This is a genomic window from Paenibacillus sp. Y859 (assembly GCF_056786405.1).
On sequence record NZ_JBXCIZ010000004.1, the window covers coordinates 230,686 to 288,356 of the forward strand.

The 57,671-nt window shown below is 41.5% G+C and carries 44 protein-coding genes, 1 pseudogene and 1 riboswitch (1 of these 46 running past the window's edge); of the genes and pseudogenes, 35 read left to right on the forward strand and 10 right to left on the reverse strand.

Annotated features, from left to right (window positions below):
- Positions 1 to 138: 138 nt before the first annotated feature.
- Positions 139 to 1,236, forward strand: coding sequence for a dual-specificity RNA methyltransferase RlmN (gene rlmN / locus AC1TO8_RS12140; RefSeq protein ID WP_482055872.1), 1,098 nt, complete (start codon positions 139 to 141; stop codon positions 1,234 to 1,236).
- A gap of 298 nt (positions 1,237 to 1,534) precedes the next feature.
- Here the strand turns inward: rlmN and AC1TO8_RS12145 are convergent, their stop codons facing one another.
- On the reverse strand, positions 1,535 to 2,629 hold the full coding sequence (locus AC1TO8_RS12145; RefSeq protein ID WP_482055965.1) for a PRK06851 family protein: 1,095 nt from the start codon (positions 2,627 to 2,629) through the stop codon (positions 1,535 to 1,537).
- Between the two features lie 259 nt (positions 2,630 to 2,888).
- Here AC1TO8_RS12145 and AC1TO8_RS12150 point away from each other — a divergent pair.
- The 5 genes and pseudogenes from AC1TO8_RS12150 to greA form a co-directional block, all read left to right on the forward strand.
- Positions 2,889 to 3,021: pseudogene (locus AC1TO8_RS12150) on the forward strand (carbohydrate ABC transporter permease); the annotation flags it as partial.
- A gap of 129 nt (positions 3,022 to 3,150) precedes the next feature.
- Complete coding sequence (locus AC1TO8_RS12155) at positions 3,151 to 3,903, forward strand: SDR family NAD(P)-dependent oxidoreductase (RefSeq protein ID WP_482055873.1); 753 nt, start codon at positions 3,151 to 3,153, stop codon at positions 3,901 to 3,903.
- Between the two features lie 290 nt (positions 3,904 to 4,193).
- Positions 4,194 to 4,637, forward strand: a complete 444-nt coding sequence (locus AC1TO8_RS12160) for a helical membrane plugin domain-containing protein (protein WP_482055874.1) — start codon at positions 4,194 to 4,196, stop codon at positions 4,635 to 4,637.
- A 39-nt stretch (positions 4,638 to 4,676) separates the two neighbouring features.
- Positions 4,677 to 5,855 carry an NAD(P)/FAD-dependent oxidoreductase gene (locus AC1TO8_RS12165; RefSeq protein WP_482055875.1) on the forward strand — a complete coding sequence of 393 codons (1,179 nt, stop codon included), beginning with the start codon at positions 4,677 to 4,679 and terminating at the stop codon, positions 5,853 to 5,855.
- Positions 5,856 to 6,077: 222 nt separating this feature from the next.
- Positions 6,078 to 6,557 (forward strand): transcription elongation factor GreA, encoded by a 480-nt coding sequence (greA, locus tag AC1TO8_RS12170; RefSeq protein WP_482055876.1) that lies wholly within the window; start codon positions 6,078 to 6,080, stop codon positions 6,555 to 6,557.
- A gap of 329 nt (positions 6,558 to 6,886) precedes the next feature.
- Here the strand turns inward: greA and AC1TO8_RS12175 are convergent, their stop codons facing one another.
- A complete protein-coding gene (locus AC1TO8_RS12175) occupies positions 6,887 to 8,044 on the reverse strand; it encodes a glycosyltransferase family 4 protein (RefSeq protein WP_482055877.1) in 1,158 nt (385 codons plus the stop codon).
- A gap of 94 nt (positions 8,045 to 8,138) precedes the next feature.
- The gene (locus AC1TO8_RS12180) at positions 8,139 to 9,821 is read right to left on the reverse strand and encodes an ABC transporter substrate-binding protein (RefSeq protein ID WP_482055878.1); all 1,683 of its coding nucleotides are present in this window, start codon (positions 9,819 to 9,821) and stop codon (positions 8,139 to 8,141) included.
- Positions 9,822 to 9,929: 108 nt separating this feature from the next.
- Between AC1TO8_RS12180 and AC1TO8_RS12185 the strand changes: the two genes are divergently transcribed.
- Both AC1TO8_RS12185 and AC1TO8_RS12190 read left to right on the forward strand, forming a co-directional pair.
- Entirely contained in the window at positions 9,930 to 11,456 is a 1,527-nt protein-coding gene (locus AC1TO8_RS12185; protein ID WP_482055879.1) for a DUF4153 domain-containing protein, read from the forward strand.
- A gap of 18 nt (positions 11,457 to 11,474) precedes the next feature.
- Positions 11,475 to 12,272 (forward strand): lipid II flippase Amj family protein, encoded by a 798-nt coding sequence (locus tag AC1TO8_RS12190; RefSeq protein WP_482055880.1) that lies wholly within the window; start codon positions 11,475 to 11,477, stop codon positions 12,270 to 12,272.
- Positions 12,273 to 12,291: 19 nt separating this feature from the next.
- On the opposite strand, the gene AC1TO8_RS12195 is transcribed toward AC1TO8_RS12190, so the two are convergent.
- A complete protein-coding gene (locus AC1TO8_RS12195; protein WP_482055881.1) occupies positions 12,292 to 12,504 on the reverse strand; it encodes a DUF4083 family protein in 213 nt (70 codons plus the stop codon).
- A 150-nt stretch (positions 12,505 to 12,654) separates the two neighbouring features.
- On the opposite strand from AC1TO8_RS12195, the gene AC1TO8_RS12200 reads away from it, so the two are divergent.
- Positions 12,655 to 13,683, forward strand: coding sequence for a WD40/YVTN/BNR-like repeat-containing protein (locus tag AC1TO8_RS12200; RefSeq protein ID WP_482055882.1), 1,029 nt, complete (start codon positions 12,655 to 12,657; stop codon positions 13,681 to 13,683).
- 230 nt (positions 13,684 to 13,913) lie between these two features.
- On the opposite strand, the gene AC1TO8_RS12205 is transcribed toward AC1TO8_RS12200, so the two are convergent.
- Positions 13,914 to 17,444: a glycosyl hydrolase 115 family protein gene (locus tag AC1TO8_RS12205; RefSeq protein ID WP_482055883.1), complete on the reverse strand. Its 3,531-nt coding sequence runs from the start codon at positions 17,442 to 17,444 to the stop codon at positions 13,914 to 13,916.
- 192 nt (positions 17,445 to 17,636) lie between these two features.
- Between AC1TO8_RS12205 and AC1TO8_RS12210 the strand changes: the two genes are divergently transcribed.
- From AC1TO8_RS12210 to AC1TO8_RS12290, 17 genes are all read left to right on the forward strand, one after another.
- Positions 17,637 to 19,238, forward strand: coding sequence for a response regulator (locus AC1TO8_RS12210; protein WP_482055884.1), 1,602 nt, complete (start codon positions 17,637 to 17,639; stop codon positions 19,236 to 19,238).
- A 23-nt stretch (positions 19,239 to 19,261) separates the two neighbouring features.
- A complete protein-coding gene (locus AC1TO8_RS12215) occupies positions 19,262 to 20,977 on the forward strand; it encodes a sensor histidine kinase (protein WP_482055885.1) in 1,716 nt (571 codons plus the stop codon).
- 127 nt (positions 20,978 to 21,104) lie between these two features.
- Complete coding sequence (locus AC1TO8_RS12220) at positions 21,105 to 22,811, forward strand: extracellular solute-binding protein (RefSeq protein WP_482055886.1); 1,707 nt, start codon at positions 21,105 to 21,107, stop codon at positions 22,809 to 22,811.
- A 211-nt stretch (positions 22,812 to 23,022) separates the two neighbouring features.
- Complete coding sequence (locus tag AC1TO8_RS12225) at positions 23,023 to 23,886, forward strand: ABC transporter permease (RefSeq protein ID WP_482055966.1); 864 nt, start codon at positions 23,023 to 23,025, stop codon at positions 23,884 to 23,886.
- Between the two features lie 12 nt (positions 23,887 to 23,898).
- Positions 23,899 to 24,819: a carbohydrate ABC transporter permease gene (locus AC1TO8_RS12230; protein WP_482055887.1), complete on the forward strand. Its 921-nt coding sequence runs from the start codon at positions 23,899 to 23,901 to the stop codon at positions 24,817 to 24,819.
- Between the two features lie 14 nt (positions 24,820 to 24,833).
- Positions 24,834 to 25,847: an endo-1,4-beta-xylanase gene (locus tag AC1TO8_RS12235; protein WP_482055888.1), complete on the forward strand. Its 1,014-nt coding sequence runs from the start codon at positions 24,834 to 24,836 to the stop codon at positions 25,845 to 25,847.
- Positions 25,848 to 25,982: 135 nt separating this feature from the next.
- The gene (locus AC1TO8_RS12240) at positions 25,983 to 28,073 is read left to right on the forward strand and encodes an alpha-glucuronidase family glycosyl hydrolase (RefSeq protein ID WP_482055889.1); all 2,091 of its coding nucleotides are present in this window, start codon (positions 25,983 to 25,985) and stop codon (positions 28,071 to 28,073) included.
- A gap of 17 nt (positions 28,074 to 28,090) precedes the next feature.
- Complete coding sequence (locus AC1TO8_RS12245) at positions 28,091 to 29,683, forward strand: glycoside hydrolase family 43 protein (protein ID WP_482055890.1); 1,593 nt, start codon at positions 28,091 to 28,093, stop codon at positions 29,681 to 29,683.
- A gap of 274 nt (positions 29,684 to 29,957) precedes the next feature.
- Complete coding sequence (locus AC1TO8_RS12250; RefSeq protein WP_482055891.1) at positions 29,958 to 31,406, forward strand: DEAD/DEAH box helicase; 1,449 nt, start codon at positions 29,958 to 29,960, stop codon at positions 31,404 to 31,406.
- A 7-nt stretch (positions 31,407 to 31,413) separates the two neighbouring features.
- The gene (locus AC1TO8_RS12255) at positions 31,414 to 32,115 is read left to right on the forward strand and encodes a thermonuclease family protein (RefSeq protein ID WP_482055892.1); all 702 of its coding nucleotides are present in this window, start codon (positions 31,414 to 31,416) and stop codon (positions 32,113 to 32,115) included.
- A gap of 704 nt (positions 32,116 to 32,819) precedes the next feature.
- Positions 32,820 to 35,375, forward strand: a complete 2,556-nt coding sequence (locus AC1TO8_RS12260; protein ID WP_482055893.1) for a DUF2339 domain-containing protein — start codon at positions 32,820 to 32,822, stop codon at positions 35,373 to 35,375.
- Entirely contained in the window at positions 35,344 to 36,627 is a 1,284-nt protein-coding gene (locus AC1TO8_RS12265) for a DUF3999 family protein (RefSeq protein ID WP_482055894.1), read from the forward strand. Before AC1TO8_RS12260 ends, AC1TO8_RS12265 begins: the two co-directional genes overlap by 32 nt.
- Positions 36,628 to 36,782: 155 nt before the next feature.
- Complete coding sequence (locus AC1TO8_RS12270; protein ID WP_482055895.1) at positions 36,783 to 38,129, forward strand: sodium-dependent transporter; 1,347 nt, start codon at positions 36,783 to 36,785, stop codon at positions 38,127 to 38,129.
- A gap of 18 nt (positions 38,130 to 38,147) precedes the next feature.
- Positions 38,148 to 38,756, forward strand: coding sequence for a flavin reductase family protein (locus tag AC1TO8_RS12275; protein WP_482055896.1), 609 nt, complete (start codon positions 38,148 to 38,150; stop codon positions 38,754 to 38,756).
- 182 nt (positions 38,757 to 38,938) lie between these two features.
- Positions 38,939 to 39,163 (forward strand): hypothetical protein, encoded by a 225-nt coding sequence (locus AC1TO8_RS12280; RefSeq protein ID WP_482055897.1) that lies wholly within the window; start codon positions 38,939 to 38,941, stop codon positions 39,161 to 39,163.
- 120 nt (positions 39,164 to 39,283) lie between these two features.
- Positions 39,284 to 39,844, forward strand: coding sequence for a class I SAM-dependent methyltransferase (locus AC1TO8_RS12285; protein WP_482055898.1), 561 nt, complete (start codon positions 39,284 to 39,286; stop codon positions 39,842 to 39,844).
- Between the two features lie 255 nt (positions 39,845 to 40,099).
- On the forward strand, positions 40,100 to 41,206 hold the full coding sequence (locus tag AC1TO8_RS12290; RefSeq protein WP_482055899.1) for an MBL fold metallo-hydrolase: 1,107 nt from the start codon (positions 40,100 to 40,102) through the stop codon (positions 41,204 to 41,206).
- Between the two features lie 53 nt (positions 41,207 to 41,259).
- Here the strand turns inward: AC1TO8_RS12290 and AC1TO8_RS12295 are convergent, their stop codons facing one another.
- Positions 41,260 to 42,213 carry a TRM11 family SAM-dependent methyltransferase gene (locus AC1TO8_RS12295; protein ID WP_482055900.1) on the reverse strand — a complete coding sequence of 318 codons (954 nt, stop codon included), beginning with the start codon at positions 42,211 to 42,213 and terminating at the stop codon, positions 41,260 to 41,262.
- A gap of 149 nt (positions 42,214 to 42,362) precedes the next feature.
- Between AC1TO8_RS12295 and AC1TO8_RS12300 the strand changes: the two genes are divergently transcribed.
- The gene (locus AC1TO8_RS12300) at positions 42,363 to 42,695 is read left to right on the forward strand and encodes a hypothetical protein (protein WP_482055901.1); all 333 of its coding nucleotides are present in this window, start codon (positions 42,363 to 42,365) and stop codon (positions 42,693 to 42,695) included.
- A 100-nt stretch (positions 42,696 to 42,795) separates the two neighbouring features.
- On the opposite strand, the gene AC1TO8_RS12305 is transcribed toward AC1TO8_RS12300, so the two are convergent.
- Complete coding sequence (locus AC1TO8_RS12305; protein WP_482055902.1) at positions 42,796 to 44,247, reverse strand: alpha-amylase; 1,452 nt, start codon at positions 44,245 to 44,247, stop codon at positions 42,796 to 42,798.
- A gap of 160 nt (positions 44,248 to 44,407) precedes the next feature.
- On the opposite strand from AC1TO8_RS12305, the gene AC1TO8_RS12310 reads away from it, so the two are divergent.
- Positions 44,408 to 45,034 carry a nitroreductase family protein gene (locus AC1TO8_RS12310; protein ID WP_482055903.1) on the forward strand — a complete coding sequence of 209 codons (627 nt, stop codon included), beginning with the start codon at positions 44,408 to 44,410 and terminating at the stop codon, positions 45,032 to 45,034.
- A 66-nt stretch (positions 45,035 to 45,100) separates the two neighbouring features.
- On the opposite strand, the gene AC1TO8_RS12315 is transcribed toward AC1TO8_RS12310, so the two are convergent.
- Positions 45,101 to 45,661: a GbsR/MarR family transcriptional regulator gene (locus AC1TO8_RS12315; protein ID WP_482055904.1), complete on the reverse strand. Its 561-nt coding sequence runs from the start codon at positions 45,659 to 45,661 to the stop codon at positions 45,101 to 45,103.
- Positions 45,662 to 45,923: 262 nt separating this feature from the next.
- Here AC1TO8_RS12315 and AC1TO8_RS12320 point away from each other — a divergent pair, with 262 nt between their 5' ends.
- The 5 genes from AC1TO8_RS12320 to cysK all read left to right on the forward strand — a co-directional run bounded on the left by AC1TO8_RS12320 (position 45,924) and on the right by cysK (position 50,941).
- Positions 45,924 to 47,123 (forward strand): quaternary amine ABC transporter ATP-binding protein, encoded by a 1,200-nt coding sequence (locus AC1TO8_RS12320; RefSeq protein ID WP_482055905.1) that lies wholly within the window; start codon positions 45,924 to 45,926, stop codon positions 47,121 to 47,123.
- Positions 47,120 to 47,956, forward strand: coding sequence for an ABC transporter permease (locus AC1TO8_RS12325; RefSeq protein WP_482055906.1), 837 nt, complete (start codon positions 47,120 to 47,122; stop codon positions 47,954 to 47,956). Before AC1TO8_RS12320 ends, AC1TO8_RS12325 begins: the two co-directional genes overlap by 4 nt.
- Positions 47,957 to 47,965: 9 nt before the next feature.
- On the forward strand, positions 47,966 to 48,871 hold the full coding sequence (locus AC1TO8_RS12330) for a glycine betaine ABC transporter substrate-binding protein (RefSeq protein WP_482055907.1): 906 nt from the start codon (positions 47,966 to 47,968) through the stop codon (positions 48,869 to 48,871).
- Positions 48,872 to 49,294: 423 nt separating this feature from the next.
- Complete coding sequence (locus tag AC1TO8_RS12335; protein WP_482055908.1) at positions 49,295 to 49,987, forward strand: M50 family metallopeptidase; 693 nt, start codon at positions 49,295 to 49,297, stop codon at positions 49,985 to 49,987.
- A gap of 39 nt (positions 49,988 to 50,026) precedes the next feature.
- The gene (gene cysK, locus AC1TO8_RS12340; RefSeq protein WP_482055909.1) at positions 50,027 to 50,941 is read left to right on the forward strand and encodes a cysteine synthase A; all 915 of its coding nucleotides are present in this window, start codon (positions 50,027 to 50,029) and stop codon (positions 50,939 to 50,941) included.
- 71 nt (positions 50,942 to 51,012) lie between these two features.
- On the opposite strand, the gene AC1TO8_RS12345 is transcribed toward cysK, so the two are convergent.
- Positions 51,013 to 51,264, reverse strand: a complete 252-nt coding sequence (locus AC1TO8_RS12345) for a YolD-like family protein (RefSeq protein WP_482055910.1) — start codon at positions 51,262 to 51,264, stop codon at positions 51,013 to 51,015.
- A gap of 257 nt (positions 51,265 to 51,521) precedes the next feature.
- Positions 51,522 to 51,606, forward strand: a riboswitch (cyclic di-GMP riboswitch).
- A 168-nt stretch (positions 51,607 to 51,774) separates the two neighbouring features.
- Between AC1TO8_RS12345 and AC1TO8_RS12350 the strand changes: the two genes are divergently transcribed.
- Entirely contained in the window at positions 51,775 to 53,538 is a 1,764-nt protein-coding gene (locus AC1TO8_RS12350) for a methyl-accepting chemotaxis protein (protein WP_482055911.1), read from the forward strand.
- 74 nt (positions 53,539 to 53,612) lie between these two features.
- Positions 53,613 to 57,314: a non-ribosomal peptide synthetase family protein gene (locus tag AC1TO8_RS12355; RefSeq protein ID WP_482055912.1), complete on the forward strand. Its 3,702-nt coding sequence runs from the start codon at positions 53,613 to 53,615 to the stop codon at positions 57,312 to 57,314.
- Positions 57,315 to 57,434: 120 nt separating this feature from the next.
- Here AC1TO8_RS12355 and AC1TO8_RS12360 read toward each other — a convergent pair whose 3' ends face one another.
- A protein-coding gene (locus AC1TO8_RS12360; RefSeq protein WP_482055913.1) for a lipoate--protein ligase family protein crosses the window boundary here: on the reverse strand, positions 57,435 to 57,671 show its 3' portion. Its footprint extends 606 nt past the window's final position; 237 of the gene's 843 nt are visible here — the last part of the coding sequence; its start codon lies beyond the right edge, outside the window; its stop codon occupies positions 57,435 to 57,437.

The window sequence follows — 57,671 nt, forward strand, 5'->3', positions numbered from 1 at the left end:
GTTGCAAGGAAATGACTGTTTACCCCTCTTGTGTTAATAATAAAAATTTGAGACAATCAAGACTAAATGGCTAGCTTCGGCACCGTAACTATCATAAGACTGAACTTTTACTTTTAAGTTTTGAAAAGAGGAAATGAAATGAATAAACAATCCATTTATGGATTAACATTTGAACAACTGACAGAATGGCTTATACAATATGGACATCGAAAGTTTCGGGCATCACAAGTCTGGGATTGGCTGTATCGGAAGAGAGTAACGGATTTCTCAGAAATGATCGACGTGAATAAAGAGTGTATTCATTTATTGGCAGACCATTTCATCATCCAAACCTTATCTGAACATGTGAAGCAAGAATCAAGTGACGGAACGATTAAGTTTCTGTTCAAATTAGAGGATGGCAATCTGATTGAAACGGTATTAATGAGACAGAAATATGGTTTAGCGGTTTGTGTCACAACTCAAGTGGGCTGTAACATTGGATGCAGCTTCTGTGCGAGTGGCTTAATAAAGAAAAGTCGCGATCTAACCAGCGGTGAGATTGTCGAGCAAATTATGAAGGCCCAGCACCATTTGGATCAAGCGCAACAAGATGAGAAGGTGAGTCATGTTGTAGTTATGGGGATTGGCGAGCCATTCGATAATTTCGTTCATCTAGTAAACTTCCTACAGGTGATTAAGGACCAGAAAGGGTTAGCTATTGGTGCGAAACGAATTACTGTCTCAACCAGTGGGCTACCGGATAAAATTATTGAATTCACAGATGCTGATTTGCAAGTTAACTTAGCGATCTCTTTACATGCGCCGAATAACGAACTTCGGACGCGGATTATGAAGATCAATCGTGCTTATCCAATAGAGAAATTAATGCAGGCTGTAGAGTACTATTTATCTAAGACAAATCGAAGAATTATGTTCGAATATATTTTGCTCAAGGATGTAAATGACCGTAAGGAACATGCTTTAGAGCTTGCTGAATTGATTCGCGATAAAAAGGATTTCGCAAGTGTTAACTTGATTCCATATAATCCAGTGGATGAACATAGTCAATATCAGAGAAGTGATCAAGAAGCGATTCTAGCATTCTATGATACGTTGAAGAAGCAAGATATTAACTGTACAGTTCGACTTGAGCATGGAGCAGATATTGATGCCGCTTGTGGACAATTAAGAAGTAAACAAATGAAACAATCGGAAGAGGATATTTCTGATCAAGATCGATTTGCATTAGGTTAAAGACTATGTAAAGAGGAGATTTAATAATCAGGAAAAGTTGAAGTCACAGGAGATAGTTGCAAAACTACACTTAAAAGTGATAATAATGATAAAAAGTGGAATTTCCAGTAATTTAGATGTAGGTTTGCAATTAAAGTTGGCTAAAGAGGAAAAAGGCTGAATTTAGCTGTACATAATGCAACTGCTTGCCTAGCGAAGCTAGGTACATCTAACTGAGGAAGGATCGGTCGGGTAAGGATTAAGCCCCTTCGTAATCGAAGGGGCTTAGTTCAATTAGACCTAGTATATCTATTTTCTTTTATGCACGATTAAGTTCGTTTTGGATCTCATCTTGAAGCTCATTCCTCATCCGATCCACTAGACTGAAATCCATCGACTGTGTATAGATATTCGAAAGTTCATCCTGAAAGGATTTAGCTTCTGCCAAATGCTGAATCGATTGTTTCATTGCTGCGCTATATCGCTGGCTGACATGAAGGAGTTCTTCTGCTAGTCTTTCATCGGTTCCCGGCTTTATGCAGCGGGGGTATACATCGACAATTTCATCGGTGTCGCGATCAGGGAAATACTCATGTGGTGCCGTGCTGTCAAATATGGCGAACCCAAGCTCTCGGACAATGAGCATATCCAAGCTATTGGGATCGAAGCCACAATGGTAAATCTCAACATCGAAACCCCGTTCGATCCCAACGGCAGCCCATTTCTTCAGCATCGTGGATTTACCGGAACCAGGACGACCTTTGATAAGATACCTATTCAAGCCTTCTGTTAGATTAGAGACGAAATCAACCGCGCCGTTAGGTGTGGCGGCACCCAAGAACCGATGATCCACGCGGCTCTGCTTATTGAGCTTTCCATCACCGAATAGAATCTGAACATACTCATTCGTCAACTCATTTGCACTTTGAAAATCCATATTCTCGATATATAGAACTTCCCACTCATCATGAATGCGAAGGGCTTCTGCGAAGCCGGCATATGCACGGATATTGGCTTGAGAGATTTGCTCGTTCAGACTTTTGATTTCAATGTTGTGCATGCTCAGTTGAGTTGAGTCACAAGCTCTTCCTAAATCTACGTAATGTAGGACCGTCTCTGGAGATGTGGGTGCGATGGAATCTGATGTTGTTTCAATGACGATGCCAATATTAGAACGTGGGATGATCAATCCGTCCAACGATTCATTGTCCGAAGGGCAATGCATTAACCAGATGTCGTATCCGTTTAACACCATCTGATCGCTAATGGCTCTAATCAAGCTAGATTTTCCGGTTCCTGGAGGACCTTGCACAATAAACAGATGCTCCAATCCTTGTAGTGATGAATCCAACAAACTTGTATATCCACGAGCCGTATTTCCGTTTGCATAATAATTCCGGACGATTCCATTCATATGCTTCACACCTTTCAGGGCTAATGTCTTGGTCATCATACATCGTATTATTTCCTTACGAATATGGTGCAACTCAAATGGGGTTTTTACACTTGCATGAAGCATTTAACTGAATTACTGAACACCTCATATATAGATATATATGAGGCTCTTTTTGTCTTCATACCAAGTGTTTGCTCTTAACTTATTCCGTTACACAACGATTCTTACGTAGTCTCATCCGGGTATTGTCGTCAGTCAGGTCAAATATTTTTCGAGAGATGGGGCAACCACTTGGGGTACCTTCTGGCGTATTATATTCCCGCTGATGACACCGATCATTGCCACTTGTGCAATATATTTTCCAGGGACAGTTTAACACAGATTTCAATTTGGCATGCCGATTCTACTTATTTGTTCAAATTTGTGATATGTTGTATCACAGCGATTCCGTCATACTTTAATAATACTTAGGAAATACTATGATAGTTAGAGGAACTCCAGAATTGTTTAACATCATTTTATTACTAGGAGGAGTAAATATGGGAACATTAAATGGAAAAGTAGCCATGATTACGGGAGCCGGAAGCGGTATGGGACGTGAAGAGGCAATTCTACTTGCCAAAGAAGGAGCTACCGTTGTATTAACTGATATTAACGAGGCTGCTGTTCAAGTTGTCGCTCAAGAAATTACAACGAATGGCGGAGAAGCAATAGCATTTGCGCATAATGTGGCATCAGAAGAAGAGTGGATTAAGGTTGTAGAAGATACTATTCAGAAATATAGCAAAATCGATGTATTGGTTAACAATGCGGGTATTTCTTTAGCAGTCAATTTGCTTGATACCACTATGGATCAATGGAACAGAGTCATGAATATCAATGTTACAAGTGTATTCTTGGGGATGAAGCATGTTATTCCACATATGCAAAGTAACCAAGGGGGTTCAGTCATCAATATTTCATCGATTGCTGGATTAACGGGTGGCAGTGGTGCGGGAGCCTACACGGCATCCAAAGGTGCGGTACGTATGCTGTCTAAGGCAGCAGCAGTCGATTACGGGAAAGATCATGTTCGCGTGAACTCTGTTCACCCTGGATTTATTGAAACTCCAATGACAACAGATATGGTTGCTGATGATAGAATGCTAGCGTGGTTCTTGTCCCAAACAGCATTACCAAGAGTAGGACAAGCATCGGAAGTAGCTCAAGCTGTACTATTCCTTGCTTCTGACGCTTCATCCTATATTACGGGCATTGAACTACCAGTTGATGGTGGCGTAACGGCCAAATAATGAATGAATAGCACCTATGTATACCTGTACATCCAAATTATAATGTACAGGTATACAATATAGGTTATAATTTAAGCTAAGCAGTGATTATATTTCGGCGGAGACGGATACCATAAAGTGATACGAAGTATCGATAGTATCATTTGTGAATAATAGTGCATGTATTCTTATATTTCTCGCAGAAGCAGATACCTGCTAGCGATACGAAGTATCGTTAGCCACCCTATTAAGGACGGCAGAGCCAGTTCTATATGTGAAGTAAATATTGTTAACGTAAAGGAGAATTAGTTATGTCAGAAGCGATTACTCAGACAACGTCTGAAGCAACAGAATCTCAAACCTTATCTACAAGCCGTGAACCTAATGATGTAATGGAGCAATTATTGAAACCTGAGGTTCAGCAATCCCTAACTGCTTTAATTGAGCAGTTGCCTAAATTGACTGAGATAGTCAATGTATTGACGAAGTCGTATGATTTCGCTCATTCCGTCGCTACCGATGATGTGTTAAAGAGTGACACCGTAGGTGCAATCCAAGAAATCGTTGGACCTGTGAAGGACTCCGTGAAGAATATAGCGGTAAACGTGATAGAAGCGAAGGACCGTGCCGAGGTAAGTCAAGAAGCCATCGGCGTTTTTGGTCTGTTAAAAATGCTTAAAGATCCACAAGCGCAAAAGCTATTTCGCTTTGTCAACGCTTATCTTCAAGTTAGTGAAGAACGTAGTAAGAAGTAAATCCTTGTACAATAACTTAATAAGAGCGGAGGACACAAGATGTCACAACATATTGTTATATTAGGTGCGGGTTATGGTGGACTTTTAACGGCTTTGAGTCTTCGCAAGTATTTAAGTAAGGCTGAAGCCAAAGTGACGGTCGTAAACCAGACTTCAACACACCAGATTATTACAGAATTACATCGGCTTGCTGCTGGGAATGTTGCACAAGAGGCGATTTCTATGCCATTGGAGAAACTTTTCAAAGGGAAAGATATCAATTTGAAAATCAGCAAGGTTCAGTCCTTCTCAGTAGACAATAAAGAAGTTAAACTTTCAGACGGAACGACGTTAACTTATGATGCACTAGTTGTCGGATTAGGAAGCCAAACGGCCTTTTTCGGTATTCCAGGGCTTGAGCAGAATAGTATGGTCTTGAAATCTGCAGCAGATGCGAACAACATTCATAAGCATGTTGAAGATCGTATACGTGAATTTGCCAAAAGTAAGAATGAAGCTGATGGAACGATTGTTATTGGTGGGGGCGGTCTATCGGGTGTTGAGCTAGTTGGCGAACTTGCTGATGGTATGCCTGCACTTGCCAAAAAATTTGGTGTAGATCCTAAATCTATCAAGTTATTACTCGTCGAAGCGGGTCCTAAAATTCTTCCTGTGTTGCCAGACCACTTAATTGAGCGCGCAACGAAGAGTCTGGAATCGCGTGGTGTTCAATTCTTGACAGGTCTTCCTGTCACGAATGTTGAAGGAAATGTGATTGACCTGAAAGATGGTCAGAAGATTGTTGCCAATACATTTGTATGGACGGGTGGAGTACAAGGCAATCCTCTAGTGGGCGAATCAGGACTTGAAGTGAATCGCGGACGTGCAAGTGTGAATGAATATCTTCAATCTATTTCTCACCCAGACGTATTTGTTGCAGGGGATAGTGCCGTCTACTTTGGACCAGAAGGACGTCCATATCCACCTACTGCTCAGATTGCTTGGCAAATGGGAGAATTGATTGGTTACAACTTATTCGCTAAGCTTAATGACAAGTCTATGGAGTCCTTTAGTCCAATTGACTCCGGAACCCTTGCAAGCTTGGGTCGTAAAGACGCTGTTGCAACGATTGGGGCTAACTCAACTCCTCTTAAAGGGATGCCAGCTTCTCTTATGAAAGAAGCAAGTAATATTCGTTACTTGTCACATATTAAAGCACTTTACAGTTTGGCATATTAAAGAGGAAGTTTAAACAGGAGTCCTCTGTATACTACACAAGAAAACAGTAAGCCAAAGAGAATGAATAACTTTGGTTTACTGTTTTTTGTAACTTCCATCAATGGCATGCCCAATAAAAGGATTATCCGAGTGTTTTATGCACTCCATTTTGTAAGTTTACTAACAATGTTAACTGGATATAGGTTAGAATTGAATAAAGAAAGCAAAATAGGAGTTGTAAACATGGCCAAAGAAGAAGTGATTTTAACACAAGATGGATTAGATAAATTAGAGTTTGAACTTAGGGATCTCAAAACCGTGAAACGTAAAGAGTTAGCAGAGCGTCTTAAACTAGCGATTAGTTATGGCGATTTGAAAGAAAATAGTGAATACCATTCTGCCAAAAACGATCAATCCTTCATGGAAACTAGAATAAAAATATTGGAAAAGATGCTAACTAAGGCTGTTGTTGTCGATGCAGGCAGCTTAGATTTATCCATTGTCAATGTGGGTACTACGGTCATCTTGAATGATATTGAATTCTCCGAAAAAATCGACTATCAAATTGTAGGTCCAGCTGAGGCAGATGTTCTGAACAATAAGATTTCCTATGAAAGTCCTCTAGGTAAGGAACTCATGGGTAAAAAGATTGGCGAAGTGATTCATGTAACTGCACCTATGGGAATTATTAAATATGAATTACTTGAAATCAAAGTTTTGTAACAAAGATGCGATGACTATGACTCATTCTCTTCAGATGCTCCAGTTTATTCTAGGCTCGTTGTATGTCTACTAAGTCGATGTTTCCCAATCTGGTTGTAATTTCATTATGAAGAGGTACTAAGTGATATGGATAAGGCCTAACTCATTAGAGGTATAGGCTTTATTTGTCGTGGACAATGGTTCTACCATTCAGGCAGAATTTTAACATCTCGACTTTTGATGATATATTTCTTATATTTCCAATGAAACGGGTGCCGTCCTTAAAAGGGACGGCGAAGCCGTTTCTACTTTTGTGTTCACAAATAATGATTGCAAATGAAATCTTCTAATCAAGCGGAGTAAATATTAGCATGGCTATCGTGATGGTGAGAATTAATAATTTGAGTGTAGTTTCCTAGAAGTTCCTCGAAGATGGAGTCCCATGAGCGAGTAAGCGCTACTCGACGCGCTTCGTTGCTCAGTGTAGATAACTGTTCTGGATTGTCTACATAATTCCTAATCTCTCGAATAAACGATCCTGAGTGGCCAGGCTCACATAAGACTCCTGTACGCCCGGGTACAACTATCTCTCGAACTCCACCAGCATTTGCAGCAATGACGGGTAATCCTGAAGCCATGGCCTCGAGCACGACGTTGCCGAATGTCTCGGTGCTCGATGGAAATACGAATATGTCTGCTGAGGCATAGAGCTGCGCAAGTTCTTCACCTTGTTTGTATCCGGTAAAAGTTACATTGGAGGGCACTTGTCCACGCAGTTCAGGAAGAAGCGGACCATCCCCCACAACGAGCCAGTGGACACGTTCCATTAATGATTGAGGTAATGTTCGCATGATAGTAGATAAAGTATCGATATCCTTTTCCGGGGCGATTCTTCCGACATAGAGTAGTAAGATAGGTTCAGTAATTTGGTATCGTTCTCTAATACTTGAGTTGCGCTTCTTGGGTGTGAATAGTTGACAATCGACTCCTCTAGACCACAGCTTCAATCGATCAACCCCTTGGGATTGAAGTGTTTCGATGGTATCGAGAGATGGAGCGAATGTGGCGTCGCATGATCGATGGAACCATTTGATATAAGACCAGTAAAAGGGGATGAGTGCTTTCATCCGGTAGTACTCGAGGTAACGGTCGAAATGGGTGTGATAGGAAGTGACATAGGGTAAATGATGACTTTGGGCGTAACGGAGACCGCAGAGACCGAGGTTGAATGGTGTAGCTAAATGGATTAAATTAGGGCGGAAGCGATCGAGTTCAGCGCGTATGGCCAATAGATTCGGTAGTGCAAGTCTACACTCAGGATAGAGAAATAACGGAATACTGGCGATGGGGCGGATTGGATTAGCATAAATATCCTTTGGGGAGCATTTAGGTGCAAATATGAGATGCTCTATACTCCGGCGCTGCAAATAATCGGTCAGTCGCTGAAGCGTGTTAGCCACGCCATTCAGCTGCGGAACAAAAGTGTCGGTAAATAGTGCAAGTCGCATATAGCCCTCCTTGAGTTCCATATTTAATACGATCATAACAGGAATTTGTTAGAGAGATATTAAGCCGCTGTTAAATGTATTGTAAATGACGGTCTTATAGCGGTGGAAACCAGATATGCCTGAGATCCACCCAACCCTGACTATTAAAAGTCACACCACGTACGGAGGGAAGATAGGCGGTCTGAACTGGTTTTTCATATAAAATATGCAATTGATGCTCCTGGATGAGACGAGTTTCAATCGCTTGGAACAATTGAGCACGAACTAGAGGATCAGATTCTCGTGTTACGTGAAGAAGTGCTGTTTCAATATCTACCCTTGTATGAGGCTCGACGTGTTCGGACATCGTTACATAGAGATCGAGTAGACGAAGCTGCTCATCCTGATCACGAATGAAAGAGAAGACAATAAGATCTGATTCCAAACGGACGGAACCTTTGAACTCCTCTGGGGAAGTAGAGACGATGTTGCACACATAACCGAAGTTGGCTAGTCTATCCGCTATGGAATGGGCATCCTGTCGATATTGTGGAATGGTGGAAATTTGTAGAGTAATCGGTTGCTCCATCACGGCATCATGTACTAGATGAATCGGTTCACCGCGTAGACAAGATAGCATATGAGCTCTAATGGCTGGATCATTTAAAGGTCCGGTTTTTTTTGTGTTACAGGTAATGAATTTTCTCACGGAAGCTTTGGAATGGATCTGACTCCACGATTGCCCTTCTGCTGAGGATGGATTATGAATAATGTGAAAAGGAGACAAAGATTCCGTATGATCACGTTGTTCCTTCCCCATACGCCAAGGGATTTGGATAATTTCCACACGGTCTAAATGTGCTCTCTCCTGAAAATAATGAGTGAATACCTCCAATACGCAGACACTGTCATTAAATTCCGTCACCTTAAAAGGCCCCGTGCCAATAGGTTTAACCCCAAACCCCTTCTCCCCCAATTGATCTAAGCCCCGCGGAACGATGGCAGCACGGCTTGTACATAAAAAGGATAAGAATAGCTCATTCGGTTGTTTTAATTCCATGCTTACTGTGGTGGTGTTGACGGCTCTTACAGATTGTATTTGTTTGAAAATAGTGCTGTACAACGTTCTTTGCGAAGTCTCCATTAACCGTTCAAATGTAAACACAACATCTTCCGCAGTCATTAGAGTGCCATTATGAAATAGGACTTCTTTGCGTAGAAAGAATGTCCACTGCGTACGACTAGCATCCACTTCCCAGGCATGAGCGATATTCGGAAGAATCTCATGCGTGCTGCTCGACCTCCTAACGAGACCATCAAACACATGGCTAGAAACGAAAGATTCAGCTAACAGATTCATATATAAGGGATCTACCGTATGAAGTTGCTGACGAATGGGTAGACGGAGAGTATCAATCTGTTTCTCGCTTTTCATCTCGGAATGATGTCCGAAATAAGTAAGCAGCCACTCCTGTAGTCGATCTTGCATCGTCGATGATCTGGCATGGACTCGAATCTGATCAATAGCATGTTTGAGATCTTGCCGACTGATCGCTTTCATCATCGATTGCGCTGCTATTTCTTCAGGATCAATCAGGAATCGCAAGGTAGATCTGTTCCCTCGTCCACGCTGAGATAGCCAAAGAACCCAACCGTGTTCCACCATTTTGCGAATGATCGTAGATGCATTACGGTGAGTGCAGTTCAGTGTGATAGCTAACTCGTCTAAGGTAACCCGAATATCTTCAGAGTTTCCATAGTGGGAATACAGGCGTAGGAACTGATTATGTAGCTTCATAATTCGATTCACTCCTAAAATAGGAAGTTTTATAATAATTACTTCTCTTTATCTTCTTATTTTATCATCTAGAATAAGGTTTAGAAAGTATGAAATGGGGGATTACCTGTGATTCATAAGATGAAATCGAGAATAGATCGACCTTTAGTTGCCCTTATGGGTGCGCTCGTTCTAGCTATGGCTCATCATTATTTATTCTATGGACATCAGTTTGGCGTATCATATCCTATGTTTGTGGGGCTTTTTTACTTGTATATGTTCTACAATGCAAAGGATCAAATGGCTAAACCAGCATGGTTCGGATGGGTGTTATTTGGAGCCATTCTGTTACTTTCTTTGACGTATGCCTTATTTCAAAATCAAATCTTTCGAGGGCTCAACTTTATGGTGATTCCTTCACTAATATTCGTACATATGGCCTATACGTTTAGTGTAAGAAGGCCTTTATGGCATAAGCCGCAGATCATTTCCACATCACTAGATCATCTTATTGTGCAAAGCTTACGACATGTTCCAACCGCATTTAGAATGGTGAAGACATCAGCAACTAGCACCATGGGAGAGCGACGTAAAGCGGTCATAGGTAAAATATTGATGGGACTTGCCATTGCGACGCCAGTATTAATCGTTGTCATCAGCTTATTATCGTCCGCAGATGGCGTATTCGATGAGATTCTCTCTGGAATTCCTGACATGTTGAACAACTTTTCCATAGGTGAGGGCATCTTCCGATTTATCTGGGTATGTATCGTTTGTATTTTACTATTTGGCTACTTATGGGGATTTATTGACTCCAAGAAGTTCGATTGGGGACATGAAGTGGAGATTGATCACAGGACAGGTGATGCCATCGAGCGTTCATCCGACCCATTCAAGCTGGTGCTAGATCCTATCATCGCGGTCACCGTATTAGTAGCGATAAATATAGTATATGTCCTGTTTGTTGTTGTGCAATTCTCGTATTTATTTGGTGCATCGGAAGGGACGTTACCGGCTGGAACTTCCTATGCAGACTATGCTAGAAGCGGGTTCCTTGAGCTTGTAGCCGTAACGACAATCAACTTTATCCTATTGATGGGTACTCTCATCTTTAGTGAGAAAGAGCGTAATCTATTACAGAGAATAAACAATATCATGTTGTACATACTGGTTGCATGCTCTTGTGTGATGCTGTACTCCGCCTTTATCCGACTGGTCCTGTATGAACAGGCATATGGCTATACATATATTCGATTTCTTGTTCATGCGTTCATGATTTTTCTAGCCGTATTGTTGATTATTGCAGCACTTCGAATTCACTTTTCAACGATCCCATTGGCTAAGATCTATATCGTTCTTGGTTTAGTATCTTATGTAATCCTTAACTATGTGGGAATGGACATCATCATAGCAGAGAATAATATGGCTCGTTACCAAGAAAGTGGAATGCTCGATGAGGAGTATTTGCATAGTTTATCTACAGATGCGATTCCTACACTTATTCACTTTAGTCGTGAAGAACTCGGCATTATGGATGAGCATTTAACCTATCAACGGAAGGAATTGTCTGAGATAAATGATGATTGGCCTTCACTTAATCTATCTGTATACCGGGCGGGGAGAGCGCTGAAGGAATATTTATCCGAAGGGAATTAGATCATGAGGTGATATTGTTTGTTAGAGCAAATAATGCTTATTTCGCTGTTTACATTTATCATTCATCTATCAGAGACATTGACATATTCTCTTCGCTTAGCAGGAGTACGTTTAGGGAAATTAGCAGTTGCCTTATCGTTAACTGGAATAATACTCTTAATTTCAAGAACAGCTAACATGGTTCAAGCCCCGCTTACCGGTAAAATCATAGACTTCGCCAAACATAATGCGGATAATAATCTAATCTATCAGTTACGAATGATTATTGGTGCATCCACTTTGGGGACATTGGTGGCTTTAATCCTGTTCCCATCCGCTGTATTGCTTTCATCTAGGGTAATATCCAAATTAGAAATATCCGGTTCCATACCACAAATGATTCGATCATCGGTTTCTTTTCAAAAGATGAATAACGTACGATATCATTTGGTTCTCCCGAAGTTATCGATGTTGTCCCGATTAAGAATCGGAGGTATTCCTAAAAGATTAGTGTTACTTAATTGTTTAGTAACTGCCATTTATACAATAGGAGTATTGGCTGCTCTACTTGCATCAACATTAACACCAGAATACGCGATGGCAGCATCACAGTCTTCAGGTCTAATTAATGGCATGGCGACTATTTTACTGACCATACTCATTGATCCACAGATTGGTCTAATGACGGATAAAGTACTTAGAGGAGAGAAGGAGGTCGCTGAACTGAATAAGATCTTCGGATTATTAATGATATCTCGATTAGTTGGTACGGTTCTAGCACAGCTATTATTGGTACCAGCAGCTTCTTGGATTACATGGATGGTATCCATTCTATAGTTACCAAGTAAAAGATGAATCATTTACTTTCGTCTTTTTTTTGCATGATCAGATCCATTTTGTTATCTATAGCATCCAGCCTTTTCTTAATATCTAATTGACTTTGAATTGTTTGAGTAGAATTTGTTAGTAATCTTCTAATGAATAGAACAAGTGAAACAACGAATAAAGTAATTAATCCAAAAATAATGATTAATAAAATCGATCCGACAATTCCTACACCACTGCTCATAAAGTTACTCATCTCCCTTAGTATACATTTACTTATTATACCACTATAACCTATCTTGATATGTCATATATACATCTTACTAGAAGTTAAGGGGGACTTTATATTGGGCTTTAAGAAAGCTACGAAAGGAATTGAAAGGAGATAACATTGGTGGTTCTCAAAGATGGATATATTCGTTATGGAAATACGGCTGTTTATTTTAAATTGGATAACGGAGTTTTGCGGAAGTATGGGGGAAATGGGGTTCTCGAAATGTCACTAAATAATAGATATCGTAAACTAAAGACAGTGCCGGGTATGATTATGCTGTTTCTATTCATTACGATAGGAGCTACGTATTATCTGAAATTCCATAAAGAGAGTTTAAGCAAGGTGTTGCCTATGACGAGTATTATGAAGCTGGATGATGAGAACAACCGTTATCAGATTGAAGAGGGAAAGCTACAAGTGACTTATGATAATGGACATGATTGGAATTACGTACCTGTTTCTATAGATGAATTATTTGCGGGTGATTACAGTGGTTCTAAAAAGGCATTGATAGACGGGAGCTATGTGATTACACAAGACAGGACAGCATTTGTAATTGGTGAAGAAATTGTAATTGATGGTGATTACTCATCAACTAACTTTATGGTTCTACAATCTACAGACAAAGGGAAGACGTGGAATAGGACATATATCACTAATTCTCCCGGTGTCAGAGCCCGACTTCTTGGGTTTACTTCTGAGCAAAATGGCTATTTAATAATAAGTTATGATCGTACTATGGGCTTCGAGGTTAGTACTATTTACAAATCCAATGATGGTGGACAAAACTGGATGAAGGTAGGCACCGTCAACAACACAAATAGACATATAACTAGCGGTAGCTTTATCAATGACCATATTGGATTTATTTCTTTTGGTTCCATATCAGTGAATTTCACACCGGAAAGACCAGATTTTTATCGAACCACGGATGGCGGGGAAAATTGGGATGAGATAGAGATACCCATTCCTACAGAATATAAAGGAATCTTTACAATAGCAGAAGTACCTACCTTTGATGGATTGCAAGGTACATTGCTTGTGAATCAGGGACCCAATGGAGATTATCAAGGTGGTAAAGTGCTTGCAAAATTTACGACGATAGATGAGGGAGCCAGTTGGTCTTTTGTCGACGTAATTGATCATTAAGTGATTGCTTTATGGTTATTATTTTGATTTTAGCGAGGATGGGGCGAAACGATATTTGATGGACGATCAGCAAGTAAACTCAGCATGCGAGGTGTGGATTCCAATTCAAAGAAAAAGCTGAATTTATGTTTGTAAAGAAACTGTAAGCATTTAAAATGCTACATACAGAACAACAGCAGGCATAGAATAACCAATTCTATGCCTGCTGTGTTTATAGATGATCTATTAACTTAAAGCACCCAATCCGAAACGTACTCTCGTGTCTGCCCATCCATCGTTATGGTAGTCTTTAACTTGTATATGTTACTCATATCCGACTTAGAAAGGCATAGTTGGTGCATTTCTTGACCGCGCACAGCAAGGGTATTAGTTAGTGTAGCTTGATCTAGTAGTGATCCATCTTCTGCATACAGGGATACCGTCATCACATACTGGTGACTGGAGGCTACATCTTTGTTGATTACCCCAATCTGCGCGACAAGGGGCTTGGTCGGGAGCAGGCTGTCTCTGCGTAACGACGGTCGTATGCTCAGCATATCAGGGGCGACTAATGTAAGAACAAGCCCCATTGGAGCGGTAAATCCATCCCCCGCCACGACCTCAAGCACATGTTCGCCGGACTCAAGCACAATACGCCCCATCGAATGAGTGTCAGAACCCTGTCGAGTTCTATCTGAATCACAAGAGATTGGACCAGATATATCACGTCCATTACACTTCAAAGTAAACTTAACGTTATGATTGCCATTGACTGTGGTATCGTCCTGAGAAGGCAGTGCTATATCATATATTCCGCTTTGTTCAACGAATATATCTATACGTTCCGATTCTACAGATGACAGGATGGTAACGACACCCGGGACAGATACTGGATCGTATGAATGATCACTTAATTGCACCGACGTACCTAGGGCCTTTCCGCCATAGTAACTTTCTGTAGGTCCAAGGTAGCTTGGTTCTAAATCACCATGATCTATAACGATTTTCTGTAGAACCGCAATTGGATCGACCATCCAAACGGTTAAGGTGTGATAACCTAGCTCGGCAATATGATGTACACTCTTAGCTGTACGTATGTTGTGGATGACACTTACTTCCCAGTCCCTCTCATGGAAGGAGCCATCAGTCATCCGTAACACCGCATCGCATATTTCTACTGGCCCATCATCGAAGGAGACCCCTAGTCTTAGTCCCATTCCCGGAACGAAGTCATTTGATGGCGCAAGAAATAGTGACACCGTGACTTCCCCTGGCTGAACTAGATAGACTTGATATTCCAGACGTGGAGATTGCTCTGGCACCGGTGGATTCGCGCAAGGAGTTGTGACAGGGAAGACGGCCATCGAGGAGAGAGTTCGACCGTAGCCGTCGATGCGCTCCCACCCAGCACTAGATGCGGCTATCTTTCGAGTATAGTTCTCTGCTTCAATAGATACATATCCATTACTCTCCATGTGCCCAATTAGCGTCTCACGCTGTGGACTTACGGGATGGAAGATACTCACCTGGATGTTGATTTTAACGTCATCAGCTCCGATGACGGTGATTGTTTCGGTAACAGCCTCACCTTGAGGAGCTACCTCCCAATCAATGTCTACCCAGATCCGTTTCTGTTTCAGAACCTGACCCTCTGATGAAGATACCGTAATCCAAGGGACATCTACATGAACGCTGTAGTCAAAGGGAGACGAGCGTTTATTGAATATTTCGAAATATCGCTGCTCCTGCGTGAACACATCGAATCCAGGCAATGCGCACAACGAATCACTACCATTGCTTGGCCATACATGTATGGAACCTTCCACGGCAACGCCCATTTCCGCACCTTCTTGTTCTTCTATACGCCCAACCTCTGGCATGATGTTATGAGGTGGCTGGTTCCAATACGTATACCCGATATGCGTCTGGTCCATCATATGATCCCACTTGCCCAACGATAGTCGTTTGTTATAGTCGAATGTGAGTTCTTGATCTGCTTCGAATAGAAGCTCGGCAGCGCGTGCCTCTATATTAGCGATGACCCGGCCTTGTTGAGCATACAGCTTACTTTTCTCGGCACGAATATGTAGCTCGAGTACTTGGGCTGAAGCCTTTACAGGGTAGAGTACTAACTGGAAGAACGTATCTTGCAGATGCCCTGGAAGCTGATCAAATAATCGTTCTGCTCGGACGGTAATATCACGGAATTCCGCGACAATGGTTTCGGCTTCTTGGAAGTTGATAAGGCTGTAAAGATCAACGGCATTTAACAACTCCGGTTTTAATCGACCATTATATTTCGTATAACTCTCCAGTAGATGGGCAATTTCATCAGCATGTTCAGCACCGAACTGACGATTCACCCATTGGAGTGTATACGAATGGAAGTTATCCTTCGTGAAAAGTTCAATATTCCAAGCCATACGTAGGAAATATTCCATTGGAAATTCCATAGGCTTCAAATCGCCGACATTAACAATCCATATTCGGTCAGCACCGTATTCATATGCTTTGTGCATTTGCTCCCATATTTTCTGAATCGGTACGGTGTTAAGCCATTTATAAGAACGAGGACCACCAACATAATCGAGATGGTAGTATACGCCTGCTCCACCAGAGCGTCTACGTTCATCGTCAGTGGGTACTCTACGCAGATTACCATGGTTATCATCTGACCAGAGTAACGTAATGTCATCTGGCACCCTCATCCCATTCTCATAGTAATCCTGAACTTCTTTATAGAGAGCCCACAGTTGAGGGACCTGTGTAACATCGGAATTCATCTCGGTAGCGATAATTTCTCGCTGATCTTCCACAACATGTTGCAGGAGATCTACCTTTTCTTCAAAATTCAGGTGTCCGCCCATCGGTTCATCCCCATCCCCACGCATGCCAAGCGTAACAATGGTCTCGTATTCACGACTACGTGAGATCCCTTCTTTCCAGAAACGGTACAGCACGTCACGATTCAATGAATAATCCCATGGACCTTGTTTATGTATCTTCCAATCTCCGTGCGGACGAAGCATCGGTTCATGGTGAGATGTGCCAATGACAATACCGTAGTAATCAGCTACCTTAGGATTAAGAGGATCATCCTCGTGGAAGGTGTTATCCCACATCGCTGGCCATAGATAATTCGCCTTAAGACGTAGAAGTAACTCGAATATACTCTCGTAGAAATCATGATTCATATCATCATAATTAGAGCGAGCCCAAGCCATGAGTGAAGGGCCTTCATCGTTAAGAAAAATACCTCGATATTTCACCGACGGTTCTCCCTGCTTGTACAGACCTGGTTTAACATACAATTCACTTTGTTGAACGGTCGGAACGTCTGCCCACCAATGCCAAGGCGACACACCGATGCTCTCAGAGACATCATACATGCCAAAGATCGTACCCCTCTTATCGCTTCCAACGATGACGAGCGCATAGTCTATGCCCGGAAGTGGGTTGGTTACCGTCTGGATCACAAAGGACTCCCACTGGCCCTGCACACCGAGAGTATCGATTTTTCCATCCGCAATGAGTTGATCAATGAGTGGACTCTGACCGATGGTTCCTATCAGAACGACATGACCGGATAACTCGGACATCTCACTAACTAGCTTAGCCGAGTGTAGGGTAACCCTAGTAATATCTTTACATAAGTCTTTGGCTGCGCGCGTGACTCCTGGGTCTTCAGTTGAAGAAATATAGAGATTAGCAACCTGGCCTTGATGAACTAGTTGGAAATAGTCTTTCTCCATATGAGAACAGATATAGTTATGATTAAACATGAGAACCCCCCCTCGTGAAAGAGTTATTTTGGTAAATTTCCGAACAACATCTATTTGATCATGTTATCATATTTGTACAGTAGTAGAGTACCGTATAAACTATAGTATTCACTTTGAGAAGTGATATTTACATGGAGAGTTTTTAAGAGTCTTTTTGAAATAGTTACATGACTGCAGAGAGGGGAGCACATAATGTTTAAAGTTATTATAGTAGATGATGAAATGTTTACCCGTAAAGGGTTAATTAAATTGATCGACTGGGAAGCTTGTGGGTTCGAAGTTGTAGGGGAAGCTGACAATGGAGAAGATGCATTAGAATTGATAGGAAGAATTGAGCCTGATCTAGTCATTACGGATATCCGTATGCCTGTTCTTGATGGACTGGAACTTATAAGAAGGGTTACTGAGGAAGAGGCTGCAGATCCCGTGTTTATTATCATTAGCGGATATGATGATTTTAATTATGCTCAGAAGGCAGTGAGATATGGTGTGCATGATTTCATTCTTAAGCCCATAGACGAGATTGAATTCACTGAAACGCTTCAAGCACTAATGATGAAGCTAACCCGAGATCAAGAGGATCGTAGTATTAAGGATAACCTGTTGACCGGTGCGATGATAGAGACACTTATTCTAGATCATCCAGACGATGCTTTCTTGGCTGAATGGGAAGATCGGCTGATGTTGAAAGAAGTGAGTGGACTATATTATATGTTTGCTGAGTTAAATGATATTCATCTTGCAACGGAAGAGGGGATGTCTCCAAGCCTTTCAGTATTCAGGGAAATTCTGCAACGGACTCTCCAACGGATCACAGGGGGCGGACAGCCCTTCTATTTACATGAGCATCGTAACCGTATTGGTTTCATCATTCCAGACAGTATGCTTCAGCCCTTCCAAGGTAAGATTGGGCCATTCGTAGAAGTTCTGTTGGAACAGCTGAGGAATGAATGTGGTTTCAGAATTTTCTTGTATGCAGGCTGCAAGGTAGAGTGCCTAACGAACATACGTGAATCATATCGAAGTGCTAAGGAAGCGCTACAATACAAATATGTGCATGATGATACAGGTATCGTTATTCATGATGAAGGGTCCATGCAGGCGCTGCAATATATGAGTCTGGACGATAAGCTGTATAGCCAACTGGTTGAACAGATTGAGGAGATGGCATTTGAAAATTTGAACAAAACGATTGATGAGATATTTGATAACTTCCGTGACAAATGCTATGCACCAGAAGCAGTGAAAACGAATATCCATCAATGCGTGACGATGATCGTTAGAATCATTCATGAAATGGATGGTGATAAGCAGGAAATCACTACATTAGAGATGCTATTGGACTGGCATGACTTGAATCTGTCTCTTAGCGAGTTAAGAAGAATCTTCATGAAGTTCGCGGAGGAGAGTGGTCGGTATATTGCTAATCTCCGGAAAAAACAGCAAGGTGGCGATATTCCGAAAATTAGGTCATATATTGAAGCGAATTATCAGGAAAATATTAGTCTTAAGTCCATTGCGGCGGTATTTTATATTAATCCAGTATATCTAGGTCAGGTTTTTAAGAAGACATACGGGATGTATTTTAACGATTTCTTGCAACAATTGAGGGTTAATGAGGCGAAAAGGCTATTGCGGCAGACTGATCTACGTATTTACGAAGTGGCTGAACGGGTAGGATTTGGAAACAGTGATTATTTTGTAACCCGATTTGAGAAGATTGAAGGCGTTACCCCAAGTGAATATCGTAACAGTTTAATAAAGGGGGGGAAGTCCCAAAGGACGGCTGAATGAGACTTAGTCTGAATAATATTCGCATGCGTGGTAAAATGTTGATCATTTATTTTTTATGCGTATTCGTGCCACTCTTAATTATTAGTTATATTTTCTATTATACGACGACCAATAATATGAAAGATCAAATTATTGAAGATAGCACTCGCGCTATGGAGCAGATAAAGAACGAGTTCGCAAAGGAAGTCGAAGGCACGATGGAAATATCATCCTTGTTCTATATGGATCATCTATTAAATGAAGTTATTGATACAGAATATACTCATCCTGCTGCGTACATTGGAGCATATGACGGCTATCTGCGCCGAATTCTAAATGCATACAGCCCTGTATATAATGCGGTGGGGGAGATCACGATCTATGTGAATAATCCGACGTTATTATATTCTGGCGGGGTTAATATGATTGATGAGCGAGTGATGGAGAACGAGTGGTACGAGCAGATTGTGAGTAATCGTTGGTCTCAACCGATCATCGTGCGGACAGGTGGTGGCGAGTCGATGAGAACGTTCAGCGTCATTCGCAGGATGGATTCCTTTTATTCGCAAAATAATTATCAGAAGATCCTAAAAATTGATATGAAAATGTCGTCTATAAAACAGATATTTAGCAATTTGAATTTACAAGGTAGCACTTATCTATTGGACGGAAACGGTCAGATTCAGTATACAACGGATCCGAGCATCGATATAGACAAGGAGCCTGTAGCTTTCAATACGATAGAATCTTCTGATGATCAGATTGAATTTCGCACGAAATATACGATGACGAATGATCTGAATGGATGGAGCATCGTAACAAGGGCTTCCAAGGAGGAAGTATTCAAGGAAGTACATCAATCGCGTAATTTCATCATTCTGATTACAATCATGAATACGCTTTTACCTACTTGTATTATTATCTGGGTCACTCGCTCACTGAACGTACGGATTATCCGTATTTTGAAACATATGAAGAGGGTTAAGAATCAACACTTTGATATCATTAAGGAAGATCATTCTCAAGATGAGATTGGTCAATTGACGGAAGAGTTCAATCGAATGACTCTCCAGATCGCCAATTTAATTAATGATGTGTACGTGGCAGATATTCAGAAGAAAGATCTCGAGATTCAACGTAGGCATGCTCAACTTAATGCTTTGCAGAGTCAGATCAATCCTCATTTCCTCTTTAATGCACTAGAGACTATCCGAATGCGTAGTGTCATGAAGGATGAGAAGGAGACGGCTCATATCATACAGAACATGGCAAAGATATTCCGCAACTCGCTTATCTGGAAGAAGGATATGATTACGCTCAAGGAAGAGCTTGATTTCATTCACTGTTTTCTTGAGATTCAAAGATATCGTTTCGGAGATAAGCTTGATTATACTGTGCGAGTCGAAGAGAGTCTGTATAAGTTCCTTATTCCTAAGATGTCTGTCTTAACATTCGTGGAGAATGCGAGTATTCATGGAATTGAACCACTGAAGTCAGGTGGACAGATTGTGGTGGATATTAAGCGGGATCGAAACGATCTTGTTTTTCTTATCCAAGACAACGGTGTGGGGATGGAACATGAGAAGATCGAGCGGCTTTACAGTTATATCAAGGAAGAGGAAGATATGGGCGAAAGGGTAGGTATACAGAATGTAATCTATCGTCTTAAGCTATATTTCGGTACACGCTTTGAGCTAGTGATCGATAGTCATCCTGGAGAGGGAACTCAGATTATGCTCACAATCCCATTAGAAGAATAATGAAGTATCTATAGTTTTCTAAGTGTCAACTTTAGAATGGTGGGTAAACGTAATAAAGTCGCTGATCTATAATGAATATGAAAGTGCTTACAAAACAATCATAGTTCGAAAGGGGATTGTCATGAGTATGGGAAAGAAACAGATAGGCTTGATTTGTCTAGCGGCAGTTATGATGGGGACTATTCTAGCGGGCTGTTCCGGTAATAATGGGAATACAGCAAGTGGGGGTAACACGGGTACTGCGAAAGATCCGGTAGCAACAGAGCAAAAGGTAGATAAGGTTACTTTCAGTTATTTCAGTGCAGCAGCAGGGAAAGATGTTAACACGAAAGACACAAATATTGGAAAAATCTACGAAGATCAGACGGGTGTGAATTGGAAAATTGAGCATCTCGTAGGTGATGAGAATACGAAGGTTGGTACATTTATTGCCAGTAATGACTTTCCAGATGTCATCGTACCAGGAGAGTCTATTGATAAGATTGTTGATGCAGGTGCGTTCATCCCTCTCAATGATTTGATCGAGGAACATGGTCCGAACATTAAACGAGTATATGAACCTTATTTCAACTTAATGAAGGATGAGGAAGGTAATATCAACTTCCTACCATTCAGTGCAACCGTAGGCGAGTTTCAGCCAGAACCCAATATAACACAAGGTGCATTCTGGATTCAACGTCGGGTGTTGAAAGAAGCTGGATACCCAACAATTAAGACATATGATCAATATTTGAACTTAATTCGTGATTATGTTGCTAAGCATCCTGAAGAAGATATGATTGCTTACTTGGCACTGACTTCACAAGACCAGTTCTTCGCTTTCACTAATCCACCAATGCATTTGGCAGGCTATCCGAACGATGGTGGCACTATCATTGATATGGAGACTCACCAAGCAAGTGATTATGGAGACGATGTAGATAGCACTAAACGTTATCTTCAAGAATTGAACAAGCTCAATGCTGAGGGACTTTTCGATAAGTCATCCTTCGTGGATACGAAAGATCAATATATTGCGAAGCTTGCTTCCGGTAAAGTTCTTGGATTCTTTGACTACAAATGGCAAGCGGCAGATGGCATGAATAGTCTTCGTGAAGCTGCAGTAGCAACGGGTAACGATGATCTAGATTATATGGCACTTCCTATCGTATTTGACGAAGACATAAAGGATCAATATATTGAGCCACCATCCTTTGTAAACAATCGGGGTATCGGTATCACAGTTAGTGCTAAGGACCCAGTTCGTATTATTCAATTCTTCGATAATATGCTAACTGATGAGAACCAAGTTCTCAACCAATGGGGAATTGAGGGTGAGACCTTTGGTGTTAATGAGGAAGGACGCTTCCACCGTACAGCAGAACAAATTGTACAAACGAATGAGAAAGCGTTTCAACAATCATTTGGTTTCACCTATTTCAATTATAGCTGGCCAATGTATGGTGGGGGATCATCGTATACGGATGGTAACTCTGTAAGTCCAGGAACTCAACCAGAAGTTGCACAAATGTCATATACTGATGGTGATAAGAAGTTGTTGGAGGCTTACAATATTGAATCCTTCTCTCAACTTTTCTCTGCACCAGATGAACGCCCTTGGTATCCTGCATGGAGCATTGCGATTCCACAAGGATCAGATGCGCAAGTCTTCGAACAGAAGAGAAGTGACTTACAACGCAAATACTTCCCACAACTAGTCCTTGCAGCTCCTGCTAGTTTCGAGAAGATTTGGACCGAATATTACACAGAATTTAACAAACTAGATGTTAAGTCATTTGAAGATGTAATTAATGCTGGAGTAGCTAAAAAAGTAGAAATATTAACAGGTAAGTAGAACGATTGTTGGAGAAGGGAAGGGGAGTTGTCTAGATTTGGTCGACGGCCCTTCCTTTCTCATTTATCGATTCTACGGAGGATAGAGAGGAGAATATACTGTGAGCAATAGCACTCCAATAGTACCACATGAGTTTCCAACGATAGTTGATACACCAACAGGATGGAAACTTTTCTTGAAGAGAATTCGTCAGCAGAAGGTATTGGTATTCATGTCCGTTCCTTTTTTAATCTGGTTATTTGTTTTTAAATATGTCCCTCTTTGGGGCTGGACCATTGCTTTTCAGGATTTCAAACCAGCTAAAGGCTTTACGGATCAGAAATGGGTTGGTCTAAAGCATTTTAGTTTCTTATTTCAAGATAAACATTTCCTATTAGTACTTCGGAATACATTAGCCATGAGCTTTATAAACCTTGTATTAGGATTTTGTACAGCAATTATTCTAGCGTTACTACTTAATGAACTACGTAAGGTGATGTTTAAAAGGGTTGTACAGACTATCAGTTATCTACCTCACTTTATATCATGGGTAGTTGCTGCCAGTATTATCACTACCGTGCTATCAGCAGACGGAGGAGTTATTAACGAATTGCTTATGTGGGTTGGTTTTATCGATGAGCCGGTCCTATGGCTTGGAAAAGGTGAATATTTCTGGGGAATACTCGGTGCTTCAGAAGTCTGGAAGAATGTCGGCTGGAACACTATTATATATTTAACGGCAATAACATCGGTAGATCCGTCACTATATGAGGCTGCAGAAATCGATGGAGCAGGGCGTTTCAAGAGGATCTGGCATATTACACTACCAGGTATCAAGCCTGTTATTGTTATTCTAATGATTATGAATATTGGTAACTTACTTGAGTCTGGATTCGAACCGCAATACTTGCTCGGCAACGGGATGAATATCGACTTCTCTGAGAACCTAGATATCTTCGTACTCAAATATGGTATTCAAATGGGTAACTTCTCATTATCTATTGCAGCTGGAATGTTCAAGACTATCGTCAGTTTTATTTTGTTATTCAGTGCTAACAACATCGCGAAGAAATTGGGCGAAGATAGACTTTTCTAAGGAGGATTTATAATGGCAAAGACAGGACAGAAATATGCGCGTTTCAAATCCCCTGGGGATCGGGCTTTTGACACCTTCAATATTCTAATGATGTTATTACTAGTCGTAGTGACACTATATCCCTTTATTAATACATTAGCGGTTTCACTCAATCAGGCGAATGACTCGATTAAAGGCGGTATCTATTTATGGCCTAGAGAATTCACGTTAGAGAACTACAAATATATTCTAAAAGAATCATCGATCTACCAAGCGACCTTTATTTCAGCAATGAGAACGATCATAGGTACGGTAACCTCCGTATTATGTTGTTCTATGGTAGCCTATACGATCAGTCGTCCGGAATATGTACTACGTAAGTTTGTATCTCTTGCTTTTATCCTTACCATGTATTTCAGTGGTGGATTGATTCCTAACTTCTTACTTATTCGTGAACTAGGTATGATTGGTAGCTTCTCTGTATATATCATTCCTGGATTGATCGGAGTATTCAACGTTATCGTTATCCGTTCGTTTATTGAGGGATTACCTGAAGGAATCCTTGAATCAGCACGGATCGATGGAGCAGGGGAATTCACAACGTTCTTACGTATCGTAGTTCCATTATGTGTACCTGTACTTGCAACTGTCTCACTCTTTACGGCAGTGGCTCAATGGAACTCGTGGTTTGACGTGTTCCTCTACAACTCATCTTATCCTGAGTTAAGTACGCTACAATATGAGCTTATGAAGATATTGCAGAACTCAGGTGCATCTATGAACTCTCAGGATTATTCAACCATGTTCTCTACTGGGAGTATAGCCAATCAAGTTACACCAACATCTATTCGTGCTACGATGACAATAGTTGCCAGTGTTCCGATTATGTTGGTGTATCCATTCTTACAGAAGTACTTTGTTCAAGGGATGACTATTGGTGGCGTAAAAGGATAAGGAGGAGATACTTTATGACGATTACAGGAGTGCGTAAGGAAGCGAAGCTGAAGGAAGTATTCGCTGAGGACTTTCTGATTGGGGCAGCGGTGAACCCTAAGACGATTATTACTCAGAAGGAATTGCTAGCTTATCATTTCAATAGCATTACAGCGGAGAACGAAATGAAGTTCGAGAGTCTACACCCAACGGAGGACACATATACATTCGAGTTGGCAGACCAACTGGTAGACTTCGCACGGAGTAACGATATGTCGATGCGAGGACATACGTTAGTCTGGCATAATCAAACAACGAATTGGTTATTCGAAGACAAGAATGGCAAGGCTATTGATCGCGAGACATTACTTGGGCGAATGAAGGCGCATATCGATACGGTAGTAGGTCGATATACGAATGACATTTATGCTTGGGATGTAGTGAATGAGGTCATTGCGGACGAAGGGGAAGAATTGCTCCGGAAGTCGAAGTGGCTAGATATTATTGGACCTGATTTCATTGCCAAAGCATTCGAGTATGCACATGAGGCTGATCCGAAAGCGTTGTTATTCTATAACGATTACAATGAATCTCATCCGCTTAAGCGAGATAAGATTTATAAGTTAGTGAAGTCACTTCTTGATCAAGGAGTGCCGATCCACGGTGTAGGTCTTCAAGCGCATTGGAATTTATATGATCCATCACTAGATGATATTCGTAGTGCGATTGAGAAGTATGCTTCCCTTGGTCTGAAACTGAACTTTACAGAACTGGATGTATCCTTATTCCGTTTCGATGATAAGCGTACAGATCTGACTGCTCCTCCAGAGGATTTGCTAGAGATGCAAGCAGAGCGATATGATGCGATGTTCAAGCTAATGAAAGAGTATCGAAGTGAAATCACTTCTGTTACCTTCTGGGGAGCGGCTGATGATTACACATGGTTGGATGATTTCCCAGTACGAGGACGGAAGAATTGGCCATTCCTGTTTGATGAGTTGCATCAGCCGAAGGCTGCCTTCAATAGACTTGTGGGACAAGAGAAATAGGCTTTAGACAAGAAGAAACGGCATAGCCGTATTTATCCGTGATGCCGGTCTTCGTGACCGGCATTTGTTGTATAATATAATATAAATCCTACATTTAAATACAAGCTTATGATACCCAAGGAGGGAATATATCGTATGGAAAGCACTTTATATAAAGCCTGGCTACAATATTCTGAGGTGAAGGATCCAGCATTACGAGCTGTGTACACTGAGATTCTTGGGAATGTCGTGACGGGAATTAGAACAACGGATGTCGTCATGAATGCTGCGATACATGAACTGAAGGAAGCAGTCTCTTCCATGTTAGGTATTAGAATTGATGTGACAAGTGAGTCCACAGAATCTTCGTATATTCGTATAGGCACAGCAACAGAGGCAAAAGATTGGGTAGAGCTTGAAGGCGATCAAGGTTCCTCATTAGATGTGTTGCAAGATATTAAGAATCTCTCAATCGAAGGATTTATATTACGGCATATCGTTTCGAATCACGGGAGTTGTTTGTTGTTGATTGGGGGTTCTACAACTGGAATCTTATACGGTGTATTTCACTTGTTGAGACTTATCGCAAGCGGCGTTCAGCTTACAGGGCAATATATAATAGATCAACCAACCAATCAGATGCGGATGATTAATCAATGGGATAATGTAGATGGTTCTATTGAGCGGGGATATGCTGGTTCGTCTATCTTCTATTATAATGGGAAGATTACGGAACATTTAGTTAGAGTCAAAGATTACGCACGGATGTTAGCCTCCGTCGGGATTAATAGTATTTCCATAAATAATGTCAATGTGCATGAGATAGAGACAGGCTTCATCACGCCCGAACGGCTACCTGATGTGGCAAGAGTTGCAGGAGTATTTCGTGAATACGGCATTCGTCTGTTTCTCAGTGTGAACTTTGCGGCACCGATTGAAGTCGGTGGACTGACAACGGCTGATCCATTGGACGAAGGTGTTCGACAATGGTGGCGTAATACCGCAGATGTTGTGTACCAATGCATTCCAGACTTCGGTGGTTTCCTCGTTAAGGCGGATTCAGAGCATCGTCCAGGTCCGTTTACGTATAATCGCGATCACGCAGATGGGGCGAACATGCTTGCCGAAGCGCTGGAACCACATGGTGGAATTGTGATCTGGCGTTGTTTCGTATACGACTGTATGCAGGATTGGCGTGATCGATCAACAGATCGAGCACGTGCGGCATATGACCATTTCAAACCATTGGATGGAAGGTTCAGGAATAATGTGATGTTACAAATTAAGAATGGACCGATGGATTTCCAAGTGCGGGAGCCTGTCTCGCCGTTATTCGGTGCGATGAAGCAGACGAATCAGATGTTAGAATTCCAAATTACACAAGAGTATACCGGCCAACAGCGGCATGTATGCTATCTAGTACCACAATGGAAGGCAGTACTTGATTTCGAGACACATGCTAATGAGCAAGGGGCACAGGTCAAGAGAGTCGTAGAGGGATCTGTGTTCAATATGAAATACAGCGGTATTGCTGCAGTCTCGAATATCGGAGATGACGAGAACTGGACGGGGCATACATTAGCTCAAGTAAATCTATATGGATATGGCAGACTCATTTGGAATCCAGACTTATCCTCTGAGGACATTGCGGAAGAGTGGGCGAAGCTCACATTTGGGAATGATGCTCAAGTAGTGGGAATCGTATGTGGCATATTGATGAAATCTTGGTCTATATATGAGAGCTATACAGCACCGCTAAGCGTTGGCTGGATGGTAACACCGCATTATCATTATGGACCAGATGTGGATGGCTATGAATATTCACGTTGGGGAACGTATCATTTTGCTGATCGAAATGGGATGGGCGTAGACCGTACATCAGCGACGGGAACGGGTTATGCATCTCAATATTATGCTGAGAATGCGGCTTTATATGAGTCTATAGAATCATGCCCAGACGAACTTCTGTTGTTCTTCCACCATGTTCCGTATAGTCATCGCCTTCATTCGGGTAAGACCGTTATCCAACATATTTATGATGATCACTTCGAGGGAGCAGAGGCAACGAAGCTACTTCAGAGAGAATGGTCTGAGCTGGAGGGTCTAGTAGATAGTGATCGTTTCAATCAGGTGACGGAACGTCTGCAAGAGCAGATGGAGCATGCTCATCACTGGCGAGATGTTATCAATACGTATTTTTATCGTAAATCAGGCGTAGAAGATGAGCAGGGTAGAACCATTTACTAATGGAGGGAATACAGACAATGAGTATACTGAAAAGTTATAAGAACCCAGTCCTCTCGGGGTTCCATCCAGATCCGAGCGTTATTCGTGTAAATGATGATTTCTACATGGCTGTTAGTTCCTTTGAATACTACCCAGGTCTGCCGATATTTCATAGTCGGGACCTTATCCATTGGCAACAGATAGGTCATGCGCTAACCCGCAAGAGCCAGCTTGATTTGTCCAGCAGACAAAGCTCTGAAGGGATATATGCGCCTACACTTCGCTATCATGAGGGCGTATTCTATCTAATTACGACAGATGTTTATGGTATCGGGAACTTCTTTATTACAGCAGAAAAGCCCGAGGGACCGTGGTCTGACCCCATCTTGATTCCTCTTTACGGAAATATTGACCCATCCTTGTTCTTTGATGATGATGGCAAGGTATATGTGACTATACAGAAGGGCGCAGATCAAGAATCTCATATTATCCAATATGAGATAGATATTAGTACGGGTAAGGCGTTGAGCGAACCTGTTGTCGTTGCAAGGGGTGATGGTGGCGTATGGACGGAAGGTCCTCATCTGTACAAAATCAATGGTTTCTATTATATAACTTGCGCATGTGGTGGTACGGGTCCAGATCATCGAGTACTCGTATACCGAGCACGCACGCCGTATGGTCCTTTTGAAATGATGCCACATCCGATGTTAACACATAATCAACTTGCTGATCATCCCTTCCAGAACCTTGGGCATGCTGAGCTGGTTGAGGATTCAAATGGAGATTGGTGGACGTTATTTCTAGGTGTACGTCCCGTTGATGGGCAATATAGTGTCCTTGGTCGGGAGACATTCCTTGCCCCAGTAACATGGAGTGAGGACGGTTGGCCGACAGTTGATAACAATGACGGTACTGTGCAACAGGAGATGATCGTGAATCGGTTAGGGAAGAATCCAGAAATGAACGATGCGGATGAAGACGAAGCGAATGAATCTCAGATAGGCGGGTCAGATACTTCTGGTTCCATAGGCTGGCGAGATGACTTCGATGACGAGCAACTTGATCATCGGTGGGCATTTATCCGTACGTTGCCAGAAGAACGGCTGTCGTTGAGTGAGTTGCCAGGGTACATTTCGCTTAAAGGGAATAGACACGGCCTTAAGGATAACGAGCCATCGCTATTCGTTGGCGTACGCCAACAACATCGTTGTATGACTGTATCATCAGAGTTACTATTCGCTCCACAAGTGGATGGAGAGGAAGCTGGGTTAGCGGTAAGGTTGAACGAACAGGGACATCTTACCCTTGGGGTTCGCAGAGTAAATGGGGATCGAGTGCTAATGGCAGTTGCTGTTGATCGCGGAGAGACGACGCTACTGGGAGAGGTATCTGTGTTAGAAGATATCATTGAGCTACGTATTATTTCGCAAGAGCGTGAATATGAACTAGCGTATTCTACGGATGGATCGACTTGGAATACACTTGCTACAGCGGCAGCGAACATCGTATCACCAGAACGAAACGGTGGATTTACCGGAGCTCTAATGGGTCTTTATGCAACGGGTAATGGTGTGGACAGTCAGACTTCTGCTTACTATCACTACTTCGATTACCATATTTCAGAGTAACGAAGAGGGGATTTACACCTCATGCGAATAATAGTATTGATCCATTTAAATAATAGAAATCAAGCCAGAGTATTCCTTAACGGATAATACTCTGGTTTTTTTGAAATATAAGAAAATATAAGTTTCACTTCATATTCTAATCCTTATGTTTCTACTTGGTTCAGTAAGACTGAAATAAATTCCTCTTTTCGAGTATAATAGAGTATATGTGATAGGTGATTCGTGGAAACATATGTCCATAAGGCAAATAAACTGGAATAGAAGAGGTCGAAACATGAGCAATCAAGGATTTACAGACTATACACTTAGTGAAGAAATTGTAAGGGCACTTAATAACCTAGGTTATAACCATCCAACAGAGGTACAACGTGAAGTGATACCGATGGCGCTAGATAGACAGGATCTTGTCGTGAAATCACAGACCGGAAGTGGAAAGACGGCAGCCTTCGGTATTCCGATCTGCGACATGGTTGATTGGAAAGAGAACAAGCCGCAAGCGCTCATTCTAACACCTACCCGTGAGTTGGCTGTACAAGTGAATGAAGATATCACGAACATCGGACGATACAAACGGATTAAGGCTACGGCTCTTTACGGAAAGACACCTTATGCGAAACAAACGGCGGAGTTGAAACAGAAGAGTCATGTCGTTGTTGGAACGCCTGGGCGTGTATTAGATCATATCGAAAGGGGAACGTTTGCGCTTGATCGTTTGGAGTATCTTGTGATTGATGAGGCGGATGAAATGTTGAATATGGGATTCATTCAGCAGGTAGAATCCATTATTGAGAAGCTTCCGAAAGAACGATTGACGATGTTGTTCTCAGCAACGTTACCGCATGATGTGGAGAAACTATGCTACAAGTATATGAATAATCCTGCTGTCATAGAAATTCAAGCTACTGGTATCACAACAGATACGATCAAGCATTCATTATATGAAGTGAGAGAATCAGAGAAATTCTCTTTGCTTAAAGATGTAACGGTAGTTGAGAATCCAGATAGCTGTATTATTTTCTGCCGGACGCAAGAGCATGTGAATCAAGTAACGGAACAATTAACTAATGCCAACTATACCTGTGCCAAAATTCATGGGGGTATGCTTCAAGAGGATCGTTTCGAAGTGATGAATGATTTCAGAAGAGGCCAATTCCGCTATCTGGTAGCTACGGATGTAGCAGCGAGAGGGATTGATATTGATAATATCACCCATGTCATCAACTATGATCTGCCTATGGAGAAGGAAAGTTATGTACATCGTACAGGAAGAACGGGTCGTGCGGGTAAGACAGGTAAAGCGATCACATTTGTAACTCCTTATGAAGAGAAATTCCTAAGTGAAATCGAAGGATATATTGGGTTTACGATTTCTAAAATGAATCCACCTTCTAAAGAGGCAGTTGAACAGAATAGAGAGGCTTTTCAAGGGAAGATGGGTATTGAGCCTACTCTTAAACAAGATAAGAACAAACAATTAAACAAAGAAATTACGAAGTTATATTTCAATGGTGGTAAGAAAAAGAAGATTAGAGCTGTAGATTTCGTAGGTACCCTGGCCAAAATTGAAGGTGTAACAGCTGACGATATTGGTATTATTACGATCCAGGATAATGTATCCTATGTTGAAATATTGAACGGTAAGGGTCCACTAGTTCTTCAGATGATGAAGGATACGACTATCAAAGGGAAACTGTTGAAAGTTCATGTGGCGAATAAGAGGTAAGTGAGGAATGACGATGAGAACCTATCTATACATGGTTCTAGTGCTCTCTATTTTCATATCAGGTTGTATCGATCCGGGGAATGTTGTGTCAGAGGCTCAGGATTCATTTGCTGCCCAAATTGTGAAGGACTACCCTGAACTGTTAGATAAGGAGTACGAGATTACAGTCATCAAGCGCATCGTAGACGGGGATACTTTCGTGACAGCCTCGGGTGAGAAGGTGCGAATGATTGGAATGAACACACCTGAAGTATTTGGCGAAGCGGAGCATTATGGGCAAGAAGCAAGTGATTTCAGCAAGCAGCGGCTAGAGGGGCAGACGGTTTACCTATTCAAGGATGTAAGCGACACTGATAAATATGATCGATGGTTACGTTTTGTATTTGTTGAGGATGATCCCATCATGTTTAACGAGACATTGATTATGGAAGGTTATGCGAATACGATGTCATTGTCTCCTGATGTCTTATTCACTAAGAAATTCTCAGGACTGAAGCGTGAAGCACAGAATGATGTTATAGGATTATGGGCTGAGGCGGATTCAACTCCATCTTGTGACAATCCGCAGATCAAAGGCAATATTAATTCCCGGAACGATAAAATATTTCACATCCCCGGTGGGGAAGGATATAACGAAACGAAAGCAGAAGTCATGTTCTGCACGGATCAGGAAGCTATTGCTTCCGGATTTAGACAAGCAGGTCGATAATGATGCTTGCATACAAGAAGGCGCAATCCGAAACGCAGAGCATTCTGCGGATGGGAGGGCGTCTTTTTTATCAAAATATAAGAAAGTATAAGTTTTTTGGGGAACCGAAGGGTCCCACTTTTTAATGTTGTATAAATTTCTATGGAGACACCGCGTGTAGTGGCATCATGGAGGGTAACCACGTACATTTTTTAACGGAAATAGCATCCTCTATTTTGCCTAAATCGTCACTTTTGGAATTTTAGCGGAAGTGAGCGACCTTATTTGGCCATTTCCTTCTGATTTGAGCTGTTAATGTGCATATAGAGGTCTGTATTTCCGTTAGAATTTCATGTTGGTATTTTTCGTGGAATAAGGTCTGTGGCTTCCGTTAGAAAGGTTAGAGAATCTACCGCTGGCGAATAAGGGCCTAAACTACACTTAAATTAGCAGAACCCTAGAAAGTAGAACAAAAGAAGGGAATGGGTATGGAGCGAAAAGTTCACGGTCCGCCTTTAAAGTCGTGTTTCATCATCTAATAACAATTCAAAGAACACGATTTTAAGAGCGGATGTAGCCCATAATCAGTCCCTTCCTACCCACGACATAAACTCCTCAACCAAGGACGCCGCAGGCGTTTTTCTTATTTTCTAAATAATGATCTTTTCGCTGACTATCTATAGTAAAATGTAAATATTAACAGTCAAAAGTATTGGAGGGAAAGCATGAACGAGTTTAAAGATCGCCTATTTCTTATACAAGATAGTCAGAATAAATTGACGAAAGAGGTTCAAGCTTTAATTCGTGAGTATGAGTCGCATGACTTAATGCATGAGAATGAGAATCTTCGGGAGAAAGCTAAGGAACATCAGCTTCGCTTAGTGGCTTTGCAAGCTAAGGTAGCGCATCTGGAGAAGGAGAATGGGAGAATTCGCACTTCTCTGACGGAGCAGATCCTTAATGAGAAATTAAATATTATACACGTATCACGAGAGAAATTGGATACATACTTTGCAAGTAGAACGGCTGAGCATTCGAATCGGCTAGGAGAATTTGAAGTTCAAGTAAAGAGTGGGGTTCACCGTCTGTATGAACGAGCATCCAACCATCTGAAAGAGGAGAAGGAAGAGATGGCTGCGAAGCTTGCGCAAATCTCTAACGAGTTAAATCATAAGATCATGCTGCACCGCGAGCGGTTGATAGAAGACGAGAGGAGACTTCATGAACAAGTTACGAATGGGCTAGATCAACTCGCTTCGGAAGAAGTGACAGAAGAGATCATGCAGAAGAGAATAAAGCAGAACCAATTTGAGATGAAAATCGGATTGAACTGGTTGAATAAGGTCGCTATACTGCTCCTAGTTTTGGGTGTAGGTGCTGGTTTTAGATTGGTGTATTCGGGTTGGTTCAATGGGTATATGAAGGGTATGACCTTTTTCTTACTTGGAGTACTTATGCTAGTAGGTGGAGAATGGTTATTCCGTAAGAATAAGCAGACATTCGCGTTAGGGTTATTAGGTGGCGGTATTTCTGTGCTGTATGGTTCTATCTTTTATAGTTACTTTTTGTTAGCAATAATCAATATGACTGTCGGTTTATCTTTATCTGTTCTAGTATCGTTAACCGCAGTGTTACTGTCTTTGAGGTATCATTCGCGTAGTATTATTTCACTAGGTCTTGTGGGCGGTTATCTGCCGTTGTTCTCATATATGGGGACCTTTGGTCTTGAGGGTAATGCTGTTTATGTAGCTATGGGTTATTTGTTCCTACTGAATGTATCCATTCTGCTCGTCTCATTTCGCAAGCGTTGGGCCGTTGTCAATTACATCAGCTTTTTATTCAATGTCCCATCTATGGTCGCTTTGATTCTGTTATCTAATAGTGAATCTGTCAGTATGCTGTATGTCGTAATTACGTTTACGATGTATCTTGGCATTACGCTGGGGTATGCATTTAAGCATTTATCTAAGTTATCTTGGTGGGACTTCACGTTACTAGCCTTGAACACGTTCATTAGTTGCTCCGCATTATATATGTTGTTTACCGCAGCAGATTGGGAGAATCTCCATGGATTGCTGGCATTGGTCTTCTGTCTGGTGTATTTCGGATTAGGCAGATTCCTCGAAAAGTTCATGCAACAGGAGAAACAGTCTATGCTGTTATTCTACGCCACTTCGCTTACATTTGCGGTGCTCATGATTCCGTTCCAGTTCGGTGCAGAGTGGGTATCGATCGGTTGGCTTATAGAAGGTGTTCTGTTAACGATCTACGGAAGTCGTAATCGATTTAGGCAGTTGGAGAGAGCGGGTTGGGGTATTCTAACGCTATGTCTAGGATCATTCTTTATAGTAGACATGTTAACAAACTTGGTTGGCTATAATCCTAATCACTTTGTTATGAAATATAGCTTTATTACTGCAGGCATGCTGTTAGTCACATGTTATTATGCTGTTCAGCAACATAAGAAGGTAGCACAGCTGTACAGTCGACCTATTGAGGCGCAGCTCATCAAGGTGTTTAAATACGCTACATTACTGAACGTGTGGTTTTATTTAATGTACGAGATGGGGAATCTATATAACACTTGGGTGCCAAGGGAGTTCAGCCATTTCGGATTCTATCGAATGTTGCTCATCGCGACAGTAACCATTGGACTCGCCTATGCACTATCCAAAGTTACGGTGTTGTATGACCGCGTGGTGAAGTACTACGGTCTAGCTTTATACGGGATCGGTTACTTCTTATGTCTCATTATTACATTAAGCATTCCAGCACTCCAGTCAAATTATATGTATAATTCGGCAACGGAATATATAGCACTAGGTATATTGGTTGGCTTTAACATATTAGTGTTCTTCAGTATCCGTGACGTGCTGATTGCATTTATTCGCCAGCAGTATAAGAGCCTCGAGATGTATCCGGTTGTTCTAGGGGTATACTTGCTCGGGATACTAACCTCTTTTCTAGTCGTTCAATTCCAATTAACAGAGGTAGGATTGATCTTTAGCGTGCTGTATTTACTACTTGCGATCGTGTATATCATGTTCGGATTCCGTTACCGATATGTGTACATTAGACGTCTCGGATTAGGGCTGACACTAGTCGCCACAGGGAAATTAATATTGTACGATCTGAGTTTCTTATCGGCCGGAAGTAAGATGTTTGCGTATTTCACATTCGGACTTGTGTTACTGGGTATTTCCTATGGTTATCAGAGGGTATCGAGCAGAATGGGGGAGACTCATGACAATGGTAAGGTTGAAGTGGATTCGAAGAACTAGCGTGATCCTCTTGGTAATGCTCTTAATGGGTGTATGTTTTGGAAGAGATGTTATTGTTGCAGTCTCACAAGATGGACAACAGGAATGGCGTTTCTCGAAGGGGATTGAATTGCAGAGTAGTGGTCCTTATTATGCATTGTTTCTAGATGAGGAAGTGTACTTTGGAGCGGGTGAGAATTTAGGAGGCTTACGAATAGTGAATCAGAAAGGGCAATTCGTCCCTTATTATATCGATAGCGGGTATGGAGAGGCTAAGGAGCAGGCGAAGGTCTATTCCTCTTCATTGCTTCGTACAGCCATGAAAGATGGTAATACGTTATTAGATTATAAGATTACGCGAGTGGCAGACAATGTGGATATTCAGGGAAATCTTCTTTCCGTGGAGTTGCCAGAAGGAGCCTTTCTGAAGCATGTTAAGGTGTACGGGAGTTATGATGGCAACCAGTGGGAACTCGTAGAACAGAGTGATTTGTACCGAACAGACCAGTTGGAGAAGAATAGTATTGATCTAGGCTCCGAGTACAAATATGAATATTATCGATTGAGTGTTCTCAATAATGTAGAGGAACTGACATTTCCAAGCTTACAACTGATTCATAATACGCAAGAGCGACAATGGATAGACTATAAGAAGTTGGGGAGACCATCCTATGAAGTTAAGCAGGAAGATGAGTTCACCCAAATCATCGTAAATAATGAAAGCCGTCTGCAAATTAACGAATTGCAGTTAATGGCGGAGAGCAATAATTACACAAGATCATATAAGTTATATGATGATCAGGGGATCAGGATTAACACGGTTGGGGAACAAGAAATATACCAATTGGACTTCAAAGATGCGCAGATCAGGAACGATATGATCACAGCAGCTGACCCGATCAGAAGTCCTTATATAACAATAGAAATAAATAATCGAGATGACTTACCATTAGACATTGCAGGGATTGGCATAGCCTATATCGTTGACAAGTTGGTGTTCGAGGATAAAGGAGAGGGACCGTATAAGTTACTTTACGGGAATACCTCTGCTACCAAGCCACAATATGATATTGTAAATTTTAAGAGTCATATCGAACAAGAGGATGTAGGGCTTGGAAAGCTAAGTATACAAGTGAAAGCCGAAGTTCCTGCAACTACAAAGGAAGATCCTGCATGGTGGTTACAACAAAAGTTGTGGTTCAACGGGATGATTATCGTTGTATCGTTAGTGTTGATTGTCTTGCTAATCAAGAAGCTGAATCCCTCTAAATAAGGGATAATCCAAATAATCCAAGTGTAGATCTTCTTGGTAAGAATAAGGTGATAACTCAGCTATACGTATATATGAACGTCTAGTATAATGTTGGAGATCAGATAGAGAGATATTAGCCTTATAATCAGGCTAGATTAGTGGAGGGAGTCATACATTTGCAAGTAAATAAACGGAATCAATCATTGAGTAAAGAGGAACGTTTCTCATCCTCAGGATTTATATTTGCGGCTATTGGAAGTGCAGTTGGGCTAGGTAATATGTGGAAATTCCCCTATATTACAGGGCAATATGGTGGTGCAGCCTTTTTCCTGCTATTCGTTGTATGTCTAGTGGTTGTAGGTTTGCCAGTACTTCTAGCAGAACTTGCCATCGGCCGAGGGGGTCGTGGGAGTGCCTCTTCATCATTTGTTAAATTAAGCGGAAGCAAAATATGGGGTGGGCTAGGCATGATATCGGTTATAGCACCGTTTATCATCATGTCTTTCTATGCTATTGTCGCGGGATGGACGCTTCATTATGCTATGTTATCATTTAGTGGAGAATTATTCTCAAATACAGATTTCTCAGCACAGTTTAGCGGGTTCATGTCGGGGTATACACCAATTGCGTGGCAGGGTGTCGTGTTAATACTAGTAGGATTCGTTGTCATGAAGGGGATCTCGGGAGGGATAGAGAAGTTCAACAAAATTCTTATTCCAGGGATGTTGATCCTCTTAGTTATATTAATGGTACGAGCTCTAACGTTACCTGGTGCAAGTGCTGGGGTATCCTTCTTTTTAAATCCTGATTTCTCTAAGTTGACCCCAGAGTCTACACTTGTTGCCCTGGGTCATGCATTCTTCTCGTTATCGCTTGGAATGGGAACGATGATTACGTATGGTTCATATGTTGAGAAACGTCAGTCACTAGGAGCAGGTACACTTGCTATTGGTGGTGGAGATCTACTCTATGCACTGATTGCAGGGTTGATTATTTTTCCTACGACCTTTGCCTTTGGCATAAATCCGGCAGAAGGTCCTGGACTTGTATTTGTAGCTTTACCAGCCGCATTCTCTGCCATGCCATTCGGTGCTTTCTTTGGGGGGCTGTTCTTCATCCTGCTTGCGATTGCTGCACTGACTTCCACTGTGTCCTTGTTAGAAGTACCTGTCACCTATACAATGGATCGCTTTGGTTGGAGTAGAACTCGGTCTGTATGGATCATTGTGATTGGATGCTTCATACTCGGTGTACCTGCTGCATTGTCATTAGGTGCAGCTCCTGATCTAGCATTTGGGGGAATGATTATTTTTGATTGGATGGATTTCTTCGCCTCGAATGTGTTGTTGCCACTTGGAGGATTAATTGTCACTATATTTGCTGGATATTTCTATAAGGGTGTTGCAGAAGAAGCAGGTCTAACCGCAGGTTGGTTCCGAATATGGTTGTTTATGCTTCGATTTGTAGCTCCGATTCTTGTTGTATTCGTATTTCTACATTCATCTGGCATCATTAAATTCTAGATTGAAGAGGTGATGGTATTGCTTTCTATAGATCCATCTATGATTGGAGAAAGAGATAATTACAAGTTGTTAATTGGTAGCATTATTCCACGGCCAATTGCATTTGTCACAACTTTATCTGAAGATGGGACGTTAAATGGTGCTCCATTTAGCTATTTCAATATTGTATCCTCCAATCCTCCACTTATTTCGCTATCAATTCAGCGTACTGGGGGTCAACGAAAGGATACAGCCCGTAATATTATGGCATCGAAGGAATTTGTCATTCATATCGTTGATGAACTAAATGTTGCTAAGATCAACGAGACGGCGGCTAATCTTCCCTCGGACCAAAGTGAAATTACTGTGGCTGGTCTCACAGCTGTAGCTAGCCACAAGGTTAAAGTTCCAGGCATTGCAGAGGCAAAGATACGCATGGAATGTATATTAGAACATGCCCTAGAATTGGGTGGGACGAGCTCCCCAGGATGTGATCTTATTATCGGAAGAGTCATTCAATATCACATCGAGGATGATCTTATGGAGAATGGTAGGATTGATCCCCGTGGATTGAACGCGGTAAGCCGTTTGGCAGGGGATAGCTACGCGAAGATCGGTGAGATCTTTGAGATTGAACGTCCGAAGTAAACTTAAAGGGGCTGTCCGAGTCATTAAAAATGGCTAGGGACACCCTTTTCTTTTTTGTGGGCGAAAGTTAGGTGTTCTGAGAGGACGCGGGGAATGAGCTTACTTAACAACATTGTTTCCGTCCATCTGAAAAAGTTTATATTCTAAGAGTTCTTAGTATGAAAAAAGGAGGAATATCAGATATGACCCGAAAGCCAATTTCTGCAACAAATATTCCTAATGTAATATCTCTTGCTGTTCTATTCTCGATACTATTTGGAGCGGTGACAGAAGATTTGACGTGGTTTATAGGTACAGTGGCAACCGTGCCTATCCTATGTATTCTGCTGTATGCGGTCTGGTGGCAATTTGGCCATAATGGTATTGGGCTGAATAGCATAAACGCTTTTATCATGATGCTTACTTAGTACTAAGTCCAGTATTTCTAATTACTCCACAAAGCGCATTGGATATGAAGGTAATCACTAAAGTACATCATGATAAATACAGATAAAAACAAGAGCGATTAACATACGGGGGGACCATTCATGACAGGCACTTTCTATCAAATAGGTTCCGCCGTTCTAGCGGTGGCTGTATTGTGGGCAGTAATCTCCATTGTGTACGTTAGCTGGAAGAATGGGATCTCACCCATGCCTTCATCGGCAGTTGTCAGACGGACCGTAATAGCAGAGCTGAACAGATTAAGCCAAGGAGAACGAGGACTGATTGTGGAAGCAGGTTCAGGTTGGGGAACACTAACTTTCGATGTAGCAGGGAATACGAAGGGGTGGCAGTTTATTGGAATAGAGAATTCCTTCATTCCTTTGTGGATATCGATCCTTAAGCTAAGAATAAACCAACGTAGGGATATGAAATTTATTCGTGGAGATATTTACAATTATCCATACAACAATGCTAATGTGGTACTTTGTTATCTATACCCAGGCGCGATGAAGAGATTAAGTAAGATTTTTTATGATCAGCTAGCCCCTGAAGCGATCATTATAAGTGTATGTTTTGCGTTGCCTGACTGGCAACCCGTACGAGTGATTACTTGCGGCGATCTCTATCGAACGAAGGTTTATGTATATCGAAACATACTATAGCATGTCGAATTCAGCATCCACTAAATAGACAGATTCATCAAGGCGTCCAGTCGACGCCTTTTTTATATTTCGCGTGCCACATAAAGGTATATGGTATGAAGAGTCAAGCTTCAAATTTAACATATAGACTGAGCTGAATTGACGCAAGTCTCTAGATGATCCGTTATATTAGTATAGGAGAGACGGATGATTAAGCTAAGTGTGACAGACTTGGTATTCCGTTGAGTAGAATTATGAAAGTTGGGGTGAATCCATGTGGAGGTTTTTGTAATCATTCTGTTTAGTATTGTTGCACTGGTGGTTTTTACCTACTGTCTAATGAGATTTTATCCGTCATTTGGTGGGTTGTCGTCTGACCGGTTACGTCATAAAGTAAGCCAATCAACGAATTACTCTAAGGGTAAGTTTATCAATCAAATTCCAGCATCGATGGATAGAAGCTTCAAGGGAACAGTCTCTATGCTTATTGATTTTATCAAAGGAAATCCTAATGGAAGACCCCATGTGCCATTACCTGTGGACTCTATAAAATCTTGGGGTATAGAAGGGGGACGGGAAGCCCAAATTACATGGTTTGGTCATTCGGCATTGTTAGTGGAAGTGGAAGGACTGACGTTGCTATTAGACCCTATGTTGGGAAGAGCACCCTCTCCATTTCCACTGATTGGGGGCAAGCGATATAGTAAGCAGCTACCTATTGAGATTGAGGCATTACCAATTATAGATGCTATTCTGCTCTCACATGACCATTATGATCATCTGGATTATGGTACCATTATGCAGTTAAAGGAGAAAGTGAAGCATTTCTTTGTTCCACTGGGCGTGGGTGCTCATTTAGAGAGATGGGGAATAGGGACAGAGAAGATTACCGAATTGAATTGGTGGGAAAAGGTTGAATTTGCGGGGCTTACGTTGGTGAGCACGCCAGCAAGACATTTCTCTGGGAGAAGATTGCTGGGGAATGATACTACTCTATGGTGTTCTTGGGTTATCGCTGGGCAATCGACGAGAATATTCTTCAGTGGTGACTCCGGTTATGGTCCTCATTTCAAAGAAATCGGCGATTTGTATGGGCCTTTTGATATTACACTCATGGAATGTGGCCAATATAATGAGCACTGGGCCGGAATTCATATGATGCCTGAGCAAACGGTGCAAGCTCAGATGGATGTAAAGGGGAAACTAATGATTCCAATCCATTGGGGTGCATTCAGCCTAGCATTACACGATTGGACCGATCCCGTAGAACGTGCATTGAAGGCTGCTAAAGAGAGTAATGTAGCCATTTCCACACCAAGAATAGGGGAGGCCGTCTGGATTGGCTCCCCTAATTATCCTAAGTCTACTTGGTGGAAAAGTTAAGCATATAGAATGAACTAAAGACGAACCCTCTTATTCTTGATATAAACTAGAATCTATACACATACGATAACTTGTCTAGAGAATGATCGTTTTCTAGCGATACAACGGTCGTTGATAACGAACCCTGCCTCTGTAATCATGTCATCTATCGTCTCAATGGTGATAATAACCACCTTGCTTGCAATACGACGAGCATGCCGGAGGATCGAGAGTTGTTCCTCTGGCGTTGTTGAGGAGAACAGATTATACGGCATATCAATAATGGCTACATCGTACGACTCAGAGATGTCGGCTATATCTCCGAAAGTAACTTCACAATCGTATCCAAAGTGGGCAATGTTCTCCCGTGCACCTTGGACGATTTGAGGGTTGAAATCGCGACCCACGATATTGATTCCTATGGAGAGGGCCTCAACCAATACGGTTCCAATGCCACAGCAAGGATCAATCGCTTGGACTCCTATGGGATTCGGAACGGCGATATTAACTACAGCTCTTGCAAGACGTGTCCCGAGTGCTATCGAATAATTACGGGGTTTCTTCATATGATGGAACCATACCGCATCATTCTTGCAATATTTTCCGAAGTACCAACGTCCCCCAAGGGTGACAATTCCAAATGTATGATCTGGGTTATGAACATCAGCTTCACCTTCGATATGCAACCCTAAATCCCTCTCAATGAGACGCCTATCTTCATAGGATATTTTGTCGACTTCCGTAAGGTCGTTGATTTTAATGAAAATAACCTTGAAAGTATCTTTATGTAATACAATGTCCTCTACTTGCTTTAAGATATCCGCCAAGTTCTGTCCTTCGTACATAACTTCGATCTGTTCTTTAATAAATGGACTGCGACTAGGGTCAATATTAATAGAACTTTTCATTATAAAAGATTCTGTTTCCTGTGCAAAAAGTGAGCGCATCTCCAATCCCCACAAGGATCGTTCATCATCACTACATGCAAAAGTGTAAATAAATGTTGGTGCTTGTTGATTTGTTATCAATAACTTCCCATCCCTTTAGCAATTAATTTCTCTTCCTATTTCATTATATCTTCAACCATATCCGTAAAAGCTTATAATAGCAAAAAATATGAACTGAATGTAATTGACGTGGTAAGATAAGAAAAACAACAAGATTGGAGAACGATGATATGAGCCAAATGGATGCGAAACGTGCAGCACAACTAATAGAGAAGTGGATTTCAGTATATGACATGGACGATGCGAAAGCTTGGGAGCGGGATGAGTACCCTTTTATAAAGGATACGTCCAAAGCGATGAAGCTCTCCGTTCAAGTGTTGCGAGGCAAATCAGCTGCAAAAGGGGCTCAACTCCATGATGCCACTGCACAATTATTAGAATATATAGATGAATACGGTATGGATAGCCCGGAGGAGTGGGAGAAGGAGAATATTCCTTTTGTAAAAGAGGTTCTAGAAGCGATCCACTTTACCGTTTCTTTGCTTAAGAAGGGGAATAAGTAACTAGAAAAGGACAATAACTTCGATGAATAAATATCCGAGGTGTGAAGTTTAATCAAGAGGATGTCCGGCAGCCATATGATATGGCTTGCAGGACATCCTCTTATGTATTTGCCCATACGGACACACTACCACCATTGACTGGGAATGTTGCGTACCCATCCTGTTCTATGGTGATGGTATCCTTTCTGTTATGGGTATAGTCTACCCATACCTCCCCTACATGTTGCTCTCCAAGTGACATCCGTTTCTCTCCAGGATCACTGTTAGATATAACGACAGCGCAGCCTGAACCTACAATTTCAGGTATGCCGCGGCGAACCCAGCCAATTGTATTGGGATGATCGAAATAATCTTGTTGCTCGCCGTAAGCCTTATGGTAACGCGCATAAAGTAGTGGGTCGATAGCCGAGCGCTTCCCCTCTAGTGGTTCTTTTCCACCAATTCCATAATAGTCACCATAGAAGACCACTGGGAAGCCATCTTGGCGGAGCAAAATAAGCGCATAAGCACTCTGTTTGAACCAATCTTGAACCCATGATTCCAGCGCTTCATGTGGCTGTGAGTCATGGTTGTCGACGAAAGTCACAGCATTCATAGGGTGGGATTGGATTAATGTATTTTCAAAAATGGTCGTGAGATCGAAATCCTTCCCAGCTTGTGAGGCGGCTTGCAATTTGTAGTGAAGGGATACATCGAACAGATCCATTGTGTAGTCAATCGTATCTAGGAACTGTTGGCATGCAGATAAATCTGGGTTCCAGAACTCGCCAACCATATAGAAATCTTCTCCGCGTTCCTTGACCATCTGTGTTGCGAAATCCTTAATGAAATTGTGGTTAATATGTTTGATCGCATCCAGACGGTAACCATTACAACTTAACGTTGTGGCAAGCCACTTCCCCCAAGAGGTCATTTCTTCTCTCACCTGTGGGTGATTATAATCAATATCAGCGAACATCAAGTAATCATAATTCCCGAATTCATGGTCTACATGCTCATTCCAACGTTTATTCTCACCTAAGATTCTGAATACTCCACCTCGATTGGCACGTGCGTCATAATCTGTTCCATTGAAATGTTCGAAGTTCCATTTGAAAGAAGAATATTGTTCCCCTCGTCCCGGAAAAGTGAATTTCGTCCAACCTTCAATTTCAAAAGGTTGCGAAATTTCTTTCACTCGATCGTTTCTAGCAACTTCAATGACCTGAAATTTCTCCGTCTCATCTGCCCCAGCTTTATGATTCATAACCAGATCCACGTAAACAGTAAGACCTTGTTCGTGACAGGCCGATATCGCATTCATTAGATCCTGCTTTGTGCCATATTTGGTTGTAACGGTTCCCTTCTGGTCGAATTCCCCTAGGTCATAGAGATCATACGCACCATAACCTGTATCATTAACGGACAGAGCCTTGGTGACAGGCGGAATCCAGATAGCGGTAATGCCCTTCGATTGTAATTCTGGTGCGGCATCTCTTAATGTATTCCAATGCGTTCCGTCTGCATGGATATGCCATTCGAAAAACTGCATCATCGTTTGATTGCGCTGCATGTAGATAGATCCCCTTCCCTATTAGTTAGAGGTTGCCCAAAGACCTATGATGTTTAACCATAAAGGAATGAATCGGTGACATTCTTCATAAATATAGGTTGACCGATACACTTGAATAATGTATCTTTAAATTAAGATAAATTAAACGGAGGAATAAATCATGAACGATTTCACTACATTAGTACAGGCACGTAGATCAGCGAATAAGTTTATTACAGGTGTGGAGATACCAGATAAAGAGTTGGAGGAAATATTCAGTCTTGTGAAATTTGCGCCTTCTGCCTTCAACTTGCAACATGCACATTATGTCGTTGTTAAAGATCCTGAGATCATGGAAAGAATATATATGGCTGCTAATAAACAATATAAAATAAAGACGGCTTCTGCTGTCATTCTAGTTCTCGGAAAGAAGGATGCCTACAAAGACATAGGGAGAATCAATGAGGGACTGCTTAACTTAGGTATTATGAGTAAGCAGGAATATGATGCGGCATCCGCAGAGGTGAATTTTTTCTATGAAGATAGAGGGTCTTCATTTATACAAGAAGAAGCCATTCGAGGTGCAAGCTTATCTGCTATGTTATTCATGCTAACTGCGAAAGAAAAGGGTTGGGATACGTGCCCGATGATTGCTTTTGATCCGGAAGAGATTCGCGATATATTGAATATTCCAGATACGTATGTGCCAGCTATGATGATCACGATAGGTAAAGAGGATGAATCGAGTAAAAGACCGCGTGGGTACCGGAAACCTGTGGGTGAGTTTGTAAGCTATAACCAATTCTAATCACAACATAAAGAGCCGTTAACGTGGGAGTAATCCTTCTGTTAGCGGCTCTTTATATTGTGATAGCTAATCCTCTTCTTTTGGAACTAAATCGTATATCTTTCCAGTCTCTAATGCGTCGATGAAGCGACCCAACCATTTGTAATATTGGACAGCGTGAAGCATTTTGTCGATATCTTTATCAAGATGGGCAATCACCTGCAAGCTATCCGAATTTTCTTCCCGTAGCTTTCTGAGTTCCGCTAACGATTTATATAAAGAGTGAATATTCATTTCCATAGATTTGCGCCATTTAATCGAGAAGTAATCAACGAAATTCTGATGCCAATCTCCTTCTACCTCATATAGATCCTTCCGCGAGCCCTTACCCCAAACTTTACTTATCATTTTTAGATCGAGTAAAGTACGCATACCAGTACTCATACTCGTCTTGCTCATTCCCATTTCTTGACCCATCTCGTCCAGCGTGACAGGACCATCATGGAAGTACATATTGCCATACAAATGACCAATGGACATCGTGACCCCATACAGATCCATATTTGTGCCAACAGAATCCATGACGCGTTGTCGGGATTTCTCGATCACTTTTACTTGTTCCTCATTTAATCCATCAAATGTTGCCATATTGTATTCTCCCTTGAATAACGCCTGCGATGAGCGGAAACAATATCCACAGCACCTATTGTAGGAAAAAGTATCTAAAAAGTAAAGGATGAGGTGTTACAGGGATTGTAAGTTAAACAGAGTATACGGTTAGTAAAGTACGTAAAGTTAAAACTGTACACTCTATACGGTCCATTTTGCATTTTGACCCCATATTTTATGAAGTCTACACTATAGAAGTGGCATAAATCAGATACGGATGATTTGGAATGGAGGAAGATAGATGGCAATTATAGAAGTCAAATCGTTAACTAAGGTGTTTGGAAATGATCCGAAAAGGGCATTTCCTTTACTAGAGCAAGGCTTGTCCAAGGAGCGTATTGCTAAGGAAACAAAACTGACAGTAGGGGTCAACCGCGTCAATTTCTCAATCGAACCTGGAGAGATTTTCGTTATTATGGGCTTATCGGGTAGCGGGAAATCAACGGTGGTCAGATTGTTAAACCGTCTTATCGAGCCAACGGCAGGACAGGTTCTTATTAATGGTAAGGATATTGTTAAGATGAATCGAGAAGAGTTACGTCAAGTTAGACGTAAAACAATGAGTATGATATTTCAGAAGTTTGCCTTATTTCCACATCGAACAATATTAGAGAATGTTGAATATGGATTAGAGGTACAAGGGGTAGAAAAAGAAGCACGGCGAAAGAAAGCAAAAGAGTCATTAGCAATGGTCGGACTGGGTGGTCTAGAAGATAAACGTCCAGATGAATTAAGTGGTGGGATGCAACAACGAGTAGGACTAGCACGTGGTCTTGCTAATGATCCGGAAATTCTATTAATGGATGAAGCCTTTAGTGCGCTAGATCCATTGATTCGTAAAGATATGCAGGATGAATTATTAGAACTCCAAGCAAATATGAAGAAGACGATTATTTTTATTACGCATGATTTGGATGAGGCTTTGCGTCTTGGCGACCGAATTGCATTAATGAGGGATGGAGCTATCGTTCAGATTGGTTCTCCTGAGGAGATTCTAATGAACCCTGCGAATGCTTATGTAGAGCGATTTGTCGAGAATGTAGATTTATCCAAAGTACTTACAGCAGCTCATGTGATGATTCGTGCAGAGACAATTACGATGGATCGCGGGCCAAGAGTAGCGTTACAGCTTATGCGTGAGCGGGGAATATCCAATCTTTATGTCGTAGACAAGACTCGTCAGCTTATTGGAGTTGTGACGGCAGAAGATGCAGCAACAGCTATTAGAGAGGGTCAGTCGTTAGAGGAGATTATCATTAAAGATTCGCCGATTGTATCTCCGGATGTTCTTCTGGTCGAGTTATTTGATGTTGTGAGTAGTGCCAAAATTCCAGTAGCGGTCATTGACGAACGCAAACGCTTAGTAGGTATTGTAATTAGAGGAGCGGTTCTTGCTGCATTGAGTGGAAATAATGAGGAAGAAGTAGGTGAACCTCAATGAGTATACCTAAGATCCCCATTGGAGAATGGGTAGAAGCGCTAGAAGGCTGGCTGGAGACGAACTTTGAACCTTTCTTCGATGGCATCAAATTTGTTGTTGGTAGTGTAGTCAATGGCTTGGCAGATGGATTTAACTTCTTACCTCCGCTTGTTGTGATCGCACTATTTACGATTCTGGCCTACTGGCTTGGTAAGGTTAGATTAGGAGCGTTTACACTTCTCGGTTTATTACTAGTTCTTAATTTAGGTTACTGGGAACATACGATGGACACCCTTGCATTGGTGCTGACAGCATCATTCATCTCTATTGTGCTAGGCGTGCCGATTGGTATTCTATGTGCTGGAAATAAAAAAGTACAGAGCGTTTTTACTCCGATCCTGGATTTGATGCAAACGATGCCGGCATTCGTCTACTTATTACCAGCCGTTGCTTTCTTTTCACTTGGGGTTGTACCTGGCGTTATCGCCTCAGTCATATTCTCTATTCCACCTACTATTCGGTTAACTAGCTTAGGTATTCGTCAAGTTCCCGAGGATTTAGTAGAAGCAGCGGATGCCTTCGGTTCTACTCCAATGCAGAAATTAGTTAAGGTTCAGTTGCCGATTGCTATTCCAACCATTATGGCAGGAATTAATCAGACGATTATGCTTTCACTATCGATGGTTGTTATTGCATCGATGATTGGAGCACAAGGTGTTGGAGCAGATGTGTATAGAGCAGTAACGCAAGCGAAGACAGGTATTGGTACAGAAGCAGGATTAGCGGTTGTTGTCCTTGCTATTATGTTAGATCGAATGACACAGAAATTAGCTAAAAAAAATAAGAAGGAGTGATTGTAAGATATGATGAAGAAGAAAATGAGTGTACTTTTGATGGCTTTTATGGCGATAACGTTGGTGCTTGCAGGGTGTTCTACTAATGGAAATGGGAACGGCAATACAACAGGAGCCAAGAAGGATAAGAAGATCACGATGGCTTATGTGGCATGGGATTCCGAAATTGCCAGTACGAATGTTGTAAAGGAAGTACTGGAAAGTAAATTGAATTATAAAGTAGAAATGCTTCAGGTTGATGCGGGTCCAATGTACGTAGGTATTGCAGACGGTAGTGCAGATGCCATGGTGGCTGCATGGTTACCAAGCACGCATGGTGAGATCTACTATGAGCCGAATAAAGAAAAATTCGAAGATCTCGGAGCTAATTTAGATGGAACTAAAAGTGGATTAGTCGTTCCAAGCTACATGGATATTACAACAATTGAGGATTTGAATAAAGAAGAAGTAGGGAAATCCGTTAATTTCACAATTACGGGAATCGAACCGGGTGCGGGTATTATGACACAAACGGAGAATGTTGTTAAGGAATATGACCTGAAGAATTGGAACATTCTTGAGAGCTCTTCTGCCGCGATGGTCAAAGTACTGCAAGACGCTTACGCAAAGGAACAGCCGATTGTTATTACAGGGTGGACTCCACATTGGAAGTTCGCTGACATGGATTTGAAATACCTTGAAGATCCTAAAGCCGTATATGGCGGTAGCGAGCAAATCCATACACTCGTTCGTTTAGGGTTAAAAGAAGATCAACCAGCTGCGTATCAATTTCTAGATCAATTCGAATGGACAGCAGCTGATATGGAGACTGTTATGGTCGATATATCTGAAGGTATGACTGAACAAGAAGCTGCTCAGAAGTGGATCGCTGCGAATGAAGCAACGGTAAATGAATGGGTTGCTGGAATAGAGTAAATAATGAGTGACATAGTAGGGGCGAATTTATTCGCTCCTATTTTTTTAACATAATAGAAAGTATAAGTTTTTGTTTTTGGGAGACATTTAGATCTATTCCACCTTTTCGTTAATCAACAGATGTACAAAGTACATCTAAATCCGACCAATTTCCTCTAACACTAATTTTAGCTGCATAGAGTACATCTAGATTACTCAAATTCCCACTTTACATAGTTATCGCCACTTTTAACTGTAGCTTGTGCAACTAGTTCCCGCTTCCGTACCTTTCCCGCTATTTTAAGTGCAGTTTTTGCAGCTATTCCGCTGGGCGCCGTCGGCGCCTTTCTTAAACATATTTGCATATGATGTTTAATGTAACTATGATAATTACAGTAAAGAATAACATTGTGATTGAGGCGCTGGCGCCGAGGAGAGAATGCTATGAGTAAATGGCTGAAGACAATTCTTATACTACTTGGGTCGGCTATATTGACACGATTCATTCCGATGAGCTATTTATTTCGGACGTTGGATACGATGATTCATGAATTCGCTCATGCCGTGATGACGTTGTTCACATCTGGTCGCGTATTGTTCATTGAATTGAATGCAGACCACAGCGGTGTTACATATTCGACAATGACCTCGTTATGGAGTGCTATATTCATTGGACTTGCAGGTTATATCACAGCATCATTGACGGCTGTATTGTTGTTTTATTGGCTGCATAAGCAGCGGCAGAAGTGGGGATTGGTGCTATTAACAACGATTGCACTGTTGATGATTATCTTTTTTGTACATCAGGGTTATGGGGTGATCTGGCTTATAGGATTCATTGTCCTGAACATCATCATGCTATATTTACCACAAATGTTACGAAATGTGTATTTCGGACTGTTGGCATTCTTGACATTAGAGGAGTCTGTGATGGGGCCGTTATTTCTTGTTACGCAATCGCTACTGGGAAAGAATGCAGGGGATGCATCTAATTTAGCTAGGTGGACACATGTACCGACCGTATTTTGGGCGTTATTATTTCTTGCTATTGCGCTTGCCTGTGCCCGAATTTCACTCCACTTATTTTTTCGGAGTTGGAAAGAGCCTTCTCAACGAGAACGAAATATTTCACTATAAACTAATATGTATACTTGTATAAGTAGAGGAGAAGTGTATATGACAATCGTAGATGAGATAACAGAACTTATAGGCCAGACACCGATGGTTCGTTTAAATCGTACCGTTCCGGAAGGGGCAGCAGAGGTATACGTGAAGTTAGAAATGTTCAATCCTTCAGGAAGTGTGAAAGATCGAGCGGCCTTTAATCTCATTGATACAGCCGAAAGAATGGGTTTACTCACCCCTGGTGGGACAATTATTGAACCGACTAGCGGCAATACAGGTATTGGCTTAGCTATGATTGCAGCGGCTAAAGGTTATAAGGCTATTCTTATTATGCCTGATAATATGTCCAAGGAACGAATCAATATTCTAAAAGCATACGGAGCAGAGGTTGTTCTAACGCCAAGTAATGAAAGAATGCCGGGTGCTATTGCTAAGGCACTGGAACTCAGTGGAGAAATTGTCGGGAGCTTCATACCTCAGCAGTTTGAGAATCCTGCTAATCCTGATATTCATCGTATCACGACCGCTCCGGAAATATTGGAGCAAATGGATTATCGTTTGGATGCATTTGTAGCTACCGCAGGTACAGGAGGTACGATTACAGGTACAGGCGAGAAGTTACGTGAACATTTGCCTAATATTCATATCGCTGTTGTGGAACCTCAAGGATCTCCCGTTCTTTCTGGTGGTCAACCTGGTCCGCATAAATTAGTGGGCACGAGTCCAGGCTTTGTTCCGAAAATTCTTAATACAACGGTATATAATGAAATTATTCAGATAACGGATGTAGATGCTGTTGGAATGATGAAGGACCTAGCTCGTCTTGAGGGCATTCTTGTAGGACCTTCCTCAGGTGCATCTGTTTATGCCGCGATACAGGTAGCCAAGAAGTTAGGAACCGGCAAGAGAGTAGTATGTATAGCTCCTGATACGGGTGAACGATACTTGAGCATGGAGTTATTTTGAAATATAAGGATATCTATTCATATCACGCCCATGGAAATCTCATATTCCTCGGGCGTATGATTTCAATGTGATTAATCTCTTGGATAGTCCACTCTCATAATATCTAGAAAAGGTATCTTCGTTAGTTCTATATCATACTGAATATGAACTAATCGGGTTCTTGAGTCCAAGAGCACGATCTGACCACGCACCTGTTCTTGCCGTCCCCAAACGGTTAATACGATGTCACTTTCCTCGTTCTTTGCTTCGACTAATTGGTTCCCTAATTCTTCTAATTCAAATTCATCACGCGTGGGCCTCTTCGCAACCTTTGGCTTAGCCATATAAATCCCTCCCTTACACAACAAGACCGAATCTCCAGTATACCGTCAAATGATGTTGAAGTCATTTCTATCTTCATCATTTCATTGAGTTTAGGTCGTTAGAACCATAAAGTTCTACTTTTAGAAAGAAAATTTCAGAAAATTGCAAAATTCAATGGAAATGATTACAAATACGTAGTAAGATAGGACTCGTTATTGTATTTTAATAAATAGATATAATGAACTAGGATTTACTTGGATGGATTATTAATTTCATAAAAAAAATTCGGCAAAATTACTGAAAAGTAGTGACGCAAAGCTAAAGGGACTAAATCCGCATGGGATAGTCAGCCAGTTACATGAAAAATTGGTGATTTGCGGCTGTTATAACAGTTTCCGTAGATCACCTTTTTTTTGTCTTTATGAATAGACAAAACTGAACTTGAAAGGATAGGGGGGAACGACGTTATAATTGTAGTTTCAACGACATTAGATTTCGCACATATTAAACAGACAAAGAGGAGATAGGACATGAAGTTACCACAAATGTTTAAATCGATCACTAACAGAAGTATTGTCACTAAAAATATGATGTGGACTAGTATATCCATTATTTTAACAGGAGTTATATTAATTATATCAAGTTATTATATTCAAGGAGAAGTTCTTACAGATCAATTGGAGTCTGATTCGCAGAAAATTATGGAGTCTTGGAAAGGGAAGATAACAGCGGAAGAGACTCTTGAAGCGAAAGCTAATACAGACCGTAATTCACCGATTCATCGAAAAATGGCTGAGGTATTTGCCGAATTGCCAGAGATGCATCCTAACGTTGCTCAAGGTTACATATTCGGGCCTGAACTTGTGAATGGCAATGAAACATCTATTATCGCCTTTTCAGATGAAGTGATGGATATGCTTGCTGCAGACGGACTAGCTTACGGGGCGCTGTACCCTCAGCCTACTATTCATGCTGATGGTGTCAGAGAAATGTTGAAGACGAAGGAAATGGCATTTACTGATCCGTATGATGATGACTACGGTACGTGGGTAACCGTTCTATCACCCTATGAAGATAGCGAAGGCAATATATTCGCTTATATGGGTATAGATGTTGATGCGAGCTTAATTATGGCTGGGAAACAGGCATTGCTAAAAAGTACGTCGATAGCTCTACTTGCTACCTTAATTGTTATGTTGGCGCTGCAATATTTCATAACGAAGCGGACCTTTGCACCTGTGAAGCACTTGATGAATGCTCTAGAGACACTAAGTAAAGGTGACTTTAACGTTCAACTACCAATAGGCAAGGATGAATTCGGTCAAGTAGCGGAAAGATTTAACGCGACAGTCACCACTATGAATCGCTTGGTAACGACTATTAAATCCGTATCTTTACAATCGGCAGAACAATCGAAAGAATTGTTCTCCAATCTGGAAGATAACCAAGAAATTTCAATGGAGATTACTACTAATATTGAGGAGATATCTGAACAAGCATCTCAACAAAGTAAGTCCATTTTAGAGAGTGTAATTTCATTAGAGGAAATATCCTCAGGCGTGGGCACTATTGCGAGCAGTACTAATCTGTTATCTGATACGTCTATGGAAATGAAAGATCAATCAGAGCGTGGTAACGAGAATGTAGGCGAAGTTATGCAACAGATGGATAATATTCATAAATCGGTACTTAACTCCGTTAGTTCCATCGAACAATTACAGAATCGTTCTGGACAAATAGGTGAAATTGTGCACGTGATTACCCAAATTGCTACGCAAACGCAATTACTATCTTTAAATGCTAGCATTGAAGCAGCAAGAGCTGGAGAAGAGGGACGCGGATTTGCTGTTGTAGCCAATGAAGTAAAAAAACTGGCGGAAGAGTCTAAGAAATCTGCTGAACAAATTGCAGAATTAATTCAGTTTATTCAAAAGGAAACTCAGATTGCAGTTAATGCGGCTAATGAAGGAGAACGTAATGTAGAAGTAGGAATACGAATTGTGAAGGAGACAGGCATTTTATTTAATGGGCTGTTAATAGCTACAGAATCAGTGACAAGTCAGATTCAGGAAGTCTCTGCCGCAACAGAAGAGATGGTAGCTGAGACAGAACAAATCACCGCTGCAATTAAGCATCTTGCGGTTATAGCAGAGAGAAATGCTGAGGTATCTGAGGAAATTAAGTCTAGTACCCATGAGCAACGAACATCTTCGAACAAAATGGTTGAAACTGCGGAGCACTTAAATCAAGTATCTAGTAAGATTGAAGAATTAGTCTTTGGATTGAAAGTCTAAAATAGCATGTCGAAGGTTAGTTTGTTATCGCAAAATACGTTACTTCTAGAGATATAAATAAGGAGCGATTGTTAATGATTACTACTTTGATAACGGGGACTACGAACGAATATTGGGTGAAAGAGCTGCAGTCGCCTTTATCGGCATTGGATATATATACGGATTTCCCGAAACATCTTACACCCAGAGTATTACAGAAGGCAAGGTTTGTACTAGAAGTTAATCCAGACCATACTAACCCTATGGATATGAATAGTTGGATGCTAAGTTGCTATTATGCATTTCTGTATAGAATGACTGGTGAGAGGGACTTGATTGTTGGTGTCAACGATCATAGCGGAAATATATTACCTTTGCGGATGGTGTGGGAAGGAGATATTTCGTTTCAACAACTATTCGATGTTATATCGGAGAAATTAAGCAGCATATATGCTGCTAGTCTACCAATATCAGAGATAGAATTAATGACGGGCCAGTCTTCCCTTATTAAGACGATTTATGGCGAAGACCATACGGTGGAAGATAGCATTCTAAATTGGTCAGTCCGTAAGGATGAAGATATATGGGCTGTACATATCTCATATCATATGAACTTATTCAAGGAGAGTACCATTCATGGATTTGTTCAGTACTATCAGTATCTTGTAAATGCTGGATTGGCCGATACTGCCACATTGATAGGAAACGTACCCATTCTAACCAAGGAAGATATGAACGCATATGCTGAATTGAATAACACATCCAAGGATTGGCCACTTACTTTGACGATTCCAGCAATGCTGGAATCCGTAGTAAGTCGCTTTCCCGATAAGATAGCCCTTTCCTCTGATATGGGTAGCTTAACTTATAGCCAAATGGATGGTTTATCGAATCAAGTGGCTCAGATGCTGGTGCATAAAGGACTTTCCAAAGGGGAATTTGTTTCTATCTTTATGGAGAGAGGTCTTGAAGCGATTATAAGTATGTTGGGTGTATTAAAGGCGGGGGGAGCCTATATTCCACTCGATCCGGAGCATCCCGATGACCGAAATCTTTACATCATTATGGATACCCAATCTCACATTATTATTACAAAAGATCAACATACAGCTAAGGTAGCAGAACTGTTAAGTGGGAATGAATCAGAAGTTGCAGTATTTAGTTTGGATAAGCAACTCGATCAGTATTCGAAGGATCCTGTTGATGTAATCAGTCATCCCGATGACATGGCGTATGTCATCTATACATCTGGGTCGACTGGTAAACCCAAAGGTGCGATGATCGCACATGCAGGCGTTGTAAATCTTGCCTTGGGAACCAAGGAAGATCTTCAATTTAATGAAGAAGATGTTATGTTACAGTATTCTACTTTTAGTTTCGATGCATCCGTGTATGACATGTACAGTTCAATATGTAGTGGCGCAAGACTACATATCTTAAATAATGAACAACGATTCTCAATAGAGTCGTTCACAGCCGCAATTGAAGAAGTCAAGGCGACACGACTATGCCTCTTGCCGACGGTATTCTTTAATCAGTTATCAGCTCATCTTAGTGATGAAGATGCACTGAAGTATCATGTGATCAAGAGTCTTGTCGTTGGAGGCGAGTCTTTATCCGGGGAATCCGTCCGAGTATTACAGAGGAAGTTCGGCCATGCCGTTAGAATAATAAATGTATATGGTCCAACAGAAGTAACAGCCTTAACGACGGGCCATGTAATTGATTATGTTGTCCCAGATGATATCTCGAGCATTCCTATTGGAGTACCCCTCACCAATTATGAGGTTCTGATCGTGAACGAGAATAATCAACCTTGTCCGTTACATGTTATGGGTGAATTGCTCATCAGCTCTGTGGGTATAGCCAAAGGTTATTTGAATCTAGAGGAAAAGACGAATGAAGTATTCATTCCTGACCCAGTGGATCCGAACTCTGGCAAACGATATTATCGATCTGGAGATATGGTGATGTTGCAGAAGAACGGAATTCAGTACGTGAGTAGAAAGGATCTACAGGTTAAGATCAGAGGATATCGGATTGAGATCGGGGAGATTGAAGAAAACTTAGTTAAATACGAGAAGATCAAAGAAATAGCGATCATTGCTAAGGCAGAAGCGGATGGAACGAAGTTCCTTGTCGCCTTCTATACTTCAAAGAACGGAGAAGATATCTCCAGAAATGAGCTTGTCCAATATTTAAGCAAAAAAGTACCATCCTATATGATTCCAAGTCACTTCTGTTTTTTGGAAGAGATGCCTTTATCGCCCACGGCCAAAATAGACCGCAAACAACTTGCACTTTACGAAGTAGAAGTAACCGTAGCGGACAATTCCAATTATGAAGCTCCCCGTAATGAATTGGAGCAGGAAATAGCCGAAGCTTGGGAGACAGTGATGAACCGTACTCACATAGGCATTCACGACGATTTCTTTGAGGTCGGTGGGCATTCGCTGAAGATATTGGAAGTTCTAGTTATTCTGAAGCCTAAGTTTCCGAGATTAAAAATCAATGATTTCTTTGCCTTCTCCACGATCTCCAAATTAGCGGAAAGGGTTGTAGAGCTAAAGGATACGTTGGTGATGAATAACAATAGGGCAGTTAGTTCACAGATTCAGGATTTAGCAGAATTTCCGAGCTCATTTGGAATACAATCTCCTGCAAATGTTAAGGAATACAGTAACAGACATATACTCTTAACTGGAGCGACGGGATATCTAGGCTCACACTTGCTATATGAGATCATCCAACGATCTGAGGCAACCGTGTATTGTTTGGTACGTTCATCGGGGAGTGAAGATCCCTATCTGCGTCTCATAGAAATTATGAAGGATTATTTCGGAGATGATATTGTAGGGAAGCTTGAGGGGAGGGTCGTTGCTGTTCAGGGGGATTTGGAGCAGGATAATCTAGGTATGATAGATACAGTAGCAGCGTTATTGAACGACAAGCTAGATTCTATTATTCATTGTGCGGCCGAGGTGAAGCATTTTGGAGACCCTGAGTATTTTGCTAGAGTCAATGTGGACAGTACGAACCGTTTGCTCTCATTCGCTAGGGGGAAAGAACATGTTCGCTTTCATTTCGTATCCACCTTGGGAATTCCAGAGGATTTGGCACTCAGTGGGCAATGGAATAAGTTCATCGATGGTAATACCTACGATTATTCTGTAAGCATTGAGAATGTCTACACGAACAGTAAGCTAGAAGCCGAGAAGTTAGTTGTTAGAACTTGCGAGGAAGAAGGCGTAGCGGCAACGGTATATCGTGTCGGGAACTTGTCCTGTCATTCTGAGACAGGTGTATTTCAGAATAATATAGATAATAATGCATTCTATAGAATGCTTAAAGCGATGTTACTCTTGAAGAAAGCGCCGCAAGTCAGCTGGCAGGTTGATATGACACCGATTAATTACGCGGGACAAGCGATTACTGCGTTAGCTCTAAGTAACGACACGGTTGGACGAGTATTTCATATTTGTAATCCGGTACAGATTCCCTATGAAGATATGATCGAGGCGTTCCGTGAGTACGGATATGATATAACTCTCCTAGACTGGGAACAGTATGAATCATGGATACTTGATAGCAGTCAACCGAAAGAGAGAGTCGGATTAGAGTTAGCTATGGCTCAGCTCGAAGGAGATGGCGCCAAGAATTCCATCTATAGATTTGCTTGCCCGCAAACTACGGAATATCTACAGAAATTGCAAGTAGAGTGCCAGGAACCAGATGATGTATATTTCCAACAACTTATCGAACACGCTATCGCGGTCAACTATTTCGATAAACCATGATGAGCTGATATAAGGCTTGATGAACGCAGTAAGAAGGGCTTCCGAAATATTAGGAAGCCCTTTTCTATGGGTATTTCCAACTTAAACTATAAATGTCCTGATTATTCTCGATGGGACTCTCTAGGTAACGTTTACTTCATATCGGTGGCGCAAAGCTTGGGCCAATTCGTTAATCTCACCTACCTTTGGTAAGTATAGATCTTTAGCTACATTGGACACACTCTGTGCGGTCTGTCCATCACGGATGACATATTTCACAGCTTCGGCGAATGTTCTAGCTGCCCCAGATCCAATCGAAGTTAGTTCCTCAAGACTCGCTGTACTATCATCTGTTACTAACGGATAATGGTCGGTTGG

Coding starts and splice junctions, on each gene's coding strand:
- rlmN (WP_482055872.1), top strand. CDS start 139: ATGAATAAACAATCCATTTATGGATTAACATTTGAACAACTGACAGAA.
- AC1TO8_RS12145 (WP_482055965.1), bottom strand. CDS start 2,629: ATGAATGGAATCGTCCGGAATTATTATGCAAACGGAAATACGGCTCGT.
- AC1TO8_RS12155 (WP_482055873.1), top strand. CDS start 3,151: ATGGGAACATTAAATGGAAAAGTAGCCATGATTACGGGAGCCGGAAGC.
- AC1TO8_RS12160 (WP_482055874.1), top strand. CDS start 4,194: ATGTCAGAAGCGATTACTCAGACAACGTCTGAAGCAACAGAATCTCAA.
- AC1TO8_RS12165 (WP_482055875.1), top strand. CDS start 4,677: ATGTCACAACATATTGTTATATTAGGTGCGGGTTATGGTGGACTTTTA.
- greA (WP_482055876.1), top strand. CDS start 6,078: ATGGCCAAAGAAGAAGTGATTTTAACACAAGATGGATTAGATAAATTA.
- AC1TO8_RS12175 (WP_482055877.1), bottom strand. CDS start 8,044: ATGCGACTTGCACTATTTACCGACACTTTTGTTCCGCAGCTGAATGGC.
- AC1TO8_RS12180 (WP_482055878.1), bottom strand. CDS start 9,821: ATGAAGCTACATAATCAGTTCCTACGCCTGTATTCCCACTATGGAAAC.
- AC1TO8_RS12195 (WP_482055881.1), bottom strand. CDS start 12,504: ATGAGCAGTGGTGTAGGAATTGTCGGATCGATTTTATTAATCATTATT.
- AC1TO8_RS12205 (WP_482055883.1), bottom strand. CDS start 17,444: ATGTTTAATCATAACTATATCTGTTCTCATATGGAGAAAGACTATTTC.
- AC1TO8_RS12210 (WP_482055884.1), top strand. CDS start 17,637: ATGTTTAAAGTTATTATAGTAGATGATGAAATGTTTACCCGTAAAGGG.
- AC1TO8_RS12215 (WP_482055885.1), top strand. CDS start 19,262: ATGCGTGGTAAAATGTTGATCATTTATTTTTTATGCGTATTCGTGCCA.
- AC1TO8_RS12220 (WP_482055886.1), top strand. CDS start 21,105: ATGGGAAAGAAACAGATAGGCTTGATTTGTCTAGCGGCAGTTATGATG.
- AC1TO8_RS12225 (WP_482055966.1), top strand. CDS start 23,023: ATGTCCGTTCCTTTTTTAATCTGGTTATTTGTTTTTAAATATGTCCCT.
- AC1TO8_RS12230 (WP_482055887.1), top strand. CDS start 23,899: ATGGCAAAGACAGGACAGAAATATGCGCGTTTCAAATCCCCTGGGGAT.
- AC1TO8_RS12235 (WP_482055888.1), top strand. CDS start 24,834: ATGACGATTACAGGAGTGCGTAAGGAAGCGAAGCTGAAGGAAGTATTC.
- AC1TO8_RS12240 (WP_482055889.1), top strand. CDS start 25,983: ATGGAAAGCACTTTATATAAAGCCTGGCTACAATATTCTGAGGTGAAG.
- AC1TO8_RS12245 (WP_482055890.1), top strand. CDS start 28,091: ATGAGTATACTGAAAAGTTATAAGAACCCAGTCCTCTCGGGGTTCCAT.
- AC1TO8_RS12250 (WP_482055891.1), top strand. CDS start 29,958: ATGAGCAATCAAGGATTTACAGACTATACACTTAGTGAAGAAATTGTA.
- AC1TO8_RS12255 (WP_482055892.1), top strand. CDS start 31,414: ATGACGATGAGAACCTATCTATACATGGTTCTAGTGCTCTCTATTTTC.
- AC1TO8_RS12260 (WP_482055893.1), top strand. CDS start 32,820: ATGAACGAGTTTAAAGATCGCCTATTTCTTATACAAGATAGTCAGAAT.
- AC1TO8_RS12265 (WP_482055894.1), top strand. CDS start 35,344: ATGGTAAGGTTGAAGTGGATTCGAAGAACTAGCGTGATCCTCTTGGTA.
- AC1TO8_RS12280 (WP_482055897.1), top strand. CDS start 38,939: ATGACCCGAAAGCCAATTTCTGCAACAAATATTCCTAATGTAATATCT.
- AC1TO8_RS12285 (WP_482055898.1), top strand. CDS start 39,284: ATGACAGGCACTTTCTATCAAATAGGTTCCGCCGTTCTAGCGGTGGCT.
- AC1TO8_RS12300 (WP_482055901.1), top strand. CDS start 42,363: ATGAGCCAAATGGATGCGAAACGTGCAGCACAACTAATAGAGAAGTGG.
- AC1TO8_RS12305 (WP_482055902.1), bottom strand. CDS start 44,247: ATGCAGCGCAATCAAACGATGATGCAGTTTTTCGAATGGCATATCCAT.
- AC1TO8_RS12310 (WP_482055903.1), top strand. CDS start 44,408: ATGAACGATTTCACTACATTAGTACAGGCACGTAGATCAGCGAATAAG.
- AC1TO8_RS12315 (WP_482055904.1), bottom strand. CDS start 45,661: ATGGCAACATTTGATGGATTAAATGAGGAACAAGTAAAAGTGATCGAG.
- AC1TO8_RS12320 (WP_482055905.1), top strand. CDS start 45,924: ATGGCAATTATAGAAGTCAAATCGTTAACTAAGGTGTTTGGAAATGAT.
- AC1TO8_RS12325 (WP_482055906.1), top strand. CDS start 47,120: ATGAGTATACCTAAGATCCCCATTGGAGAATGGGTAGAAGCGCTAGAA.
- AC1TO8_RS12330 (WP_482055907.1), top strand. CDS start 47,966: ATGATGAAGAAGAAAATGAGTGTACTTTTGATGGCTTTTATGGCGATA.
- AC1TO8_RS12335 (WP_482055908.1), top strand. CDS start 49,295: ATGAGTAAATGGCTGAAGACAATTCTTATACTACTTGGGTCGGCTATA.
- cysK (WP_482055909.1), top strand. CDS start 50,027: ATGACAATCGTAGATGAGATAACAGAACTTATAGGCCAGACACCGATG.
- AC1TO8_RS12345 (WP_482055910.1), bottom strand. CDS start 51,264: ATGGCTAAGCCAAAGGTTGCGAAGAGGCCCACGCGTGATGAATTTGAA.
- AC1TO8_RS12350 (WP_482055911.1), top strand. CDS start 51,775: ATGAAGTTACCACAAATGTTTAAATCGATCACTAACAGAAGTATTGTC.
- AC1TO8_RS12355 (WP_482055912.1), top strand. CDS start 53,613: ATGATTACTACTTTGATAACGGGGACTACGAACGAATATTGGGTGAAA.